Here is a 55,785-nt window from a genome sequence, read left to right as displayed (position 1 = left end):
ACGCCATTCAAGTTGATCAAGGGTGGGCTGATCAGCTTCGAAGAGTCGCCCAAGCAGCTGAAAATCATCACGTTCCAGGCACACGCTTCTGCCGAAATGAGAGAGGGCTATCACGCGTTGATGCTCAGTGGTGTGCGCCACAAGCCCCAAGACCTGTATACGATGGCGACGGATGCAGGTATTGATTTCAGCCAGTACGACCAAGCCCACTTGATGATATGTCTTTCAGCAAAAGGACCGTCTTCGTTTGCCCAGCAGTTTGCAAATCTGCTTAAAAAACCGGTCATCGCGTATGAAGGACTTTCCTACTCAAGCGTTTCCGCCGACCACATCAACAACCTTATCAAGAATGGGTCGAGCAAAATAACCCGACACGGCGGCAACAACCTCCAGTACAAGGGCGTTATCAAATCCAAAAAACCTTCATCCCCCGTCATAGTGCAACCTTCCGGTGAAACACGCTCAGCGTCCGACAGAATGGTGGCCATTCGGATAGGGAACACATGAGCGCGCGGGGGGGCAGCGTTACGATAACGACCCGACTACCTATCAGATCTGCCACATCATAAAGGCAGAACCTGAGCACAAAGGCCCCGCTCAAGGAATCCGATCATGGTCCTCCCAAAACCCGAACCGTTGTGCCGCTACCATTACGATCCACTTGATCGTCTGGCCAGTTGTTTACCCCTCGGACAAGCCGACACGCGCTGTTTTTATCGCCAGGACAAGCTAACCACCGAAATCCAGAGCTCACTCCACACCTCATGGTTGCGGGCACAAGATCAGCTTCTGGCGCAAAGGCAGTCAGAGGCTGGCAAGAACGAATATGTATTGCTCGCCACTGACGCGCCAGGCTCTGTGGTCCACGCACTGGGCGGCGATCAATCTCAAGCGTTTGGCTATATGCCTTATGGCACACGCAGCCCGACTCAAGCACCCTTGCACCTGCCGGGCTTCAATAACGAAAGACTTGATCCGGTGACCGGGCATTATCTGCTGGGAAATGGTTATCGGGCGTTCAACCCGGTATTGATGCGGTTCAACAGCCCGGACAGTTTGAGTCCGTTTGGTGAGGGTGGATTGAATGCGTATGCGTATTGTGTAGGGGATCCGGTGAATAAGACTGACACATCGGGTCATATGGGCATAAGGCTTGCCGTGCTTCTGTACAAACGGCCCAAACAATTGCAGGCCGCGTTCAAGATGGCGTCAAAAGCCAAACACGCTACAAATCCGGTCAATGACGAACCCTTTATCCAAGCCGTCAAGTATGTCTTGGGCGCTCGCACCGCCAAGGTTGCCGAAGCATTGCCGCCCTCTAGTTTGCCTACGAACGCGTCAATCAATGCTTCTCTCCAGCCTCCCCCTTTACCACCACGAATCCCACCACGAATCTCAACGCCTGAAATACCCTCAACGCCTGCGTCCAAGAGAGCCTATGACTATGTCAATGAGGCACCAAGGCCTTGGTTTTTCAGTGAGCCAAGGCAACCGAAAGGTATATCGAACCAAAAAAAGATCAGAAGGCACCCATTGCAGCCATAGCAAGAACAAGATCACCCTTAAATTGACTCTGGGAATTTGAACACGCTCCGCATTGACATTGTGGGAGGAGCGACCCCGCTCCTCCGATAATGACCGGGTTGTCCTTATAATCCTTCGCCTCAGCCCGTCACACACGCATTGGGCTTACGCCCGGCAAACGTATCCACCAGACTGGAAATCACCATTTCGCCCATGCGTGTGCGGGTCTGTACGGTGGCGCTGGCACGGTGCGGTTGCAGGACCACGGTTTCGTTGTCGAACAGCACTTCGGGCACGCGCGGTTCATCGACGAATACATCCAGGCCGGCGCCGGCAATCTTGCCGGCCTTGAGGGCGGCGACCAGGTCGTCTTCGTTGATCAGCTTGCCGCGGGCCACGTTGATCAGGTAGCCCTCCTCGCCCAGCGCGTCCAGCACTTGGGCGTCGACGATGGCTTTACCGCCGTCGGCAGCCGCCGCCAGGATCAGCGCGTCGCTGTCGCGGGCCAGTTCGGTGATGTCGGCGACGAAACGGTAATCCACATCCGCCAGCGGTTGCAGGTCGGTGTAGCTGATCGGGCAACCGAAGGCCGCTGCACGGGTGGCGACGGCGCGACCGACGCGCCCCAGGCCGACGATGCCGATGCGCATGCCGCTGAATTGCCGCGCCAGTGGCAGCGGCGCCAGCGGTGTCGGGCTGTGTTGCCATTCACCGCTGCGCACATAGCGGTCGCTGGTGCACAGGCCACGGCAGGCCGAGATCAGCAAGCCGATGGCCAGGTCGGCGACGTCTTCGGTCAGCGCGCCGATGGTCGCGGTGACGTGAATGCCCAGGTCGCGGCAGTAGGCCAGGTCCACGGCATCGGTGCCGACGCCGTTGACGGCGACGACTTCAACGCGCGGCAGTTGCGACAGCACGGCGCGGGTGATGCCGGTGTGGCCGCCGGTGATCACGCCACGGATGTTAGGGCCGTGTTCGGCGAGGTACGCGGCCTTGTCGGCTTGTTGGTAATAAGGGCGGATGACAAACAGTTCTTCGAGGCGCTCGCGGATCTGCGGAATAAGGATCGGGCTGAGCTGCAGGACTTCGGGTTTCATGATTCACCTCTGGGGGCGGAATTTTTATTGGCCTTGTAGGAGCGGGGGGGGGGGGGGGGGGGGGGGGGGGGGGGGGGGGCCGGGGGTGGGGGGGGGGGTGTAGGGGGGGGGGGGGGGGGGCAGGGGGGGGGGGGCGCGCGGGCCGGGCGGCGGGGGGGGGGGCCGGCCACCGAGTGCGCTAGCGCTCGCAAAATTTTGGACACGCTGAAAATTTACGACTGCTAACGCAGCCGGTCGCGGGCAAGCGCGCTCCTACGGGTGTGTCGATACTGTTAGCCGCGGCCGACGAAGGGCATTTTGGTGGCCATGACGGTCATGTTCAGGACGTTGGCCGACAGCGGCAGCCCTGCGATGTAGCGCACGGCATCGGCGATGTGCTGGACGTCGACCATTGGCTCGACAGCGATCTGGCCGTTGGCCTGGCGCACGCCGCGGGTCATGCGCTCGGACAGTTCGGTCAGGGCGTTGCCGATGTCGATCTGGCTGACGGCGATGTCGAATTCACGACCGTCCAGCGCCAGGGCTTTGGTCAGGCCCAGTACCGCGTGTTTGCTGGCGGTGTAGGGTGAGGTGAACGGGCGTGGCGAGTGGGCTGAAATCGAGCCGTTGTTGATGATGCGCCCGCCTTGCGGCTGCTGGCGGCGCATCAGGCCGAAGGCTTCGCGGCAGCACAGGAACACGCCGTTGACGTTGGTGGCGATGACGTTGTCCCAGGTTTCCAGCGGCAGTTCATCGACCGGTACGGCCGGGGCGTTGACGCCAGCGTTGTTGAAGATCACATCGAGACGACCGAAGCGCTCCTCGACGGTGGCAAACAGCGCCTTGACGCTGACCGGGTCGCGCACATCGGTGACCACCGGCATGGCCTGCCAGCCTTTGCCGGCAGCTTCTTCGGCGACGCTGAGCAAAGGCTCCAGGCGCCGGCCGGCCAGCACTACGGTGTAGCCGTCTTCCAGCAAGCCGAAGGCCACGGCTTTGCCGATGCCACTGCCGGCGCCGGTGACCAGGGCGATTTTCGAAGGTTTGTTGGACATTGTTGTTCTCCTGTTGATGCGCTGTCTGATTGAGCGTTTCAGGCCGCTCGTTGGCCCACGCGAACTTCGATGTTGCCGACCCCTTCAACGCCGGCGCTGATGACATCGCCCGGCTCCAGTGCGGCCACGCCTTCGGGGGTGCCGGTCATGATCAGGTCGCCCGGCAACAGGGTGACGGTGCGCGACAGGTGGCTGATGATTTCGGCCACCGACCACAGCTGGCGTTCCAGTTGCGAGCGCTGGCGTTCGGTGCCGTTGACGTTCAGCCACACGGCGCCGTGCTCGGCATGGCCCTGGCTGCTGACCGGCTGGATCGCGGTGATCGGCGCCGAGCCGTCGAACGCCTTGGCGCCCTCCCATGGCATGCCGGCCTGTTTGGCCGCGCGCTGCTGGTCGCGACGGGTCAGGTCCAGGCCGGCGGCATAGCCCCATACGTGTTCCAGCGCCTGGCTTTCAGGGATGTCGGCGCCGCCGGTGCCGATGGCGACCACCAGTTCGATCTCGTGGCAGAACTCATCGGTCTGCACCGGGTAGGCAATTTCACTGCCGGCCTCGATCACCGACGTGGCCGGTTTCATGAAGAACAGCGGCACGGTGCGCGCCTGGCCTTGCGCGTCGCTCCAGGGATAATTGCGACCCAGGCAGAACACGCGGCTGACCGGAAAACGCTGGGTGCTGCCGACAATCGGCAGGCTGGGCTGCGGGACGGGGGTAAAGGCGAAATCGTTCATGGTCGGCAAGCTCGGGGTCTGGATATACGTTCTTGATGTGGGTTCAGGCTAAAGCGGTCTGCGTCTTTAAAGTTGGACGAAAGCCGCTTTGCCTTGGACTTAACGGGCGACTTAGCGAGTCTGCAACTGAATGCGGTACAGCCGGCCCAGCAGCAACGAGTACGACAAGGTGCCCATCAAGGCCACCGCACCGATGAACCAGAAGGCCAGTGAAAAATTGCCGGTGGAGTGCACGATGGCGCCGATCACGATCGGGGTGACGATGCCGCCGATATTGGCCGCCAGGCTGGTGACGCCGCCGGTCAGGCCGATCAGTTCCTTGGGTGCGATCTCCGACACGGCGGCCCACGACGACGAGGCAATGCCCTGGGCGAAGAACGCGATGGTCAGGATCGCGATGCACACCAGGTTGGAGTCGGTGAAGTTGACCAGCACGATGGACATGCCGAGCATCGAACCGACGACCAGCGGCAGCTTGCGGGCAAACGACATGCTGAAGCCGCGACGGATCAGCAGGTCAGAGATCGCGCCGGCGAGCAGGATGCCGATGGTCGCGCCAATGAACGGCATGATCGCGAAGATGCCGACCTTGATGGTGGTCAACTGGCGCTCTTCGATCAGGTAGGTGGGGAACCAGGTCAGGAAGAAATACAGCGCCGAGGTGCTGGCGAACTTGCCGATGCAGATCGCCCAGACCTGGCGATAGCGGAACAGCTCGGCAATCTGGCGCCAGTTGAATTTGGTGCGTTCCTGGCTGCTTTTGACCAGGCCGCCGCCATCTTCGATGTACTTGAGTTCTTCTTTGCTGACCTTCTTGCAGCTCAGCGGATCACGGTACAGAAACAGCCAGACCACGCCGAAAATGATGCCGACCGCGCCGGTGCTGTAGAACACATGGCGCCAGTCGTAGGTGGTCGCCAGCCACAGCAGCAGGCCGGTGAACAGCGCAGTGCCCAGGTACTGGCCGCACACGTAGATGCTGCTGGCCATGCCGCGCTCGCGCGCCGGGAACCAGACCGTGACCGCGCGGCTATTGGCCGGAAACGCCGGGGCTTCCATGGCGCCGACGGCCAGGCGCAGGCCGAACAGTGAAGTGAAGCCGCTGGCCAGACCCTGGCAGACGGTGACCGCCGACCAGCTGATCAGCGACACGCCGTAGGTCAGCCTTGAACCGAAGCGGTCGGCGACGAAACCAGCCGGCACCAGTGCCAGTGCGTAGGTCCAGGCGAAGGCGGAAAAAATCAGGCCCATCTCGATCTTGTCCAGCCCCAGGTCCTTGGCCATGAAGGGCGCGGCGATGGAGATATTGACCCGGTCGACATAGTTGATGATCGTCGCGATCAGCAACAGGCTGAGCATGAACCAGCGTCGACGGGTGGGCAGCCGCACGGCAGAGCCTGCGGCTTCATTGGGGACGGCGCTGGTGGCGACAGACGCAGCCTGGGAATTGGGAAGACTCGACATGGATGACCTCTTTGTTTTTGGGATATCGAGGTTTTCAGGCAAAACAGGACCGGCCCTCCCGGGCGCGGAAGGCGTGTGCTGTACTGGATCGGATGGGGCGTCGAATCAGCCTTTGAAGGGCGGACTCGATAGGCACCTGTCGGGAGGTCTGGACGGGCGAAGGAGGATTGTCATTGTGCGAGCACCTTTTGATTATTGTTGGGCGATGTCTTCTGCGACGCTTATCAAGGTGGTCGTACGACTGCTAAAAATCAACGAATGGGTTAGAACGTTTTTTCACCGATAAACAGGATTAATCCGGGTTGTCCAAAAACATCCGGTTTTTACCCAGCCTTCACAAACCGTGTAAAACCTGTCAAAAAGCCTGTTCCAGAGCCTTTTAATGATCAATGGCGCAGGTTATGGTTTTTGCACCTGCAGCTTGCATCGTCCAAATGGCCCTTGATCAGGTCAAGACTCAAGTCATCGTACGTCGCTTGCCACAGAATGATCCGCTGTACAGAATCGCCTCACCATCCCTCAGCCGCCATCGAACAAAAAGGGAGACGAACATGCAGTCAGCCAGCCGGGTACCGACCTACGGCATGCAGCAGCGCAGTGAGCGCGCCGACTTCTACATTCGCGACGAGAAGGCCCGCAGCGCCGAAACCGGGCTGCACCGGCATGAGTATTTCCAGATTCAGGTCAATCTGGGCGGCGACACGGTCCAACACATCGGCAACGTGCAACGGCCCTTTCCGCGCAACGCACTGGCCTTCATCCTGCCGCACCGCATGCACGTGATCCCGCACCCTGCCGACAACCACTTCATGGTCATCAACTTCTCCCAGACCTTTCTGCTGCCGCACTTGCAGTGCGACCCGATGGACCTCGAAGAAGTGTCGATCATGCTGGCGCCGGAGCTGTCGCCGTTTCGCTTTCAGGAGCACCTGGATTTCATTCTCGAGCAAGAGGATTTCGATCAGGTGTGCGCGCTGGTGCGGCAGATGCGCGACCTCGACCCGCAGCGCCAGTTCGGCACCCGCGAGATCATCAAGGGCCTGCTGCTGCAGATGATCGGCAAGGTGTGCATGCTCTATGCCGAGCCGCTCAAGCAACTGGCCGAGAACAATGCCGCCCAGGCCAGCCGCCGCGATGCCTTGACGCGCATGTCCGAATACGTGCGCAAACACCTGGACGACCCGGACCTGAGCCTGACCAAGGCGGCGGCCGCCACCTACCTGTCACCGACCTACCTGACCCACTGGCTGCGCAAGGAGATCGGCAAGACCTTCAGCGAACTGGTGCTGGAGCGGCGCATGCATGCGGCGCGCAACCATTTGCTCAATGGCACCAAACCGGTGGGCGAAGTGGCGCGGCTGTGCGGATTTGCCGACGAAGCGTATTTTTCACGGCGGTTCAGGCAGATTCATGGATTGCCGCCGGGCCAGTTCAGGCGCCAGCAGCTGGATCTGGAGACGGCACAAAAAATCGGCGAGCCATGTCGATGAAGCGTGGCAGGGCCGGGTTGTCGTTGTCGTCGCGGTAGACCATGTACATGTCGGCCGTCGGCTGGGCGTCGGCTAGCGGGCGAAATTGCAGGTGGCCCATGTACAGCTCGCGGGCCGAGGCCGGGACGATGGCGATGCCTAGACCCGCGCGCACCAGGCCGAGGATCGAGTGGGTCTGCTTGAGGTAGTACAGGTAGCGCGGCGACACGCCGGCGCTGGCGAACAGGCCGACGATGCAGTCGTAGAAATAGCGGCCTTCTTTGGCGGAGTACATCACGAACGGGTGGTGCACCAGATCCTTGACCGACAGTTGCGCGCGCTCGGCCAGCGGGTGTCCGGCAGGCATCACCACCATCAGCGGCTCGCGGCTGGCCAGTTGATAACTCCAGCCCTGGCGCGGTTCGGCACTGCGCACAAAACCGATGTCGATCATGTTGGCGGCCAGTGCTTCGGTCTGGTCGCTGGTGACCATCTCGTGCAGTTCAAAACCGATGTCCGGCAGCACCTGCCCTGCCCGGCTCAGCAATTCGGGCACCAGGTTGTAACCGCTGACGGCGGTAAAGCCGATCACCAGTTGCCCGGCCTCGCCACTGGCCAGGCGCCGGGCGCTGTCGCTGGCCTGTTCGGTGTAGGCCAGCAGGTGTTGGGCATCACGCAAAAAGTGCCGGCCGGCCACGGTCAGGCGCACCTGGCGGTTGCTGCGATCGAGCAACTGCACGCCCAGTGAACGCTCCAGCAACTGGATTTGCCGGCTCAGCGGCGGCTGGGTCATGAACAGCCGTTGCGCCGCGCGGCCGAAGTGCAGCTCTTCGGCGACCATCACGAAACAACGCAGTTGGTGCAATTCCACAAGGCCGCTCCACGATTCAATTCTTGTATCGATACATTCACTATGGATGTTAGACGCGCATCGATGTTTTTCCTAGGCTGTCGTCACTTCAGAGTCCTTTACAACGACAATTCAGGAAAAGGCGATGACGATGACCCAAGATATCCTGCTGACCCAACCCGTCCCGGCGCCCATCGACGCGCGTCTGCTGCACAGCTACAACGTCCACCGCCTGTACCAGGCCGACGATCAGGATGCGCTGCTCAATGCCGTCGGCCCGCGTATTCGCGGCGTGGTCACCGGCGGTGCCAAGGGTTTGTCCAATGCGCTGATGGACCGCCTGCCCAATCTGCAGATCATCGCCATCAGCGGCATCGGCACCGATGCAGTAGACCTCGACCACGCGGCCGAACGCGGCGTGCGCGTCACCACCACGCCCGGCGTGTTGACCGATGACGTGGCCGACATGGCCATGGGTTTGCTGATCATGACCCTGCGTGACCTGGCCGTCGGCGAGCGCATCGTGCGCACAGGTCAGTGGGGCAAGGTCAATCAGCCGCTGGCGCGCAAGGTCAGCGGCACGCGCATCGGCATCGTCGGCCTGGGCCAGGTCGGCCATGCGATTGCCCGCCGTGCGCAGGCTTTCGGCATGAGCATTCAGTACAACGATTTGCGCGAGCAGCCGCAGACCGGCTACCGCTTCTTCGCCGACCTGCTGGAACTGGCGCGCAACAGCGATGCGCTGGTGCTGGCCGCCTCCGCCGATCAGGGCCGGGCGATCATCACCGCGCCGGTGCTGGAGGCGCTGGGGCCGCAGGGTTATTTCATCAACGTGGCGCGCGGCAAGCTGGTCGATGAGGACGCGCTGATTGCCGCCTTGCAGACCGGCACCATCGCCGGCGCCGGGCTGGATGTGTTCGCCAACGAACCCCATGTGCCTGAAGCCCTGCGCGCCCTGGACAACGTGGTGTTGCAACCGCACCGCGCCAGCGCCACCGAGCAGACGCGCCTGGCCATGGGCGAGATCGTCCTGTCGCACTTGCAGGCCTGCTTCGCAGAACCGCAACGCAAGGTGGCCATTCCGGCCTGATTCGCTTTCTCCTTCCAAGAACAACATTGGCCCCATCGAGGGCCAGCGGAGAGCACCATGAATAGCAAAACTGCGCCCATGGAAGCGGCAGTGACCGAGGCTCGTGTCGGTCGCCATCGTTTCGTGATCCTGGCACTGATTTTTGTCGTCACCGTTCTTAACTATGCCGACCGCGCCACCATGTCGATTGCCGGCACCGAGGTGGTCAAGGAACTGGGCCTGGACCCGATGATGCTCGGCATGATCTTTTCGGCCTTCGCCTGGGCCTACGCGCTGGGGCAGATTCCCGGCGGCTGGTTGCTCGACCGCTTCGGCGCACGCCGGGTCTACGGTTGCAGCCTGTTTTTGTGGTCGGTGTTCACCATGCTGCAAGGCACGGTGGGCTGGATCGGCCTGGTCGGTTCCACCGCCGCCGTGGCGCTGTTCGGCATGCGTTTCATGCTCGGGCTGGTGGAGTCGCCGGCCTTCCCGGCCAACAACCGCATCGTGTCCAGCTGGTTTCCGACCAAGGAACGCGGCACCGCCTCGGCGCTGTTCAACTCGGCGCAGTACATGGCCGTGGTGGTGTTCGCGCCGCTGATGGCCTGGCTGACCCACAGCATGGGCTGGGAGCATGTGTTCCTGTGGATGGGCGGACTGGGCATCGTCGCGACCTTCTTCTGGTTCGCGCTGTACCACGACCCGGTCAGCCACCCACGTCTTGGCAAAGCGGAAATGGATTACCTGCGTGAAGGCGGCGCACTGGTCGACCTGGAAGCGCAGCGCAAGAGTGAAAAACCCAAGACCCAGTGGCGTGAAGTCGCGCAACTGTTCACCAGCCGCACCTTGTGGGGCGTGTACCTGGGCCAGTACTGCATCACCGCGCTGACCTACTTTTTCATCACCTGGTTTCCGATCTACCTGATCAAGGGCCGCGGCATGACCATCATGGAAGCCGGCTGGGTCGCGGCATTGCCGGCGATCTGCGGCTTTTCCGGCGGCGTGCTGGGCGGCGTGGTCTCGGACTGGCTGATCCGTCGCGGCGTACACCCGTCACGGGCACGCAAGACACCGTTCGTGATCGGCATGGCGTTGGCGGCCACCCTGGTGTCGGCCAACTATGTGGACGCCAACTGGATGGTCATCGCGCTGATGGCACTGGCCTTCTTCGGCAAGGGCCTGGCAGCGGTCGGCTGGGCCGTGCTGTCGGACACCGCGCCGCAAGGCATGGTCGGCCTGAGCGGCGGCGTGTTCAACGGCATCGGCAATACCGCAGGGATTATCACACCGGTGGTGATCGGCTACTTCGTGGCCACCACCGGCTCGTTCAACTCGGCGCTGTGGTTCGTGGCAGCCCATGGGCTGGTAGCGATCTTTGCCTACACCGTGCTGGCCGGGCGGTTTGAGCGGGTGGTGATTCGCAAGTAGCCATTATTGCGGTGCTTCTTTCGCGGCTAAAGCCACAACGGAGAACACCCGTAGAAGTTGCTTTAGCCGCGAAGCTTGTTAGGCATAATCATCGACTCCATGTGCCATGACAAAGGAGTAACGACCATGAAAATCGATGAAGACAAGATCGACGACACCGTCCTTGCCCTTCTCTACCTGAGCCTGCACGACGAGAACCGTGCCTGGAAAAACCATGACTGGCAGGCCACTGATCGCCTGCATGAAAAGGGCATGATCTGCAACCCGATCGGCAAGGCCAAGTCCGTCGCACTTACCCCGCAAGGTCTTGAACGTTCTAAGCGCCTGTTCCACGAGATGTTCTGCAAGCCTGATTAGGCGCCAACAGGATTGATATCTGCCTCACCGAGATGGATCGCCAGCCATACGGTGGGCCGGGTCGGGTCGGTGAAGGTCACGCGGTGTTCTCGGCCGGCCGGAATCAGCAGGTGATCGCCCGGGGCCAGGGCGGTTTCGTGACCCTCCATCAGGATGCGTGCGGCACCGCTCAGGACCACAACCCATTCCTCATGCGGCTGGCGATAAGGCCGGTCGGCGGCTGTGGTCTGGCCGAAGGAAACAATGCGCTCGATGCGGCAGCCAGGTCTTGCAAGCAGGTCGGTGAAAACCTCTGTCTGGCGGGCATCGGGTAAGGGCGTGAACAGGTTGGCGGGTGTGCTCATCGGGTTGAAGATTCCGTAGGTGGCGCATCGTCTTTAGCGGCTCGACCTTACGCCGCCAAAGCATTCTGCGCCACCCGCCCCGGCCTCAATTCAAATGAAACCGCGCCGTGTTGTCGTTCAGCGCGCGGCTGCCCTTGCTCAGGGTGTCCGCCGCCTGATTCACCGCACGCGCGCCGTCCAGCAAGCGCCCGGCCGCCTGATCGACCTGCTGGATATTGCCGCTGACCTCATCGGCGGTGGTGGCCTGCTCTTCCACAGCGGTCAGGATCTGCGCCAGGGTGTCGGTCACGCCTTGCACCGCCGAGGCGATTTCACCCAGGCGGACGCCCAGCCCGGTCACCGATTGCGCATCGTTGACCGCCTGGCCGCAGGCGGCTTCCATCAGGCTGACCGCCTGGGTGACGGTGGAGCGCAGGCTGTCGACCGTGCTGGCGATTTGCGCGGTGGACGCCTGGGTGCGTTGCGACAGGCTGCGCACTTCGTCAGCCACCACGGCAAAGCCCCGGCCCTGCTCGCCGGCACGCGCCGCTTCGATGGCGGCGTTGAGCGCCAGCAGGTTGGTCTGTTCGGCAATGCCGCGAATGGCATCGACCACCGACTGGATCTGCTGGCCCTGCTCGCTGACCCGACCCAACGCCTCGGCGGTGTCGGTCAGGCGGCGGTTGAGTTGCTGGATGCTGTCGGTGGTGCGCTGGCTGTCGCGGCTGCTTTCTTCAGCGATCTTGCGGGTTTGCCGCGCGCTGTCGGACGCCTGCTCGCAGCTCTTGGCCACACCTTGCGAGGTCGCCGCCAGTTGCGTGGCCGCCGCGGCAATCTGGCTGATCTGCTGTTGCTGTTCTTCAACCTCGTACAGCGTGTCGTTGGACTGGGTATTGAGCGTCTGCACCGCCGAGCCCAGTTGCAGGGTTTCGTGATTGACCCCCAGCAGGCTGGTGCGCAGTTGCACCACCGCCACGTTCAGCGCCTGACTGATGGCCGCCAGTTCATCGCGGCCCTGCACCGAAACCTCGACGCACAGATTGCCGTCACGCAGCGATTCAGCCAGCGTGGTGATGCCGCTGGCGCTGCGGCGGATCGACGCCTGCAAACAGGCGAACAGGTACAGGGCGGCGAGCAGCAGCACACCAATGGTCACGCCCACCGGGATGAATTCGCGATTGGACTTGCTGTGGTAGTAATCCAGCCGCTCATTCAGCGATTTCAACGATTCATTGCGCAGCGTGGCCATATCGCCGAGCAAACGGTCGACACTGCGCTCGAAGTCAGCCGGCTTGAGCTTGATGGTGCCGCCAAACACGCCGTCGTCGAGGACCTTCAGCTCTTCATTGAGTACCTGCATGCTGGCCGCGTAACGGTTGGCCCAGCCTTGCATTTCCGGCGGCAGGCGGGTTTGCAGCGAACCTGCGGTCTTGAGCATCTGCTCACGGGCATCATCGATGCGGCTGCGCAGGTCGCGCATCTGCAAACGGCTTTGCAGGCTGAACTGGCCGGTGACCACCGAGGTCTGGCCGATGCTGGCCATGCGGCCGATACGCTCGATCAGCTCAGGCGTCTGTTGGGTCGCCAGTTGCATCAGCAAATAGGTTTCCAGCCACGGGTCGAGGATCAGGCCGGTGTCCATGGCGATCTGGTCGCGCAAGGCTTGCAGATGGCTGATCGCCGAGGTGAAGCGATCATAACCGTCGGGCCACCAGCCCACGCTGCGCAGAGACTCGCTGTCCAGACCCTTCACCGAAGCTTGCAGGGTCTTGTAGCGCGACTGAGTGTCGGCACCGGCCTTTTCGCTGTCCAGCGCAGCACCCACGCCTTGCAGCGCCTGATTGATGCGCGGCACGGCGGCATCGATCTGGCTCATCACCTCACGCGCCTCCGGCGTCGGTTCGCGCAGAATGTCGATGGCCTTCCAGCGCGCCGCACGGTCACGCTGCGCCGACAGCTCGCGGTCCAGATCATCGAGCGCCAGCAACTGGCGCACACCCGACTGCTCACCGGCAATCACCGCCAGCTTGGCGCGGTACTCCACACCAATCATCCACAAGCTGCCCACCAGCGGCAGCATGAACAGCAGGAACAACAGCTGAAACTTGCGCGCAAAACCAAAACGTCCCAATAGACGCATACCCGGCGACAACAGGCTGTTCATGTCTCACTCCTGCGCGTGAACACCCGACTGCCGGCTTGCACCGACCTGGGCATCTGCTTGCTACAAAGGTAAACGGCAAAATGCCACGAAAATGTTTCCGATGTGGTTCGTCGCGCGGCCTTCCCTGAAAAAGCGTGATGTGCGTCCTGTAAGCGACACGAACCCATCGGCCAACGTCATGGCATTGAGCTAGCAAGAAGTGGACCGTATCGATAAAGCGCCACGGTGATAGCCAGATGCCCTGTTGCGGGTCATAAAATCGCACCATTTTTGTGCGCAACGGTAATGCTAGCGTCACTGGAAGAAACAGCAGTGGGAACAAAGCAGACGCGGGTTTTGCGGGGCTGTTGCTAAGCGGTTGATCGTGTAGAGATATTTTTTAAAATAAATGCTTGACGACATGTCATTCCGAGGGAATAATGCGCGCCACTTGGCTACATAGCTCAGTTGGTTAGAGCATAGCATTCATAATGCTGGGGTCCGGGGTTCAAGTCCCTGTGTAGCCACCAAGTACCTGCTTAGAGATTTCCAACGAAGTCTGTAAGCAAAACGAGAAGCCCGCCTAGTGCGGGCTTTCTTGTTTCTGGCTGTATCTAATTGTCTTCCCTCATACATCCCCGCCGTATATGCCGCTGCGCATGCGTTCAAAAATCAAGCGTCGCCCGCTGGACACAGCAGGTCTGTATGTTCGCGTAAAACCCAATGACCAGAAGTCGTGGGAGCCGCCATGAAGACCCGATGGCCACCAAGAAGGCGCGCCAGTTGCGCCTGCCCTACAGGCGGATCAAACCGCCTGCACCTTGACCTGTTGCTCGCCTTCAAGCCAGGCGCCGATGTCAGTGGCGCGCATGGGTCTGGAGAACAGGTAGCCCTGGGCCCTGACGCAACCGAGGCTTTTCAGGGCGCCGAGTTCTGCGGCGGTTTCCACGCCTTCGACGATACATTCCAACTGCATGTCCTGGCACAGGGCAATCAGCGACTTGACGATCTTGAAGCTGGCCGGGTCGAGATGGATATTGGTGACGAAGGTGCGGTCCACCTTCAGTTTGGTCAGTGACAGCGCGTGGATCTGGCTCAAGCTGGAATAGCCGGTGCCGAAGTCGTCGAGGGAAATGCCGCAGCCCAGTTCGCGAAACCGGCTGATCGCTCGCTGGGTCTGCGGCAGGTCCTGGATGGCCGCAGTTTCGGTGATTTCCAGATCGAGACAGGCCGGGTCGAAACGGCTGCTCTTGATCAGCTCGACGATCTGCTGGGCGGCGTCCTGCGAACCACAGTCATGGGCGGACAGGTTGAATGACAGGCGGATACCCGCAGGCCAGCTCGCCGCCACGTCCAGCGCCTTGCTGAGCAGCGGCACGGTAAGGCGATTGACCATGCCGACGCGCTCGGCAATCGGGATGAAATCACTGGGCGGCACGTTACCCAACTCCGGGCTTTCCCAACGCGCCAGCGCCTCGAACGCGACGGTTTGCTCGCTGTGGATATCCACGATGGGCTGGAACACCACGTGAAACTCACTCTCCAGATCGGCCCTGCGCAGGGCCTGCTCGGTCAACCCTTCGCGGTTGAGCTGCTGGCGATGGGCTGCGCTGAACAGGCAGACCGTGCCGCAGCGGTGGCGCTTGCTCTGGTACAGGGCATAGTCGGCGTATTCATACACTTGCGTGGCGCAGGATGCCTGATCCGGGAAGGTCGCGATGCCCAGTGACGCACTGATCTGAATAGGGATGTCCACCAGCAGAAACGGCTCGCGCAGGCTGGCACAGATTCTTTCGCCAAACGTCCGCAACGAGTCGTCGCTCATAGCCTGAGTGATGATCAGGCCGAACTCGTCTCCCCCCAGCCTGGCCAGGTGCACATTTTCGTCGAGCAGCCCGGTCAGGCGCTGGCCAACCTGATAGAGCAGCTTGTCACCAATGCTGTGGCCATACAGATCGTTGACCGGCTTGAAGCCATCCAGGTCGATCAGCCCCACGGCCAGGCGAATCTCCTGCTCACGGGCGCGGGACAGCAGCGTATCGAGGCGGGAAAAGAATTGCCGCCGATTGGCAAGCCCGGTCAGGCTGTCCTGATTGGCCAGGTGAAGGTTTTCCTCGCTGAGCTTTGCCGTATGCGCCTGCATGTTCACCAGCCGGGTGAAGTCGGCGTACTGCGCCTTGAGAATGATCAGCATGCCGATGGACACCAGCAGGATGTCCAGCGCTGTGGCAATAAAGGTAATGATGTTGGTGGACGCGAAGAACACCACGAACGCCGAGTTGACCACTGCCGTAGTGGCCAGGGCTGCTGGCAGCAGGTGCATCATGCAAAAAATGCAGCCGATGACGGTGATCGCCATATAAAAGGCGACATGCGCCTGGGTATAGCTGTCGCCATAGGGAAACAGCGCCAGCGACCAGGCGGTGAACGCCACGGCGACAAACGGCGCAAGCATATTGGTGCGCTTCAGCGCCGTCAGCATCTGCGCCGGGTTGCGCGTCCGCCCGCGCGTGCTTATCCATTGCGCCGCACGAATCACGCCGAACAACGTCATGATCAACGGGCAGTACACCACCAGCCAGCGCGGCGCGACCGCAAAGTGGGTGCCCGCCAGCATCAGGGTATTGATCAGCAGGATGAAATACATCATGGGCAATTGGCGAGACAGCGCGATGTATTGCGCCTTGACCAGGCCCGGATTGTCCTTGGGCACGGACATCAACGCTCGCACGCCGAGCAGTGTTTTCTTCATCAGGCAACGCTCTGAAAATACAACCGGATAGATAACCGAACGGATTATCTTTTCCGGTCAGGACCGAGCAGGGCTAAACACTGCTTTCACAGGACCGTGTCGGCCGATCCCTCGGTTACTGCAATGCATACGACTAGTGGCAATTTGACTGCGTTCCATCAGCCAGTCGTAATAGTTGCAAGCGAGGCAAGCGCCTTGTGCGGGCTTTCTTGTTATCAGGGGGTTTATCCGCCCACTTTCAAATCTGCGGATAGCGCTTGAACCACTCAGTCCCTTCCAGGCGTGCGGCATGAGCCTGCAACGCCTGAAAATCATCTGCCCTGACGACATCGGCGACCATCAACTGAATGAACGACCAGGCGACCGCACTGGTGATGTCGGCCTGATCCGGCTTGTCTTGCACGGCGGGCTGGCTGCGCACCAGTTGCGCTTCCCACTCGCGACAGGCTGCCAGCAATTGCCCGGTTATCCGCTCCAGCCATGGCTGGTGACGTTTTTCCTCAGGCCGCAATTTGTACTCGTAAACGATCTGCACGGCCTTCTCGCAGGCCGCCAACGCCAGCCCTAACGTGCGCAACGAAGCGGCCAGGGGTATGGCCTGCTGTGGCATCAGTTTTTTATCAGGAGGGCTCAACGCCTCGAAGTAGTCGATGATCAGGGTCGACTCCATCAACACAGTGCCGTCATCCAGCACCAGGCTGGGTGCTTTCACCGCCGGGTTGATCGCGGAGAATGCCTCGAACGTACTGAATACCGACAGTGCGACATGCTCGAACGGGACGCCCATCAGATCGAGCGAAATGGCCACACGGCGGACATAGGGGGAATCCAGCATACCAATCAGCTTCATAGGGTCTCTCCTTCACCAGGCGGTCAATCCTATTTCCTGGCGGCACGACTGAGAAGCGGTCATTGCACCTGCGGCTCATCGCGAACGCTTCGCTTGAGCAGGTAGGTGTCCATGATCCAGCCATTCGCTTCTCGTGCGGCCTTACGAACACGCTCAATCTCATCTGCAACGTCTTTAAGCTTGCCGGCAATCAATATTTCATCAGGCGTTCCGAGGTAGGCTCCCCAGAAAATATCCAGGTCCTGATCGGCAAACGATGTGTAAGTGTTTTCGGCGTCGAGCATCACCACCACACTGTCGACGTTGTTGGGAAAACCTTCAGCCAGGCACCGACCGGTGGTGATTTCGAGGGATCGACCGATGTTGTTCAGCGGGATTTTATGTTGCGCAGTCAGCGCCTGGACACTGGTGATACCGGGAATCACGTCATAGGACAGCGCATGTTTACCGCCCCGGATGATAGCGTCGAGTATCCGGATGGTGCTGTCATAGAGAGAAGGATCGCCCCAGACCAGAAACGCCCCGCATTCACCGTCGTTCATTTCTTCAGTGATCAGACGTTCGAAGGTGATCTGTTTTTCGCTATTCAGATCAGCCACAGCCTCCAGATAACCGCCGCCATCGCGACGGCGTTCCGGGCTCAATGCTTCGACCATCCGGTAATCGCGATCCGTGATGTAGCGCTCGCAGATTTCCTGTCGCAGGAGGTTGAGCTTTTCCTTGCTCAGGCCCTTGTCCATCAGAAAAAACACGTCGACTTGATTGAGTGCATTCACAGCCTGGACAGTGATGTATTCGGGATTGCCTGCGCCAATGCCGATGATCAGGATTTTTTTCATCGCGTACGCCACTTCCGAACGTGACTCAGCGCCCGCTCGAAAGCTCTCTGCGCACGATGTCTGCGCCGGCACTCAGTGCCTTCAGCTTGCCGCTGGCCACTCGACGAGGCAAAGGTGCCATGCCGCAATTGGTGCAGGGATAGAGTTTGTCGGCATCGACGAACTGAAGTGCTTTTCTCAGGGTGTTGGCGACTTCCTCCGGGGTTTCAATGGCATGGCTTGCCACGTCAATGGCCCCGACCATCACTTTTTTACCCCGAATAAGCTCGATCAGGTCCATGGGAACGTGCGAGTTGTGGCATTCCAGAGAGACGATATCGATGCTGGATTTTTGCAGTCTGGGAAAGGCCTCTTCGTATTGCCGCCACTCCGAGCCCAGCGTCTTCTTCCAGTCGGTATTGGCCTTGATGCCGTAACCGTAGCAAATATGCACCGCCGTTTCGCAGTTAAGGCCTTCGATTGCTCTTTCCAGGGTGGCAACCCCCCAGTCATTCACCTCGTCAAAAAACACATTGAAGGCAGGCTCATCGAATTGAATGATATCAACCCCGGCAGCCTCCAGCTCTCTAGCCTCTTGATTGAGAATTTTGGCAAATTCCCACGCCAGTTTTTCACGGCTTTTATAGTGGGCATCGTAGAGCGTATCAATCATCGTCATGGGGCCTGGCAGGGCCCACTTGATAGGTTGTTGGGTGTGCTGGCGTAAAAATCGGGCGTCTTCGACAAACACGGACTTTGGACGCGCCACAGACCCCACGACCGTTGGCACGCTCGCGTCATAGCGGTCACGAATTCTGACGGTCTCTCGCTTTTCGAAATCGACGCCGTCGAGGTGCTCGATAAACGTAGTGACAAAATGCTGGCGAGTTTGCTCACCGTCACTGACGATATCGATACCTGCCAGTTGCTGTTCTTGCAATGACAAACGCAAGGCGTCCTGCTTGCCTTCAATCAGTTCTTCGCCTTGCAATTTCCAGGGGGACCACAGGGTTTCAGGTTGTGCAAGCCAAGCGGGTTTGGGCAAGCTGCCAGCGGTCGAAGTGGGCAACAGTTTTTTCATGAAATATAACCTTCTTTAACTTATCAAAATGCGCAGTTGGCGGACCACTGCTCAAGCAGAGCCTGGTAAGGCTTGATGAACTGTTCCTCGGCAAATCGCCCTTGTTCAATCGCCAGCCGGCTGCGCTCTTCTCGATCATAAATAATGCGCGTCAATGAATAATCCTGGTGTTTCAAACTGGGCTGGTAGGTTGTTCCCGCTGTGGAATTGGCGTTGTAAATTTCCGGCCGGTAAATTTTCTGGAACGTGTCCATCGTGCTGATGGTGCCGATAAGTTCAAGGTTGGTGTAATCACCCAGCAAATCGCCTGAAAAATAAAAAGCCAGAGGGGCCGCGCTGTTCGGGGGCATAAAGTAGCGAACCTGCAACCCCATTTTCCTGAAATAGTCATCCGTCAACGAGTATTCATCCTGCTGGTATTCAACCCCCAGGACAGGGTGCCGATTATCGGTGCGGTGGTAAGTCCGGGTGCTCGAAACACTCAAACAGATAACCGGCGGCTTTTCGAAATGCGCTTTGTAGGCGTTTGAATTAATGAAGCACTTGAACAGCTTGCCGTGCAACGTTCCAAAATCCTCCGGCGCGCCAGACCCGGACTGGTTTTCGGTGTGCTCCCGCAACAGCACACTGAAATCATAATCTCGCACGTAAGAGGAAAAATTGTTCCCTACGATGCCATTCAGGCGCTGATGGGTGTTTAGATCGACCGTCGTTATTTTCAACATCTCGATCAACGGGATGACCGGGGCACTCTCTTCAGTCCCCATCTGCATTTCAGCGGAAATGATGTTCAGTTCGACGGCATAACGATCAGCCTTGGGGTTGTCCCACTGCGCCAGCCCGTTGAAACGGTTTTCAATCATCTTCAAGGTATTGCGCAAGTTTTCCTGACGGTTCTCCCCTCTGGCCAGATTGGCAAAATTAGTGGTGATGCGCGTATTGCCCGAGGGGTGGTAATTCTCGTCAAAACAAATGCTCTTGATAGCAAATGTGAATTCGTTGTTCATCGTGATCTGACACCGTGCTTTTCGGGACAACGCTGAATTGACTTATTGCCTTTTTTTCAGTGTTGCCCTGCATGTGGTTTTTTCCACTTGGCCGTTCCATGAGGCCAGCGGTGAAATACAGTACGCAGTGTAGGCCGGGTGACCGATTGATTAAAACGAATTGATTTCAATAAACTATTAGTCACGCTCATGATCACTGAGCTCGATGGATTTATCTACTGCCTCCCTTGTCGACAGTTGATCTATGGTTAGACGAATCAATCTTGATACTTCAACTCAAATTTTATTCATGACCATGATCGATATTCGTCATCTTGAAACCCTGCAAGCCATGCGCGACACCCACAGTCTGGTGGACACGGCGGTGTAGCCTTGCCGGTATCCTGCCACCAGTTGCACACCCTCACGATGCCGGGTATGGTCCACCCCGTCACATTGCTGACCACGACCTTGGCGGGTCGAACGACTTATGGCGCAACAGCGCCCCCATTGCGGTTTCAGGCGCTTTTTTTGTGCCTGCAGCTTTGCTTTATGGCGGGTTGCGCAAGAGCACCTTCGGGTGCGCCGGTTTCCTAAGTCGCCGGTCCGCCAATCTTGTGCAACTCGCCACCCTTTTCTGCTTGGCGGCAGACAACGATGGCTCTTATGACTTGGGAGCTATAACCCTCATGAAAAATCAAAATGGCGCACTGGCGCCAACGGAATCGGCTTGCCCGAAAAACACCATCGACCTGTTTTTTGTCGTCCATCCCAAGGTGTCACAGCCGTTGCTCGGCCCTTTTCCGACCGCTGTCGATGCCGAGTGCGCTTGCGTACTCATCGGCTGCGATGACGCTGTGATCGAGATCCGCGCGGTCACCTCAAGCGACGACTTCATTCACGGGCATACCGTCAAGAACGGCAAGGTGCAACGCATCTTCATAGGGGTCGGCAACCCATGGGGGCGCGCATGAATCAGCCAGGCAAGCGAATCACCTTCGATCACAAGCCGCGCATTTCAGCACGCCCCGATCACGCCACCGACTACACCGGCAAGCAGCGCGGGAAGATGACGGCGATTGCCTGGCATCGCCCAAGCCGCTCAGGGAAAGCCACGCTGTGGCTGTGTCGTTGTGAGTGCGGGCGGTACGAGTATCGGCGGCCGGGCACCTGGGAAAGCCGGCCGTACCCTGAGGACAGGTGCGATGTGTGCCTGCACGCCAAGGGACCGAATGCCCGGCAAACGGCTCGGCAACGCGCTTTGCAGTGGAAACATGATTTGCGCTGCCTGGGTCTGGGCGATGATGAAATCACCCGATTGCAGGCGTCGGGGATGAACGTGGATACCAAGGGTAAGACGCTAGAAGAAATACGTGAGCAGATTGATAAGGGGCCTCGCTAGGTAACACGGCTTGACTGTCCACCCAGAGTGGACAGTCAAACCATTCCAGCCGATTTATCCGTTCATGGCCAATCATTAATCTTTACCCATGTAAGGTTTGGGCAACCTGCTGTCGCAGCGGATTCCGAACTACCGTAATTTGGTGAATGGGTATGCGGCGTTGACCGCGCAAAAGGACCAGTAAGGTCAGCGCATTCACCGGGATGCCCGGCCGGGTTAACCGTCGTAAATTTTCAGGGGCTCACGGCGTTCTGTAAGCGCCCTGCCAAAATTGACCGTGTCGCCCTTGACTGATTTGCAAGCCGTAAAAGACAGTTATTCAAGCGCCCACGACACCACCGCCACGATCAGCGCCACGCTCATGACCAGAAACAGCACGCACCACACCAGCCGCCAGATGAAACTGCAGACGCGCCGCCAAAGCGGCCGGCTGGAGTTCCATCGGGAGGGGCTGATGTCGAGCAGGTCGAGCAGTCCATCGCCCAGGTCACCAATGTCACCACTCATGCGCGCACGCGTCCTGTTCCGGGTTGTACCTTGCGCAGTCCGCGCGTTTGCGTCCCCTGCGCGGCGGCCTTGAGCAGGCGCTGAAAGGTCGGGCATTGGCCATGGTCGGGCGCGGGGCAAACGGCGGCATGGCGCAAGCCGTTGCTCATGGCCTTGAGCTTGCGGATGGTTGCGTCCAGTTCGTCGGCCTTGCTCAGGAGCAACTGCCGGTCGATGTTCAACTGGCCGTCAGCGGTGAACATCTGGCGGATTTCATCGAGGCTGAAACCGGCTGACTGGCCAAGGCTGATCACCGCCAGTTGCTCAATGACGTGCGGCGCAAAGCGGCGTCGTTCGCCTTGCTGGCCGAGCGATGCAATCAGGCCCTTTTCTTCATAAAAGCGCAGCGTCGACGCCGGCAGCCTAGAACGCTTTACCACTTCGGAAATATCCATCGCCCTGCCCCCTTGACCTCAAGTCCACTTGAGCATGCAGGCTGGCCTGAAAGCATTCACAGGTCAATCCGACGGGGCACTTATGACGCAACTGACACACACAATCATGCTGGTAACGGGCATTGGCATCGGCGCGACGCTGGTCATGGATCTCTGGTTGATGCTGCTGAAACGGCTGGGCCGCAAGACCCTGAATTTTGCCTTTATCGGCCGCTGGGCCGGGCACGTGTTGCGCGGCAAAGTGGTCCATCGGGCGATTGCACACGCCGAGCCGATTCAGGGCGAACTGGCCTTGGGCTGGCTGCTGCATTACCTGACCGGCATCGCCTTTGCCGGGCTATTGCTGGCCGTGGCTGGCAATGATTGGGCGCTGAACCCCAGCCTGTTGCCGGCCATGATGCTGGGCATTGTCACGGTGAGCGTTCCGCTGCTGGTGATTCAGCCGTGCATGGGCGCGGGGCTTGCGTCGCGCAACACGCCCACGCCGCTGCGCAATTGCCTGATGAGCGTGGTCACTCATGCGGTGTTTGGAATGGGGCTGTATGTGAGTGCCCTGGCAATAGCCGCTTGCAATTTACATTAGCGCTAATGTAATTTTGCTGCATGACCAAACAAACACATCCAGGCCTGGGCGAACTGCTGCGCTATGTCGGCGAGCTGGTGGACCACGGCGCCGAAGCGCACTACGCGCAAATGAACCTCAACTATCGGGCGCGCTATACGCCGGTGCTGCGCGCGATGCAGGCCGGCGCGGCAACGGTGACCGAGATCACCGCCAGCACGCACTTGACCCAAGGGGCGATCAGCCAGGCGGTGGCGCAGATGGAGGGCGATGGCCTGATCTGCCGTTACCGCGCCGAGGATGGGCGCAAGAGCCGCCTGCACCTGACCGAGGCCGGTAAAGCACTGGTCGAGCGCCTGGAGGAACATTGGCGAGCGACCTTTGCAGCCATCGAGACGCTCGAAGAAGAGATTGGCCACCCGCTGCGTCGGGCGCTGCAAGACGCGGCCAGTGCCTTGCACCAGCATGATTTTTCCAGGCGTCTGTCCGACGCCAAGCTTCGCCTGCCGTCAGGAGACAGCGTCAATGAGTGAAACCCCGAATTCTCCCAAGAACTGGTTCGATCAGGGCGGCCAGGCCTATGCACGCTTTCGCCCCGAATACCCGCCAAAGCTTGCTGAATGGCTGGCCTCGATTGCGCCCACGATGGCGCTGGCGGTGGATGTCGGTTGCGGCACCGGACAACTGAGCGAACCCTTGGCGGCGCATTTCACCCAGGTGCTGGGGCTTGATCCCAGCGCCGATCAGATCGAGCACGTCAGCTCACGCGGCAACCTGCTCTATCAATGCGCCCCGGCCGAGCGCATGCCGGTGGCCGATGGCAGCGCCAGCCTGATCACCGCCGCACAGGCCGCACACTGGTTCGACCTGCCGGCGTTCTACAACGAGGCGCGGCGCATTGCAGCGCCGGGTGCAGTGCTGGCCTTGATCAGTTATGGCGTGCTGAATCTCGACGATGAACTCGATGATCGTTTTCAGCAGTTTTACTGGAAGGAGATTGGCCCGTTCTGGCCGGCCGAACGCAAGCTGGTGGACAGCGGTTATGCGACGCTGGATTTTCCGTTCGAGCCGTTGAGCGCGCCACCGTTGCAGATTCGCCTGGCGTGGAATCTGCCGGCCTTTCTCGGTTATGTGTCGACCTGGTCGGCGGTGCGTCAGGCCCGTGAAGCGGGTCACGAGGCGTTACTGCAACGCTTTGCCGAAGACCTTGCCGCACGTTGGGGCGACCCTGAAAGCAAGCGGCCGGTGGTTTGGCCGATCAATATGCGCGTGGGCAGGATTAATGCCTAGAGCCATTTGCCATCGCGTGTCTGGCGCGGTAGTCTCGGGGCCATGACTTTTTTGCCGCTGACCTCGACCACCACAACCACGACCGCCTCAGGCGGGTCGCGTGCGGTGTCGTGAGTCAGTAACTACACGATGACCCCAAGGCCCCGCCAGCGATGACGGGGCCTTTTTATTGCCCGCGTCGCCGGCTTTCAAGCAAGGAAACGCGAAATGCACGCACTGTTGATTCTGGATATGCAGGCCGGCCTGTTTCATGGCCCGGAGCCGATCTGGCGCAGCGAACAGTTACTGGCCACGATCAACGAGCTGCTGGGCAAGGCGCAGCAGGCCGGCGCGCCGGTGTTTCTGGCCCGCCACGTTGGCCCACCGGGTTCGCCGATTGAACCGGGCAGTCCGTTGACGCGGCTGATCGATGAGTTGCAGCTGGCTGGCAACGAAACCGTGTTCGAGAAAACCCGCCCCAGCGCTTTTGCCGGAACCGGTCTGGTCGCCAGCCTCAAGGCGCATGACGTGCAAGGGGTCGTGATCGTCGGCCTGAAAACCCAGTACTGCGTGGACAGCACTTGCCGGGCGGCGCGTGATCTGGGACTGGACGCGGTGTTGATCGAGGAAGGTCATAGCAGCTGCGACACGGCGCTATTGAGTGCCGAGCGCATCGTTGCGCATCACAATGCGACCCTGGCCGGCGCCTTTTGCCGGGTGGTACCGGCGCGCGACTGGCAGTTTGCCTGAGCCCGGGCTCAGGCCCCGCTGAGCAGCCGCTTGACGTTGCGGACCATGACTTCGATCTCGAACGGCTTTTCGTACACGGCCACAAACAGGTCCGGGCGTGAAACGCCCAGATGGGCCTGGGCGCCGCTCATCAGGATGATGGGCACGCTCTCGAACTGTTTGTTGGCCCGTGCCGCTTCCGCAAACTCGATGCCATTCATGCCCGGCATCATGTAGTCGGTGATGATCAACTGCGGCCGCTCACGGTCCAGAACACTCAATGCCTTCTGCCCGCTGCCGGCCGTAACGGTGAGGTAGCCTTCATCCTCCAGCGCGAAGCTGAGGATCTCGGCGATCAGGTATTCGTCATCGACGATCAGAATCGTGCTCATATCAAGCCCACCCCCCGCGACAAGTCATGAGCGGGATGACGGTTGAGCAATTGCGCCACTTTCGTCGTCGGATACATGAGAAAAAGCCTTGCGAACGCCGATGCCCTGATGACCTATCACGAGCTCTAGAAGGGCAGGATCATAATTACTGTCCCTGACTTTAAGGATGGACAGGTGCCGTTTAAGTTCAGAGTCTGTTTCAGCGAACCGGACCAGCAGCAGGTTATCAACGATGCCGGACAGGTCGGACGCCGGTGCGTCGACCACCTCGCCAAGGATGCTGCGCACCTCCCAGGAGGCCAGAACAGTGACGTTTCGGCTGCGCAGCTCACCCATCAGGGCGGTGTACAGATCAAGAATTCGCGATTTGTCGGCCGCGGTTCTGGCCATGCCGCCGAGGCTGTCGATAAACACGCGTTTAATCGATTTCTGCTCGACCAGACGCAGCAGTTCAAGTGCCAGCTTGTCGATTTTCTCGGTGGTCGGTGAACGCCACAGCAGGGTCAGCGCGCCGGACTCTTCCATCGGCTCGAAAGCAAACCCCAAGGCCTTGGCTTTCAGGCGCAGGCGCTGAGGCGATTCGTAGAAGCCGAAATGCAGTCCTGGGTCTTCAACCGTCGACGCGGACAGAAAGTTGACCCCGAACGAGGTCTTGCCCGACCCGGATGGCCCCATGATCAGCGACACCGAAGACGACATCAGGCCGCCGCTGATAAACGGATCGAGCGAGGGAATACCGCTGGGGATGATCGAGATTTCTGCACTGTCGCGCATTGGCGAATGGGTGATGGTGCTTTCCAGGCGCGGGTAGATAACCATGCCGTCGTCAGTGATCTCGCACTCATGGCTGCCCGACAGCGCGGCGCTGCCACGGGTCTTGCGCATCTTGATGCGGCGCACCTGGCGCGTACCGACCAGCTCTTCACCCAGTTCCAGCACACCATCGACCATGGTGTGTTCCGGGCTGCCGTCATCGAGCTGGGAACTGGTGAGGAAGAACACCGTGCAGCCGGCAAAGGCGGCGTGGCCTTGCAGGTCGGAGATGAAGCGCTTGGTGTTCAGCGGCGAGTCGGCCTTGGAGCGGGCATTGAGCAGCCCGTCGAGGATCATCACCGTGGACTTCTGGCGGGAAATTTCCCGGCGCAGCAGCTTGACCACTTCGTCCAGGCCTTCGTTTTCCATGGTGTCGAAGGCGCTGATGAACTGGATCTCTTCACCGATGCGGGTCTTGTCGAAAAAGCTCAGCGTCGACAGGAATTGAAACAGCCGTTCGTGGGGTTCGGCCAGCAAGGTCGCGAACAGCACCCGGCCGCCATCGCGCACGTGATTGAAACCGATCTGGTTGGCCAGAATGGTTTTCCCCGAGCCTGGGCGTCCTTGAATGATGTAGGAGGATCCTGAAACGAAACCTCCCTTCAGCAGCTCATCAAGTCCTTCGACTCCGCTCTGAAGGCGTTTTAGCTGGTTCAAGATCAAATTTCCCCCGGTTCCGGCAGCGTTAACACGATAATTCGACGCACGCACAAAATGCGCATTCTGGCCCTGTTACAAGTGCTTCTCAACCCTGATTCGCACCTGAAATCCCGGCCGGACATTTTTGTCTTGCGTCTTATCTGGTTAAACGAATTGATAAACGACTTGTAAACACGCAAAGCACTATAACAACAGAATGATGCAAAAGTTTCGCGCTGGTAAACACGAGTAGATTACTGGCGACCTTCAAGGAGATTGCTGCATGACGTTACCGACGATCCATATTGGCCTGGTGCTGTTTCCCGACCTCACCCAACTCGACCTGACCGGCCCCGCCGAAGTGTTCAGTCGGCTGCCTGGGGCTCAGGTCCATCTGCTGTGGAAGGACCTTGAGCCGGTGGCGTCGGATCGCGGCCTGCGCATTGTGCCGACCACCCGTTTTGACGACTGCCCGCCACTGCAGGTGATCTGCGTGCCCGGTGGTCCGGGACAGATCGCCTTGATGGAAGACCGGCAGACTCTGGATTTTCTGCGCCAGGTCGCCCGGACCTGCCCGTGGATCACCTCGGTGTGCACAGGCTCTCTGGTGCTGGGCGCGGCAGGCTTGCTGAAAGGCTATCGCGCCACCAGCCACTGGTCGTCGATCGACCAGCTGGCGTTGCTGGGTGCGCTGCCTGTGGATGAGCGAGTGGTGCGTGACCGCAATCGTCTGACCGGTGCCGGCGTGACCTCGGGCATCGACTTTGCGTTGCAGCTGGTCGAGATTCTGGCCGGCACCGAGGTCGCGCAGTCCATTCAATTGCAGATGGAATACGACCCCGAGCCGCCGTATGCCGCCGGTTCACCCAAGGTCGCGCCCGAGGCATTGCTGGCCAGAACCCGCGAGCAGATTGCGCCGTTTATCGCGCGCAGGCTTGAGGCGACCGTCAGGGCCGCCGCCAACCTTACACCGAACGAGTGATGCCGCCGTCGACGCGGATGTTCTGCGCGGTGATGTAAGCCGCGCCGTCGCTGGCCAGAAAAGCGATGGTGGCGGCGACTTCTTCGCGGGTGCCATAACGCTGCAAGGGCACGCTGTCGCGGCGTTGGTCGGTGGCCGGCAGGCTGTCGATCCAGCCCGGCAGGACGTTATTGATGCGCACGTTGTCCTTGGCGTAGGTGTCGGCAAAGATCTTGGTGAACGAGGCCAGGCCTGCGCGGAACACCGCCGAGGTCGGGAACAGGTCGCTGGGCTCGAAGGTCCAGGCGCTGGAAATATTGATGATCACCCCGCCCTTTTGCTGCTGCATGATCGGCGTCACCAGGCGGCTGGGGCGGATGACATTGAGCAGGTAGGTGTCCAGCCCGCGATGCCAGTCTTCGTCGCTGATTTCCAGAATCGGCGCACGCGGCCCGTGGCCTGCGCTGTTGACCAGCACATCGATGCGTCCCCAGCGCGCCATCACCTGGTCGACCAGGCTCTGCAAATCTTCACTGGACTGATTCGATCCGGTGACGCCCACACCGCCCAGTTCAAGGGCCAGCGCTTCACCCTTGCCCGATGAAGACAGGATGCCGACCTTGAAGCCATCGGCCGCCAGACGCCGGGCCGCTGCGGCGCCCATGCCACTGCCGCCGGCGGTGATGATTGCTACTTTTTCTACAGCCATTGATCTTTCTCCTCGATAGCCGAAAATGCCCGCTGGGCAACACAAATCCAGCCTAGCACTCTGGCCTGCGCGGTAGAGAGTGAGCTTTTCGCCGTTGAGCCAGTAGAAAAACTACAGCCATGTCAGACGATTTCATTCCCCTTCCACCGCTTAACGCCTTGCGCGTGTTCGAGGTGGTGGCTCGTCACCTGAACTTTCGCCGGGCCGCCGATGAACTGGGCGTCACCCAGGGCGCCGTCGCGCAACAGGTCAGGAACCTGGAAACGCACCTGGCGATCAAGCTGTTCGAGCGCCTGCCGCGCGGCCTGAGCCTGACCGACGCCGGGCGCAGCTATCAGGCCAGTATCCGTCGTGCCTTCGAGCTGATCGCCGACGCCACGCAGATGCTGCGCCCGGAACCCTTGCACCTGACGCTCAGCGTGACGCCGACCTTTGCCTCCAAATGGCTGATCCCGCGGCTGCCGGACTTTACCGCTCGCCATCCGCACATCGACCTGCGCGTGCTGGCCACCGATCGGCTGTCGAGTTTTCACAGCGATGCGGTGGACCTGGCCGTGCGTTACGGGCGCCCGCCGTTCGGGCCGGGACTCGAGGCGCAGTGGCTGATGGACCAGCACATCATTGCGGTGGCCAGCCCCGCACGGGTGGCGGCCCTGGGCGACCCGGCCTGCCTGGATAACCTGCAGCGCTACACGCTGCTGCACGATGGGCATAACTTCTGGCCGCAGTTTCTTGCCCAGGTATTTGAGCAACCGCAGCTGGCGGTGCCCCGAAACCTGCGCTTCAACCAGACCTCGCTGGCCATCGAGGCCGCTATCGCAGGCCAGGGCCTGGCGCTGGCCAGTGAGTTTTTCGTGCAGGCCGATCTCGATGCCGGGCGTCTGCTCCGCGTGTCCGATCAGGCGCTGCACGTAGACACCGGGTTTTATCTTGTGGCACCGCGCAAGGCGCGTCGCCAAGCCCCGCTGGACGAGGTGCGGCAATGGCTGCTTGCGCAAACGGCTGGCTCCTCCATGGGCGGGCGTTTATGATAGCTCACTGCTATTAGCCGCTCGCTGATGCTCGGTTGAATGCCCTGGCCAAGGAAAGGAGTCCTGCCGATTTTTGCCCCTGTTTTTCAGGTGTCTGCATGTTCAAACCTACTCTGGCTCGCTGGATTGCTATCCGCCGCAACCACCCGCTGATCTGGCGCCTGTTGCCGGCCATCTGTTCACTGTCGCTGCTGATCGGCCTGGGCGGCTATCTGCTGATCAAGAACGCCCTGAGCCAGGATGCCGATGTGCAGCAGCGCTCGCGCACGTTCATTGCCCGCACGATCGATCAGGTGCGCAATGAAGTGGGCCTGAACATCATCAACTACAGCAAATGGGGCGAGGCGTATAAAAACCTGCACCTCAAAGTCGACAAGGTCTGGGCCGACGATCAGCGCAATGTCGGCGACATTCCGTTTGACCTGTACGGCTACAACGGCGTGCTGGTGGTCAATGCGCAGGACCGGACGGTGTACGCGGTAATCGACGGCAAGGCGGCAGACCTGCAGGCCAGCGACTGGCTGCAAGGCGATCTGCACGCCTTGCTGGTGGCGGCGCGCGAGGCTGACCGCAGCGACACCAGCGTCGTGCGCGCACTCAAGGTCGACGGCGTGGCCGCGCTGGCAGCGGCCTCGACCCTCACGCCCGGCTGGGACCCGTCCATCGAGAAAACCCCGGGGCCGCCTTCGGTGATGATCTTTGTCTCGATCCTGAGCCACGAAAAACTCGCGCGCTTGAGTGAAACCTATGGCCTGCCGGAACTGACCGTGTCGACACAACCCTTGCCGGAGCAGCAGTCGATGCCGTTGCTCGACTCGGACATCCAGCTCAACTGGACGCCACCGACACCGGGCATGTACCTGCTCAGCCAGACCTTGCCGCTGTTTATCGCCGGCGTGCTGGCGCTGGTCGGGGTGCTGACCGTGTTGCTGCGCCACGCCATCGCCTCGGCGCGCCAGCTCGATGCGCAGTTCGCCGAAATCCGCCATTTGTCAGAGCATGACTTTCTGACCGGCTTGCCCAATCGCTATCAACTCGATCAGTTTCTGACCCGCCGTCTGGCACACGACACCCAGCGGCCGCTGGCCGTGCTGAGCCTGGACCTGGACGGTTTCAAACCGGTCAACGACACGCTGGGCCATGCAGCGGGTGACCGGGTGTTGCAAGAGGTGGCCCAGCGGCTGCACGACATGACCCCGGTTGACGCCATGGTCGCCCGCTTTGGCGGCGATGAATTCGTCATGGTCTGGCCCAACGCGCCAGCGCTGGCGGACATTGAGCGTTTCTGTGCGCAGATCAATGAGGCCCTGCACCGCCCGTTCGACCTGCATGGCCGCCAGGTTTTGCTGGGCACCAGCATCGGCACCGCGCTGGCCCCGCAACATGCCAATAGCGCTATCGAGCTGCTGCGCATGAGCGACGTGGCGCTGTACCAGGCCAAATCGGCGGGGCGCAATACCTGGCGGGTGTACAGCGCCGCGATGGACGCCGGACGCGAGCGTTAGGACCGGCTTCAGTCGACAGCGCAGACGCCGGCAAGGATGAGGATGCCTTGGAGAGGGCGCGGCAGGTGATTGCCAATCCGCTACGACCTGAGTGCAAGGTCATCCCCTTGTTATAACCATAGACTTACAAGGCCTTGGACGTAATTCACTTAATGCATATAGAGTTTTTCGCAAGATCAGCTATTTGCATAGTAAGGGAAGTCCGATGCCGTTTCGCCCAAGCCTCGCCTTCATCCTGGTTGCCAGCGCCCTGCTCGCTGGCTGTGACAATGCCCAGCCGCCCAAAGCGACCGCCAGTGCCAGCCAGACACCTGCCACGCCGACTTCTGGCGGCGAAGTCACCTGGGCGGTGACCACGGAGCCGGTGTGTTTCGACCCGCATCGTTCGAGCCAGCAGAATGCGTTTATCGTCATCCGCAATTACATCGACTCGCTGGTCGGCAAACAGCCTGACGGCAGTTTTGTGCCGTGGCTGGCCAAAAGCTGGAAAATTTCCGCTGACGGCCTGACCTATAACTTCGTGCTGCGCGAAGGCGTGACCTTTACCGACGGCACGCCGTTCGACGCCGAAGCGGTCAAGGCCAACCTCGATTACGTGCGCGACCCGAAAAACACTGCCATCGCGGCGTCATTTCTGGAGTACTACGCACGCACCGAGATCGTCTCGCCGCATGAGGTGAATATCGTCTTGTCGCAACCGGACTCGGCGACCCTGGAATCGCTGTCGAGCGTCAAGCTGGGCTTTCTGTCGCCCAAGACGCTCACACCGGATGTCGACCTGTGCGCCGGCGGCAAATCGCTGGTCGGCACCGGCCCGTTCATTTTCGACAGCTACCAGCGCGGCCAGACCGCACGCTTCGTCAAGAACCCGGCCTACAACTGGGGGCCGGGCTACGCCAAACATGAAGGCCCTGCGTATCTGGACGCGGTGACCTATCGCTTCATTCCCGAATACGCAGTGCGCGCCGGGGCCCTGACGTCAGGGCAAGTCGACCTGATCGAGGGCGTACAGCCCAATGACATCGACCTGTTCAAGGGCGCCGAAGGGTTCCAGTACCTGGTCGGGCCATCAGCTGAAACCTCGTTCACCCTGAACATCAACTACACCCACGGCGTGGCCACCGATGTGCGGGTGCGCCGCGCCCTGCGTGACGGCTTCGATGTCGATGCGATCGTCAAAAGCCTGTACCTGGGCACCGTGCCACGCGCCTGGTCGAACATCGGCCCGGACAACGCCGACACCCACAAGGCGCTGGCCGGCACATGGGGCAACAAGGTCGCCGAGGCCAACGCGCTGCTGGATGAGGCCGGCTGGACCGGCCGCGATGCCGAAGGCTTTCGCACCAAGGACGGCCAGCGCCTGCGCATCGAGGTCGGTTATCCACAGCCGTTTGTGCGCGATAACCGCGACCTGTTGATTCAGTCGATTCAGGCGGCCGTCAAAAAGAACCTCGGTTTCGATCTGGACCTGCGCATCACCACCGGCGGGCAATGGAACAAGGAGCGTCTTGAGGGCAACTGGAGCATTTACCCCAATACCCTCAACCCTTCAGACACCGCGCTTTCGCTGCGCGACGTGTTGGGCAGCACCGGGTTTTACAGCGGCGTGAAGGGCAAGACGGATCCTGTCATCACCGGCCTGATCGACAAGGCCCGCGCCACCTCGGACCTGGCGGCAAGGCGCACGATTCTGCATGAGATCCAGCAACGGGCGGTGGACCAGGCGTACATCGTGCCGCTGTTTGCGCCCAGTTATCAGATCGCGGCCAAAGACACCTTGCACGGCTTGAGCTTCGAGGCTCAGCTCGACTCGCCTTCCAACCTCTACGACGCCTGGTTGAGCCAGGCGAAAAAATAAGGGCGTGCGCATGTGGCGGCCAATTCTGGTGCGACTGGGCAGCAGCCTGCTGGTGGTCTGGCTCAGCGTGACTGCAGCCTTCGTGGCCTTGCACTCGTTGCCCGGCAATATCGCCGATGTGCTGGCCGGCGATACCTTCTACCCCGGCCTGCGCGAAGCCATTGCCGCCGAATGGGGCCTGGACAAATCGCTGCCCGAGCAGTACCTGGCGTTTCTCGGGCGGCTGGCCAATGGTGATCTGGGCACCTCGTACATCATGCGTCAGCCGGTGGCGCAGGTGCTGTCGTCGCAGCTATGGCCCACGGTGCAACTGGCGCTGAGCGCCGGCGTGCTGGCGGTGCTGGTGTCGATCATCCTCGGCCTGCTGACCGCCGGCCGCAGCCCGCGCTGGCGCAAGGCCGCCGGCTTGCTGGAGCTGGTGTGCACCTCGACGCCGGTGTTCTGGATCGGCACTTTGTTGTTGATGCTGTTTTCCTTTCAGTGGCGGTTATTCCCGGCGGCCGGCGCCAATGGCTGGCAGTCGCTGGTGTTGCCGTCGATTGCGCTGGCCTTGCCCACCATCGGTTTGCTGTCGCAAGTGCTGCGCGAGTCGATGGAAAAAGCGCTGGAGCAACCCTTCGTCACCACCATTCGCGCCCGCGGCCTGAGCGAAACCCGGCTGCGCAGCGCGCACGTGCTGCGCCACGGCCTGCTGCCGATCATCACCCTGGGCGGCTGGCTGATCGGCGGCCTGTTGGGCGGTGCGGTGATTACCGAGAAAGTCTTCGGCCGGCCGGGCCTGGGCACCATCACCCTGAACGCGATTACCACTCAGGACGTGCCGGTGGTGCTGGCCGTGGTGCTGCTGGCGGCAGCCATTTATGTGTCGATTTCCACGCTGCTGGACATCGCCTGCCTGTTTATCGACCCGAGGCTGAAAAACGCATGAGTCAATCTTCGCTAGAGGCCACGGCCTACGCGCCGCCGGCCACGAATAGCGCAGCACGCCCGAAACGTCGGCGCTTGCCGCTGGACATCACGTTGGCGACAGGTTTTCTGGCGATCCTGGCCGTGGTGCTGGCGGTGCCGCACTGGCTGACGCCTTGGGACCCGCTGGTCGGCGATATCACCCAGAGCCTGCAATCGCCCAATGCCCAGCACTGGTTCGGCACTGACCGGCTGGGCCGGGATGTGTTTGCCCGCGTGCTGTATGGCGCGCGCTATTCGCTGCTGATCGGCGTGGCCGGCATGCTGATCAGTTTGGTATTTGGGGTGCTGCTGGGGATTCTGGCCGGCCTGCGCAGCCGCTGGCTGGACGAGATCGCCTCGCGGATTTTCGATGTGTTGTCGGCGTTTCCCGGCGTGCTGCTGGCGCTGCTGGTGATCGCCCTGATCGGCCCCGGCATGTTCAATGTCGCGGTGGCCATCGGCATTGCCGGTATTCCCAAGTTCGGCCGTCTGGTGCGCAGCCAGACGCAACTGGTGCGCCAGGCCGACTACGTGACCCAGGCCTGCTTCTACGGCAAAAGCCGCTTGAAGGTGTTTTTCCAGCATTTGCTGCCCAATGTGATGGTGGCGATTCCGATTCTGGCGACCATCGACATCGGCAGTTCGATCATGGCCGTGTCGGGCCTGAGCTTTCTGGGCCTGGGCCCGCAGCCGCCGACGCCGGAATGGGGCGTGATGCTCGCCGAGGGCCGCGATGTGTTGCGCAGCGCCTGGTGGCCCAGCGTGTTTCCGGGACTGGCAATTACCCTGACGGTGATAGCCTTCAGCCTGATCGGCAGCCATGTGCAACGCCGTTTCGAGGGCCGCCTGCCATGACCTCGCCGAATACCCCGCTGGTGCAGATCGAGGGTTTGAGCATCGGTTTTGCCGAGCAGCCGCTGGTGCGCGACGTCAGTTTTACCGTGAGGACCGGCCAGTGCGTGGCGCTGGTGGGCGAGTCGGGCTCTGGCAAAAGCCTGACCGCGCGCAGCCTGCTGGGCCTGGCCGGCAACGGTGCCTGGGTTCAGGCGCGGCGTTTCGAGATCGACGGTCAGGACGCCCGTGCATTCGACGACCGCCAGTGGCGCTCGCTGCGCGGCACCTTTGCCGGATTGGTGATGCAGGACGCGCTGGTGTCGCTGGACCCGCTGCGCACGGTCGGCCAGGAAACCGCCGAAGTCATTCGCCATCACGGCCTGCTCAAGGGCAAGCAAGCCATTGGCGCGCGGGTCGAACAGATTCTGCAGCAGGTCGGCATTCCCGACCCGGCCCGTCGCGCCGGGCAATACGCCCATGAGTTGTCCGGCGGCCTGCGCCAGCGTGCGCTGATTGCCTCGGCGATTGCCGGCGGGCCGTCGCTGATCATCGCCGACGAGCCGACCACGGCGCTGGATGTCACGGTGCAGAAGCAGGTGATCGGCGTGCTCGCCGAGCGGGTGCGCGCCGGTGCCGGGTTACTGTTGATCAGCCATGACCTGGCACTGGTCGCCGGGATTGCCGACTGGGTGTGCGTGCTGCATCACGGCCAGGTGGTCGACGAAGGCCCCGTGCAGCAAGTGCTCAATCATCCGCGCCATCCGTACACCCGGCAGTTGCTGGCGGCCGTGCCGTCGGCGCAGTCGCGCGGCCACCGGCTGGGGTCGGCGCAGATTGTGCCAGCCGAATCCGGCCAGCAGACGCCGCAGATCCTGCGCGAAGCACTGGCGCCGCGTAGCATTGGCACGGAGGTGGTGTTGCAGGTGCGCCACATCAGCAAGCATTACCGCTCGGGGTTCTGGAGCGGCAATCGCGCGCCGTTTACCGCGCTGCGCGACGCTTCGTTCGAGATTCGTCGTGGCGAGGTGCTGGGCATTGTCGGCGAGTCCGGCTCAGGCAAGACCACCTGCGCCAATATCGTGCTGGGCCTGCTGGCGTCCGACAGCGGTGAGGTGCATCTGTTGGGCCAGCGCTGGTCCGGCGTCAGCGAAAAGCAGCGCCAGCCCTTGCGCCGGCAGCTGCAATACATTCCCCAGGACCCGCTGAGTTCGTTCGACCCGCGCTATACGGTGCAGCAAGTGATTGCCGAGAACCTGGCGGATGATTCGCCCGATGCGCGCGGCCAGGTGATCGAGCTGCTGCGTCAGGTGGGCTTGAGTGAAGCGCTGCTGCAACGCCGGCCGATCTCGCTGTCCGGCGGCCAGCGCCAGCGCGTCGCCATCGCCCGAGCACTGGCGGCGAAACCTGCGCTGCTGATTTGTGACGAGCCGGTGTCGGCGCTGGATGTGTATGTGCAGGCGCAGGTGCTGGACCTGATCGGCGAGTTGCAGGCCCGTTATCAGATGTCGCTGCTGTTCATCTCCCATGATCTGGGCGTGGTGCAGCACATCAGCGACCGGGTGCTGGTGTTCAACCAGGGTGAAATCGTCGAACACGGCGAGGTCACGCAGCTGTTCAGCCAGCCCCGTCATGCGTATACGCAGACGTTGCTGGCTGCCCGGATCTGACCCCGGGTTTTACAAGCGGAATTTGCTCACCAGGCCATTGAACGATACCGCCAGGCGCGACAGTTCCTGGCTGGAGGCGCTGGTCTGGTGGGCGCCAGCGGCAGTCTGGGTCGACAGGTCCTGGATGTTGACCAGGTTGCGGTCCACTTCGCGGGCGACGTTGGCTTGCTCTTCCGAGGCGGTGGCGATCAGCATGTTGCGGTCGTTGATCTGCGCGATGCTTTGCGCGATGCGCTCCAGCGACTGGCCGGTGGCCTGGGCCAGCGACTGGGTGTTGCTGGCCAGGTTGCGGCTGTTGCCCATGGCGCGTACGGCCTGGTCGGCGCTGCTTTGCACCGAACCGATCATGGCTTCGATTTCGCCGGTGGACGCCTGGGTACGGGCGGCCAGGGCGCGGACTTCGTCGGCAACCACAGCAAAGCCACGGCCTTGCTCGCCGGCACGGGCGGCTTCGATGGCGGCGTTGAGCGCCAGCAGGTTGGTCTGCTCGGCGATGCCGCGAATCACGTCCAGCACCTTGCCGATTTCGCGCACCTGGCCTGCCAGTTCTTCGACCTGAGTGGTGGAGCTGGAGATTTCGGCGCTGACCGTGTCGATGGCCTTGACCGCTTCACGGGCTTGATCACGACCGCTGGCCGCTTCGGTGCTGGTGACTTTGGAGGCATCGGAGGTCGAGATGGCGTTGCGCGCCACTTCTTCGACGGCGGTGGTCATTTCGGTGACAGCGGTGGCGGCCAGCTGGATTTCGTCGTTCTGACGGGTCAGGCCACGGCTGCTTTCTTCGGTGACGGCATTGAGTTCTTCAGCGGCGCTGGCCAGTTGGTCGGCGGCGCTGGCGATTTGCTGAATGGTGTTCTTCAGGCCGTTCTGCATATTGCCCAGAGCGGTCAGCAACTGGCCGGCTTCGTCGCGGCGGGTGCTGGTGATCGGCTGGCTCAGGTCACCGCCGGCCACGCGCTGGGCGCTGGCCACGGCGGTGGCAATCGGGCCGCTGATGATGCGGCTGATGAACATGCCCAGGCCGAAAGCGGCCAGGAAGGCCACGGCGATGCCGATGTACAGGTTGATCCTGGCCGAGGCCACTTGCGTCTCGGCGTCTGCCGCGCCTTCACCGATCTGGCGGTTGTTGGACTCGACCATGATGGTCAGTTCATCAGTGACGCGGGTGAACGCCTGCAAGACCTCGCCATCGATCAACGCCCGTGCGCCGGCAAGGTCGCCCGCATTCACCAGGCTCACGGCCCGATCAATCAGCGCCTGATAAGCCGGCCAGTCCACTTCCATCTTGTTGCCGGCAGCGCGCTCGTCATCGGCCAGCGGCGTGGCACGGTACTGGGCGAAGGCTTTTTCAGCCGTGGCACGGTTTTCACGCATGCGGGTCACGATGCGATCACGGTCGGCCTGCGAGCCATTGGACGCAACGGCCGACAGCAGGCGATACAGGTCACGGTTCTGGGCAATGGTGCTGGTCTTGGTTTCGTTGGTCTTGCTCACAGAGATCAGGTTGTTGGAAAACACCAGCTTGAGGCTGTCAGAAAGCTCACCGATGCCGCGGCTACCAATCAGGCCCACGATCAAGGTAATAACAGCACACAGCGCAAAAGAGGTAAGGAGCTTGGTCGATAGCTTGGCATCGTAAAACCAGTTCATGCTGAGTTCCTTCGGAAACTGTCGTGGGTTAAGCCTGCGTGTTGAAATGACACGTCACTGGATCTCTATCGGCAGCAAGTTGAAGGAATGGAGTCCCTGGGTGTTAATTCATGAAAATCCCAATCCATTCAGATAGAAGGCATGTGCATTTAAATAGAAAGCGCGGAGGCGCCGATGTGAAGCCCTGTGCATTCAGCTAGGAAATTTTCACACCGCTCGGGTTAATATCGCCGGCTTTCCACGCCCGAGACCGATACCGGATGTCCGCCCCACCCAGCCCTTCAAGCCTTGCCCTGCCCACCGTACTGGCCGGCCCGATCCTGCGTCGTCAGGAAAGCGGTCGCGTGGTGATCTGGCTGGCGGGGTCACGGCGCATCGCGCTGACCTTGCGCCTGAGCTTCACCGATGCCCAGGGCCAGGTCAGCGAAACCGATTACCCGCTGGACGGCGAGCGCTGCCAGGTGGTTGCCATCGGCGAGCATGCCTTTGTGCACCTGATCGACGTGACGCTGGACACACCGCTGCCCTGCGATACGCAGATCGATTACGACCTGTTGACCGACGACGCCCAGCCGTCGATCGCCGACTGGGCGCCGCACCTGCTGTACCCGGGCGCAAAACGACCGAACTTTGTGATCCGCAGCCGTATCGATCACATGTTGCATGGCTCGTGCCGCAAGCCGCATCACCCTTCGGTGGACGGCCTGCTGTGCGCCGACCGGCTGCTGGCCAGCACCGCAAAACCGCACGAGCGCCCGGCGCTGCTGATGATGAGCGGCGACCAGGTGTACGCCGACGATGTCGCAGGCCCGACGCTGCGCGCCATCCATTCGCTGATCAAGCGCCTGAAGCTGTTCGATGAAAAGCTTGAGGGCGCGACGGTCGACGACAGCACCAGCCTCTATGCGCATGAGGCGAGCTATTACGAGCGCGCCGACCTGCTGCCGGCCCTGAAGACCAACGAAACCCTGCGCGAGCGGTTTTTCGGCGGGACCAGCAAGCCGATTTTCACCAGCAGCAATGCCGGCAATCACCTGGTGACCTTGGGCGAGGTCATGGCCATGTACCTGCTGGTCTGGTCGCCGGTGCCGTGGACGCTGATCGACCCGGACCTGCCGCAGCTCAAGCCCGACGAGCAGGAGCGTTATGCCGAGGAGCAAGTGGTCATCGATGCCTTTTGCGAGAACCTGGGCGATGTGGCGCGGGTCATGGCCCACCTGCAATGCCTGATGATCTTCGACGATCATGACGTGACCGATGACTGGAACCTGTCGGCCAACTGGGAAGAAAGCGCCTACGGCCATCCTTTTTCGCGGCGCATCATCGGTAATGCCCTGATCGCCTACCTGTTGTGCCAGGGCTGGGGCAACAACCCCGATGCGTTCAGCGAGCTGTTGCAACAAGTCCAGGCGTTAAGCCGCCAGGCCGTCGACGACAACGGGCTGCTCGACAGCCAGCCGCTGGATGCACTGATCGACGAGCTGCTGCGCTTTGAGCAGTGGCACTACGTGATGCCGACCGAGCCCGCGCTGGTGGTGCTCGACACCCGCACCCGGCGCTGGCGCAGCGAGATCAACCTGAGCCAGCCCTCGGGGCTGATGGACTGGGAGGCCTTGTGCGAACTGCAACAGGAGCTGCTTGACCACGACAGCGCGATCATCGTTTCGCCGGCGCCGGTGTTCGGCGTCAAGCTGATCGAGGCGATCCAGCGGATCTTCAGCTGGTGCGGCTTTCCGTTGCTGGTCGACGCCGAGAACTGGATGGCGCATCGCGGCTCGGCGCCGGCGATCCTGAATATCTTTCGCCATTCGCGCACACCGGGCAATTACGTGATTCTGTCCGGGGATGTGCATTATTCATTCGTCTACGAAGTGCTGATCCGCAACCGCAAGGGCACGCCGCACATCTGGCAGATCACCAGCAGCGGCATCAAGAACGAGTTTCCAAGGCGCCTGCTGGACACCTTTGACCGCCTCAATCGCTGGCTATACTCACCGCGTTCACCCCTGAACTGGTTCACCAAGCGCCGCCTGATGAAGGTGATACCGCGCGTACCGGAGCACAGCAAGGCCGGCGAGCGATTGTGGAACTCGGCCGGCATCGGCCAGGTGTATTTCGATGCACAAGGTCGGCCGACGCGCATTTACCAGCTCAATGCCAATGGCACGCCGCCGACCTGTTTCGTGGAGCTGGACAAGGACCGGGAGGGTCTGGATCGTCAATGGTCCAATGCACCCGGGCAACCGCACCGCTGAACCTTATGGTTCTTTGCCCGGTCGATAAATGCTGACTGGCCAGATGTTTCTGGCACCGCTTCTGGAGATCACCCCCGTGCTATCGCATCCACGTATTGCCAGGCTCAACGCCTGGGGCGCCCACGGTTTTACTGCGACGGGCGTGGTTCTGGCCTTTCTGGCCACCATTGCCCTGTTCGAAAACCAGCCCAAGGCCTGCCTGTTGTGGCTGGGCATCGCCCTGATCGTCGACGGCGTGGACGGCTCGCTGGCGCGCAAGGTCAACACCCATTCGGTGCTGCCGCACTTCGACGGCTCGACACTGGACCTGGTCATCGATTACCTGACCTATGTGTTCATTCCGGCGCTGTTTATCTACCGCTATATCCCGCTGCCGGACTACACGCTGCTGCTGAGCATTTCGACCATTCTGGTGTCCTCGCTGTTCTGCTTCTGCAATCTGGAGATGAAGAGCAAGGACAACTACTTTCAGGGCTTCCCGGCCGCCTGGAACGTGGTTGCGCTGTGCATGTACATCCTGTCGCCGTCGCCGTGGATGAGTTTTTTGACCATCGTTGCACTGGCGCTGCTGACCTTGACGCGAATGAAGTTTCTGCACCCGTTTCGCGTACGCCGTTTCATGCCGCTGAACATTGCAGTGACCACCGTGTGGCTGCTCAGCAGCGGCTGGCTGATCGTCAGCCACCCTCACGAAAGCCCGCTGGTGCTGGCCGTGTGGGGGCTGATGTCGGCGTATTTCCTGGGCGTCTGTGTCTGGCGCACATCGCTGGAGTGGCTGGGGCGGCTGAAGGGCTGAACGGCCTCGCCGCCGGCGATTGATTATTTCGCCTGCACCGCCGCCTCGTCCTGCTGCCTGCCGAAGTGATAAGTCGCCAGGCAGCAGAGCACCAGCCCCGCCACGGCGAGCATGCCGCCGATGATGCCGACGTTGGCCACGCCCAACTGGCTGCTGACCACGCTGCCGAGCAATGCACCGCCGCCGATACCGATGTTGAAAATGCCCGAGAACAGCGACATCGCCACGTCGGTGGCGTCGGGCGCGAGCGTCAGGACGCGCGATTGCTGGACCAGCCCGAAGCACATCATGGCAATGCCCCACACCACGCTCAATGTGCCGATCGCCGCTGCACTGCCAGAGATCGGCAACAGCAGCAACAGACACAGCGCCATGACGCTGATGCTGCCGATCAGCAAGCCGTTGGGGTGACGGCTGCTGAACAGGCTGAAGATGATCGAGCCGACGATACCGGCGCCACCGAACAGCAACAGCAGCAAGGTGGTCATTTCACCGGGCAGCTTCGCCACGGTCTGCGCGAACGGTTCGATGTAGGTGTAGGCCGTGAAATGCGCAGTGACCACCGTGGCGGTCAGCACATACAGCACCACCAGCCGTGGCCGCTTGAACAGCATCGGCAGGCTGCGCAGTGAACCGGAGTTCTGGCTGGGCAATGCTGGCAGGGCGCGCCAGATCATCAGCAGGGTCATGGCCGAAACCACGGCGATGACCATGAAGGTGGTGCGCCAGCCCAGCGCTTCGCCGAGGATGCGGCCCAGCGGAATGCCCAGCACCATGGCCAGCGAGGTGCCGGTCGCCAGCAGGCCCAGCGCCTGAACCTGTTTGCCCGGCGGCGCGATGCGCACCGCCAGCGAAGCGGTGATCGACCAGAACACCGCATGTGCAAAGGCGATGCCCACCCGGCTGGCCAGCAGCACGCCGAAACTGGTCGCGCTGGCCGAAACCAGATGGCTGAGGATGAACAGCACGAACAGGCAGATCAGCAGCTTGCGCCGCTCGATATTGCGCGTGGCGAGCATCATCGGCAGCGACATCAACGACACGACCCAGGCATAGATGGTCAGCATCAGGCCGACTTGCGCGGTGGTCATGTCGAAGCTGTGGCCGATATTGCTCAACAGGCCGATGGGCACAAACTCGGTGGTATTGAAGATGAAGGCCGCCAGCGCCAGCGCGATCACGCCAAGCCAGCTACCGTTTTGTGCGGTGGAAGGGGTACTCATCAGGATAGGCAACGCTCTGATTGGACTGCGGCTTGAAGGCCGACCGCCAGACGCCTGCAACGCATCTGACACCGGTGTGCAACACCCGACGCCGCTGACCCGCAAGACAAAACCTCCAACGCAGAAATGCCCCGTTCATGGTCTGAGCCTGAACGTGGCGTGCATGGAGGTGATTATTGTGGGTATGGGAGAGACAACCGGATGCTACGAATTCTACGTCTGCCGTCCTGGCACGACAACCCGTGCACAGGTCGCACCATGACTTTAGTGACCACTGGTCCTTGATTGCGCGCAGCACAATGCATAGTTGCAGGGCGCGGCATTTACCGATTTTTACTGACGGGCCAGACTGTCCGTTGTTTTGTTCAATGCCAAGGAATTGCCATGTACCGCTCGATTCTGGTCGCCCTCGATGGCAGCTCACAAAGTGCCAAGGTGCTGGAGCTGGCCTGTTCGCTGACGACTGCCGACACTGCAGTGCACCTGGTCTGCGTCGTTGATCCTGCGTATGCGCTGGCGGACCCGGACGACAACTTCGATCAGGAACAGTACCCGGCCGCCGCCGAGGAACAGCACCATGCGCAGGGGCTGCTGGAGCAGGCGCGGCACGATCTGCTCAGCCGCGACATCACCTGCACCAGCAACACCCTGACCGGAGAGCCGGCCCAGGCGGTCTGCGCCGAGGCCGCGCGGCTCAAGAGCGAGCTGATCGTGATCGGCCACCGTCATCTGTCGCGCCTGGAGCGGCTGTTTTCGCCGTCGGTGGGCAATCAGATCCTGAATGCCGCGCCGTGCCCGGTGCTGGTCGAGGTTCGTTAAACCTTTTTAACGAACTCGGACTTGAGCTTCATCGCGCCAATGCCATCGATCTTGCAATCGATGTCGTGGTCGCCGTCGACCAGGCGGATGTTCTTGACCTTGGTGCCGACCTTGACCACCAGGGAGGAGCCCTTGACCTTGAGGTCCTTGATCACGGTCACGGTGTCGCCGTCCTGCAGCACGTTGCCGGTGGCGTCCTTGATGACTTTCGCCTCTTCGGACTCACCGGTCTCGCCCGCAGCCGACCATTCGTGGGCGCACTCCGGGCAGATCAGCAAGGCGCCGTCTTCGTAGGTGTACTCGGAGTTGCATTTCGGGCAGGACGGTAAGATCACTGTGGTTCTCGCATCAGAGGGTGGTAAAAACCACGCATTATAAAGGGGTTTTAGCCGGATCGGGAAATGCCCTGCTCGACAGCCCCATCGCCTTGAGGTAAAAAAGCGCTTGCGCTTGATCTCTCTGGGCCACGTGCAGTCCCCTCGCCCATCGAAGCCTTTATCCCCTCACCCCTGCGTTTCGCGCAGGCGGTAGCTATTCCAGCTGGCAGTTCCCTCCTCTTCTCTTTCTCTGCAAGGCACTTCTATGGGCATTGTGCATAACCCGGCGCTGGGCTATCGCCCGGAAATCGATGGCCTGCGCGCCGTTGCGGTCATTCCTGTCATTGCCTACCACGCAGGGCTTGCAGCCTTGCCCGGCGGCTTTGTGGGTGTGGATATCTTTTTCGTGATTTCCGGCTACCTGATCACCTCGATCCTGCTCAGTGAAATGCAGGCCGGGCGTTTCTCGCTGGTCAATTTCTATGAGCGCCGGGCGCGGCGCATCCTGCCGGCGCTGTTTGTGGTGATGCTGATCAGCCTGCCGCTGGCGTGGCTGTTGCTCGACCCGCCGGACTTCAAGGCGTTCGCCAAGAGTCTGGTGGCGGTGCCGACGTTTTCCTCGAACCTGTTGTTCTGGCTGGAAAGCGGCTATTTCGACGCCAGTGCCGAACTCAAACCGTTGCTGCACACCTGGACGCTGGCCGTAGAAGAGCAGTACTACCTGTTCTTCCCGTTGCTGTTGATGCTCGGCTGGCGGCTGGGGCGAACGTGGCTGGTGACGATGTTGCTGATCCTTGCCGTGGCCAGCCTGGCGGTGTCGCAATGGGGGGCATTGCGGTCGATGAATTCGGCGTTCTATTTGCTGCATGCGCGGGCCTGGGAATTGTTGATCGGCTCGTTCATCGCGTTTTATTTCTCGTGGCGACCGCGTGCCGAGCACAGCGCCAGCGCCGTGCAGCAAGGCGCCTCGTTAGCGGGGCTGGCGCTGATCGGCTTTGCCATGGCGAATTTCGACAGCAGCACGACCTTTCCGGGCATCAATGCCTTGGTGCCAACGCTGGGGACCGCGCTGATTATCCTGTTTGCCAACCAACACACGGTGGTGGGTCGCCTGCTCGGCCATCGGTTGCCGGTGTTGATCGGCATGCTCAGCTACAGCGCTTATCTGTGGCATCAGCCGGTATTTGCCTTTGCCCGTCACGCCAGCCTGCTGGAGCCCGGATTGCCCGTGATGCTGGCGCTGTCGGCGTTGTCGCTGGTGCTGGCGTGGTTGAGCTGGCGCTTTGTCGAACAGCCCTTTCGCAACAAGCGGCAAATCAGTCGCCGCCAGGTGTTCGGTCTGGCCGGCAGCGCATCGGTGCTGTTTGCGGCCTTGGGCCTGGCGGGTTATCTGAACAACGGTTTTGCCCAGCGCTTCAATGTCGATCCGGCGCTGCTGGAGGCTTTTGCCGATCCCACGCTGCGCGACGGCTGCGACCGTGGCTATGACGGCAAGGGCTGGAACATCGACTTCTGCCTGTTCGGAGCAGGCGACAGCACCCGGCCTGTCGATATTGCGCTGTTTGGCGACAGCCACTCCGAAGCCTTGCTGGCGACCTTCGACGCCGCCGCCCGTGAACGTGGCGAAAACCTGGTGCACCTCGGCCTGGGCGGTTGCCCGCCGTTGCTGGGCGTGGACGTTGCGCAGGGCAACTACGCACCCGGTGCCTACGAGACCCTGACGCGCCGGCAGTTTGCGTATGTGAAGGAACATGGCATCAAGAAGGTGGTGCTGGTGTCGCGCTGGACGCTGTACACCGACGGCGATTACCGGCAACGGAAAATGACCGGCTACTTTCTGGTCTCGCCGACCCGCCAGGCGCGCACCCGCGAATCTTCGCGTCAGGTATTCGAGCAGGCACTGGAGCGCACCGTGCAAGCCTATCGACGAATCGGCACCGAGGTGATCGTCGTGGCACAAGTGCCGCAACAACGGGTCGACCCGAAAAGCCTGTACTACCGCCTGGCCCGCGACACCGCGGACAGCGAGGCGACCAAGCGCCTGATCGTCAGCCGATTATCCGTGCCCATTGCAATGCATGCCGAGCTGCAGCGATTTACCCGCGAGCTGTTTGAACGCGACGCTCGCCAGCAGCGTATCCGGCTGGTCAATCTCGACGACGTATTTTGCCAGGCAGAGGAATGCCTGATCGGCGACTCGAACGCCTGGTACAAGGACTTCAACCACCTCAATGCGCATGGCGCCGGTTTGCTGGCCAGACATATCAGCCAGGTTCTTGCGCAATAAGCACGCGGGCTGCAAGCTGGCGCCTTGCCCCAACGCTGTCTGCACAGGAGCTGCGTGATGCCTCTGGAGCACTTCGCACCGTTTCAGGACCTGGCCAACCGGCTGTTGCCGCATACCCTGGCGACCCAGGGCGATGGCGCGCATGATTTTTCACACCTGCTGCGGGTCTGGAAGAATGTTTGCGCCATCCGCAATCACGAGGGCGGCGAAGCGCGGATTCTGGTCGCTGCCACCTTGTTGCACGATTGTGTGGCGGTCGAGAAGAACTCGCCGTTCCGCGCCAGCGCTTCACGCCTGGCCGCCGCCCGGGCCCGCGAGCTGTTGAGCGACATGGGCTGGGACGAGCAGTGCATCGAAGCGGTGGCCCATGCCATCGAGGCGCACAGCTTTTCGGCAGCCATCGCGCCGCGCAGCCTGGAAGCGCAGATATTGCAGGATGCCGATCGCCTGGACGCATTGGGCATGGTCGGCGTGGCGCGGCTGTTTCATGTCGCAGGCCGCATGGGCAGCGGCCTGTATGACCCGCTTGATCCTCGCGCTAGCGCACGGCCGCTGGACGACAAGCGCTTTGCCATCGATCACTTCAAAAGCAAAATCCTCAATCTGGCGCAGGGTTTTCAGACCGCGACGGGCGCGCGGCTGGCCCAGAGGCGGCATGCGCGGGTCGAGCGTTTCCTGCACGAACTGCTGGAGGAAATCGATCCATAGCCGTTCGTCGCTTGCTGCAATTTTTTGACGTCAAACAATGACTTAGCCTTGAGCATGTCACAAAGCTATCACACAACTGCCTTATAACCGGATACCTCTACATCTGCGTTCATATGGGTTGTGTGCTGTGAAAAATTTTCTGGCTCGTGCATCACGTCGCTCATCACACACGGCGTTCCTGCGCCGCTTCAAAATCACCCCTCGGCTGGTGCTGTGCTTCGGCCTTTCGTCGGCACTGATGGTCGCCCTTGGCGCGTTTTGCCTGTTGCAGATGCAGCAGATCCGCAACCAGGGCGAAGCGGTGCAAAGCGGCGCGCTGCCCAGCATTGCCATGGCCGATGCGCTGGCCATTGCGCTGGTCAAGCTGCGCAGCGAGTCGAACCGGCTGATCGCCAATGCCGACGATCCGGGTGCGGTGATCAACGGCAAGATCAACGTCGAGCAGCTCAGGAACGAGGTGGAAAAAGACTTTGAGGATTACCTGGCGCACGCCACCGCCGTGGCCGAGCGCGACTCTATCAAAGCCTTGCAGGAAGCCTACAAGGCGTTCATGCCCGCCTTGCAGGACCAGATGAGCCTGATCGAGCAACGCAATCTGGATCAGGCACGCATGCTGTCCAACACCACCCTGTCGATTCAGGGCGACATGATGGACATGCAGGTGCAACTGCTGCGCGAACTCAACCGCCAGAGCGCGGCCTCGGCGGTGCAGATTGCCGGCGAAAGCTATGAACAGACGCGGATTATTGCCCTCAGCGCAATTGCCGGCGTACTGGTGATGACCCTGCTGCTGGCCTGGCGCCTGAGCGTGAGCATCATCCACCCGGTGCGCCATGCCCTGCACATTGCCAACACCATTGCCGAAGGCGACCTGAGCGAGCATGAAATCCCGCCGGGCAAGGACGAAACCGCGCAACTGCTGCGCACGCTGGAGCGCATGCGCGGCAACCTGCATGGCACCATCGATCAGATCTATGCCGCGGCTTCGCAGTTGTCGCAGGCGGTTCAGGAAATGGGCAGCATCGCCGAGTCCAGCGCCAGCAACCTGAAATTGCAGAACAGCGAAATCGAACAGGCCGCCGTGGCGATCAATCAGATGAGCCAGGCGGCGGTGCAAGTGGCCGACAATGCCAGCAATACCGTGTCTGAATCCAGGGCCTCCAGCCAGGCCGCCGTGCAGGGCCAGCAGCGCCTGTCCGCGACCATCGGCTCGATCAAGGACCTGACCGACAATGTGCTGGACTCTTCGCATCAGGCCGAGGGCCTGGCCGAGCAGACCCAGAGCATCAGCAGCATTCTCGATGTGATTCGCTCGATCGCCAACCAGACCAACCTGCTGGCCCTTAATGCCGCCATCGAGGCGGCGCGCGCCGGTGAAGCGGGTCGCGGCTTTGCCGTGGTCGCTGATGAGGTGCGCTCGCTTGCACAGCGCACCAGCGCCTCGACCACCGAAATCGAGGGGCTGATCAGTGGCGTGCAGAAAAGCACCCAGCAAACCGCCGAATCCTTGCGCCACACTGCCAGCCAGGCCAACCAGACCCTGGAGCAGGCCGCGGCCACCGGCGAGGCGCTGACGGTGATCATCAGTTCGACCACCACCATCAACGATCGCAACCTGCAGATCGCCAGCGCCGCCGAGCAACAGGCTCAGGTCGCCAACGAAGTGGACCGCAACCTGAGCAGCATCCGCGACCTGTCGACCCAGACGGCGTCAGGTGCCCAGCAAACCACGGTGGCCAGCAATGCGCTGTCGATGCTGGCCACCGACCTGAACCTGATGGTGCAGCGGTTCGTCTTGTAAACCGGCGTTACAGAGGACGCAGGCGGTATTGCGGCGGCAACTGGTCCAGGCCACTGATCGTGGTGTTCAGGCTTTTCCAGCGGCCGTCCTTGATGCCGTAGATGCAGCCGTGCACCGACAGGCTCTGGCCACGGTGCCAGGCGTTCTGGACGATGGTGGTGTGGCTGACGTTGGCCACCTGCTGGATGACGTTGAGTTCGCACATGCGGTCGACACGCTCTTCTTCGGTCGGCAGCTTGCTCAGGTCGTCGCGGTGTTCGTAATACAGGTCGCGGATCGAGCGCAGCCAGCCGTCGATCAGGCCGTACTGACGGTCCTGCATCGAGGCGCGCACGCCGCCACAGCCGTAGTGGCCGGTCACCAGAATGTGTTTGACCTTCAGGACATCGACCGCGTACTGGATGACCGACAGGCAGTTGAGGTCGGTGTGCAGCACGACGTTGGCCACGTTGCGGTGCACGAACAGATCGCCCGGCAGCATGCCGACGATTTCGTTGGCCGGCACGCGTGCGTCAGAACAGCCGATCCACAAGTATTCAGGGGTTTGCTGGCGCGCAAGTTTGGCGAAGAAGTCGGGGTCTTCTTCTTTGATCGCTTCAGCCCAACGTGCGTTGTTGTCGATCAGTTCTTGTAATGCGTTCATGCGGTGCTACCTCAGGGACGATGCTCTGCTATGACGGGCACAAGGGAGTCGGGGTCACGCGATTGATGGCGTGGCGCCAGAGCCATAAAAAGGGAATCTTCGCGGGCAGGCCCGGTCCACCCAACACACCCCGAGATAAAAAGGATTGTGTCATGAGCGAAGAACGTCGCCCTTTCAATGCCGAACAGCCCGAGCCGATCGATGACAACGAAGACCGCATGGGCTCGGTGCGCGAGCTGGATTTCGACGATGACGACACGGCGCGCATCGGTGATGAAATTCCCGAGCGGGAACTTGAGCAAGAAATTCCGGACCGGCGGGTACGCGAAGCCGGCATGACCAGCGCCTCGACCCCTGACCATCACGGCACTGACGATGACTTGCAGCCCGATACGCTGATTCATGAAGACGGTGCGCGCTCACCTTCCGAGCCTGGCGACAACCGTCCGGCCGATCAGGAGTTGAGTGAGGTGGATCAAGCCGACATCGGCGCCGGCCACGGCCTGGATGAAGCCGAGCTGGCGCAGATCGACCCACTGGACGGCAAGCGCGACTAACTAGTCATTCAAGCGGTTAGTCCAGCAGCGTGCAGGCCATGACCACGGCATCTTCGCGCCCGTCGGCCGCCGGATAGTAGTCGCGACGGCGACCGATTTCGTTGAAACCGTACTGTTCGTACAGGCGGTAAGCGGGACGGTTGCTGTCGCGCAGCTCCAGAAAGCATTCACGGGCGTTGAGCTGGTAGGCGCGCTTCATCAGGTGGTCGAGCAATTGATAGCCCAGGCCACGGCCCTGGTTCTCGGGCTTGACGGTGATATTGAGCAGGTGCGCTTCGTCGATGATCACCTGGATCACGCCATGCCCCACTTGCTGGGCACCGTCGAACATCAGCCAGACTTCGTAGGACTTGAGTGCGTCGGTGAAAATGCCGCGCGTCCAGGGATGGCTGAACGCCGCGTACTCGATTTTCAGCACGGCATCGAGGTCGGCTTCGGTCATGCGGCGAAAGGTGGTGCTGTCACTCATCAGGTTTTTTCCAGCGCGCCATCAAGCGGCGCATGGCTTGCCAGACGTGGGCCTTGCGCTGCGGCTCGTCCATCAATGATTCAAGGCCCGGCAGCGCCCAGACTGTTCCCAGGCCCTGGACCTGAAGTTCTTGGTAAAACGCCTCGCTGTCGGCTTGTCCGGCAAAACGCACCGCAGGCAGGCCGACCAGCCACAGGCAGGTGCTTGGATGTTCTTCAAGGCGGGCGGCGACAAAACCCTGGACGAAATCCTGCGCCGCTTCCGGGCCCTGGTCCATGCGGCTGCGCACCAGCAGCGGCCAGCGCACCGGCTCGCCGATGATTTGCGGGCTGTCGGGCAAACCGGCGGCGCGCAGCATGTCCTTGAGCAGCAGATAGGTCGGGTCGCGGCTTTGAAACGGCTGGCCGGTGGATAACTCGACCAGCAGCAGGCAACTGCCGGCACGCAGCAATTGCAGGGCAAAACGCGGCGGCGGCACCACCGGTACTTTGGCGGTCGATTCGGCTTCGGGTTCTTTGCTGACCGCTTTGCGTGGGGCGGCTGGCGCCGGACGCGGTACTTCGATTTTGGGTCGCTCGGGCGGCTGACGCACCTGGGTTGCCGCCCTGGCCGCTTCAACGGGCGCTGCCGGGCGTTCTTGTACGGGCGCAGCGGCCGGCACGATGATTTCGGCCTCCTCCAGCACCGGCACAAGCGCCAGCAGTTCCGGCCGTGAAGGGGCGGCAAAAGGCAGTTCGGTACGCGGCAGCCAGCTTTCCACCTGCATGGCGGTCAGATAAGCACGGCGACGGGACTCGGTCAGCAAAAGATCAGCCACTTGTGGATAAGTCAGGCGCGCAATTCTAGGGGCTGTGCAGGTTTACTGCCAGTGCGGGTGCCTTTAAAAACGCAGGCGATGACAACGCAGGCAGTTTTTAGAGGTGCCCTGTGCTGTTCGGCACGCCGTTCATCCCTGGTAACCGGTGAAGTGAAACGATACAGGGACGATGCAGTACAATCGCGACCTTTCATTTGCCACGGTCGACCTTGTCATGATCGAACCCAAGCGAGTCCTGCGCGCCCTGGCTGAACACTGGGCATTGCTGGAGCCTCTGTGCGAGCACTTCGACCAGGGCACTCTGAGCCTGAGCGAACTGCGCCAGCAACTGGGCGCCCGGCAGCTGGACAGTACCGCGCAGGACATCACTCAACTGCTGGATGTGTGGATCCGCCTGGACATTCTGGTCCCGGTGGCCAAGAGCCCGAACCGTTTCGAGCTCAATGCGCAGATTCACGACTTTCTGTCTTATCTGCGTCACGAGCATCGCCTTGGCCTGTGCCTGGAGATCGAGGCGTATTTGCGTCATCTGGAGCGCCTGGCCGGGTATATCCAGGATGCCTTCGACATTCGCGATGCCAATGACCTGGCCCGCCAGTTGCGCCTGCTCGACATGCGTGTGCGCGATGTGCTGAAAAAACTCGCCAACGATGAGCAGGCACTGGTCGCCGTCGCCGAACGAGCCAAGACCAGTGACCGGCAGATTCCGCTGCGTCAGCGCTATGCCGAAGTGCTGGCAACCTGGGACGAATATGTCGAGCCGATGATCCAGCTGGTCAACGCCGACGGTGCTTTCGAACAGGGTGTGCGCAAGGTCGAAAAGGTGCTGCTGCACTTGCTGACCGAACAACAGCGCCTCGGCCATCTGGTCGACGACGACATGCTGCTGCGCACCCACGCGCGCATTCTGGAGATGCAGACCAACGCGCAGTTGACCCTGCGCCATGCCCGCGAACTGTTACTGCCGCTGCGTGAAGAGGCGCGCCGGCACAACGCCGTGACCCGTGGCGCCGCCCTGGCGCTGTCGGCAATCCGCCGCAAGGGCCTGGACGCGCTGCCGCAGGCGGCCATGTCGCTGTTCACCCGGCCGCAAAGTACCTTTCTCGGCAGTGCCAGCCAGGTCGAGGCGTATGTCTATGCCCTGGCGCATTTCGAACCAAAGCCAACGAAGTTTCCCAAGGCCAGTGCCACACGCACCGGCGAACAACCGCGGGCGCCGCGCACGGTCAAGGAAATGCTTGAGCGTTGCGAAGATGCCCTGCCCTTGCCGGACCTGATGACCTGGCTACTGGAGCAGGAACCCGAAGGCGCGACCGATGAGCTGCTGTACTGGTTCTCGCGCCTGTCGCGCGACAAGCGCTTCGCCCGTCAACGTCTGCAGCGTCGTGACTATATGACCCAGGAGCACCGGGTCAGCCTGCGCTCCTTCGCCCTGCTCAGTGCTGGCAACGAGCAGCAAGAGAATTCCGAGAGCGTCAACCATGCAACTTGATCTGTCCGAAATGTCCCAACTGGCTCCGATCTTTCGCGAGCTGTTCAAGGGTTACCACATCAGCCGACGCGATCCGGAGCTGTACGCGCAGCTGTCCAATTCGCAGGACCAGTACCGCACGCTGTTCAAGGCGCTGGGCTTCGAGCTGGTCTGCGACACGCGCGGTTTTTATTACTTTGTCCCGGAACTGGCCGCCGCCCAGGTCAACAAGACCGCACAGCGTCTGGCGCTGTTCACCTTTATCTTGGTCGAGCATCTGGCCGATCAGGGCCGCGACCCGGTCAACGTGCTCGACGGCGGCAGTCTGGGGCGTGACGAGTTGCCTTCGCTGCTCGACAAGTACCGCGACCTGTTCGTGCAGGCCGAGGTGCAGACCCAGGAAGAACTGGAAGAGAAGATTATGCGGCGCATGACGCAGCTGGGTTTCGCCAGTGAAGAAGTGGGCATCTATCGCTTTCTGCCGCCGATGCACCGTTTCCTCGATGTGTGCCTGTCGGTGCAGCAGGACCGCGATCTGGCGGCCAGCCTGCACAGCGATTTGCCGCTGCCAACGCCGGTGCTGATCGATGACGGGCTGGAAGACGGTGGTCTGGAGGAGGAGTCCGAAGAGGACGCCCTCGCCCGTGCCATGGCCGAAGAACAACAGGAGATCAATGCATGAGCCAGGAACGCTATGGCATTCGCCGCTTTGCCTTGCTCAATACGGCCGGTTACAGCCTGGGATTGTTCCCGCTGGAGTATCCGTTGTCGGTGTACGGCGCGAACAACCTGGGCAAGAGTGCGTCGATCAACGCCCTGCAATTTCCCATTCTGGCGCGTATGTCGGACATGAGTTTCGGCAAGTACAGTTTGGAGCAATCGCGGCGTTTCTACTTTGCCTCCGACACCAGCTACATCCTGGTCGAGGTCAATCTGGCCCACGGCCCGCATGTGATTGGCGTGGTTGGCCGTGGACCGGGCGGCGGTTTTGGCCACCAGTTTTTCGCTTATGCCGGCGAGCTGGATCTGAGCCACTACCAGAAGAACGATACGTGCCTGCGTCAGAAAGAGCTGTTCAATAACCTGACCAGTCACGGCCTGAAAGCCTACGAGCTCAAGCCCGATGAATTGCGCCGCCTGCTGGTCGGCGGTCATACCTCGATACCGCTGGACCTGACGCTGATTCCACTGCGTTCGACCAGCGAGCAGAGCCTGAAGACCTTTCGCGCGCTGTTCATCAACCTGCTGCACATGCGCGAGATCACCGCAGCGAAGCTCAAGCAGCTGTTTCTCGATGCCTTCGAGCACAGCCTGCGGTCGGGCAGCGTCGACTACATTGCCGCCTGCGAAGAGGCGTTCCGCGATGTGCGGCGCATGGAACAGGACTACAACTCACTGGTGCAGGCCGGCGCGTTGGTCGAGGCTCTGGCGTCCGGCGTTCGTCAGCGCGAAGTGCTGCGCGGCAAGCTGCACCGCATTTCGCCCTTGCTCGACTCGCTGCTGGGCACCTGGTCGGACTACTCCGGCGCGCGCAAGGAAGAGCTGGTCATTCAGGCCGAGCACTACCGTGCGCAGCAGGATGTGATGCAGAACGACCAGCGCAACAGCACGCAGGAACTCATGCGCCTGGAGCGTGAAATCAGCAGCCTGCAGCGCTGGCTGGGCGAACTGTCGGTGCTCAGGAACCGCTTCGCGCTGGTCGACAACGCCAAGGTGCTCGAGCAGCAATTGCTCACCGCCAAGGATGCGCACGATGAACTGGCCGGTGCCCTGGCCCAGTCGCGGCAATTCAGTGCCGAGGATCTGGATGAGCGGCTGCGCGATCTGGAAAGACGCCTGAAGTCGGTGAAGCAGCAGCTCGATCATGCTGATAACAACAGTTATGCGCGGTTATGCGAGGAGTTTTCCCAGGGTGATGTAGAGCGCTTGATGCGCCTGTTCAACGGCGCGCTGTTCAGCCTGCCGCTGGGCGAACAGGGCATCGCGCTGGACGACGGCGAGGCGTGGGTCAAATCACTGCAAGCGCTGCTGGATCAGTTCAAGGGTGATCAATTCCAGGTGCCGGGGTTGTCGATCAATCTGTCTAGTATCGAACCGCCGACCTTGCAGGCACTGGCTGACCGCGCGATGCTGCGTGATCAGAAAGACCGTCTGGAGAAAGAGCTCAAGCAACTCAAGACCCAGCAGGCTGTAGCCTCCGACCGTACGGCGAGCAAGAGCCAGACCGAGGCGCTGTATAAAGAGGTGCTGGATGCGCAGAAGGCGCTGGAAGATTTCCGCCGTAGCCAGACGCTGAGCGCTGAAGAGCCGGGCAAGCTTGAGGAGTTGGCGCAACTGGAAGCCGCGCAGGATGAGCTCAAGCGCTCCAGCGATGCCTTTACCGAGCGCGTTCAACAGTTGTCGGCCAAGTTGCAGCTGGTGGCGCGGCAGATCGGTGACCTGGAGGCCAAGCAACGTACTCTGGATGACGCCTTGCGTCGTCGGCAACTGTTGCCCGCCGACTTGCCGCGTGGCGCACCGTTCATGGAGGAAGTCGATGATTCTGTGGATAACTTGCTGCCGTTGCTTAACGACTATCAGGACAGCTGGCAGGCCTTGCAGCGCTGTGATGGACAGATCGATGCGCTGTATGCGCAGGTACGCCTCAAGGGCGTGGCCAAGTTCGACAGTGAAGAAGATGTCGAACGCCGCCTGCAGCTGCTGATCAATGCGTATGCGCATCGCACCGATGAAGCGCTGACGTTAGGCAAGGCCCGCCGTGCGGCTGTAACGGATATTGCACGTACGTTGCGCAATATCCGCAGCGACTATGAAAGCCTGGAACACCAGTTGGCGCTGTTCAACCGCGAGATCAACAAGCGGCAGGTGTCGAACCTGGCGAGCTTCCGCATTGTGCTGGCGCCGAATAAAGAGGCGCTCAAGCATATCGATCAGATTATCCACAGCGCCGGCCAGTATGAAGAAGGCGAGACGCTGTCGGTGTTCGATCTGAGCCAGAGCGCCGAGCAGGATCACAAGAACGAAGAGGCCAAGGAGTATCTGGCACGGCTGGTGGCCGCCAATCACAACCAGTTGGGCTTGAAGGACTTGTTTGAACTGGCGTTCGAGATCACCAAGGTCAACGGTCAGCCGGTTATCCATACCGACATTGATGGTGCGGCGTCCAACGGTACGACGATGACGATCAAGGCGCTGACTAACATGTATTTGTTGCTGCACTTGATGGATCGTGACCTGGCCGGGCGCGTGCGCTTGCCTTACTACCTGGACGAAGCGGCAGACATCGACGAGAAGAACCAGTCGGCGCTGCTGGAAACCAGCCAGCAACTGGGTTTTGTACCGATTCTGGCGAGTGTGAAGCCACAGGTGTCGGCGCATGTAGCCATCGACCTGGAGGCGGGCAGCGGGCCTAACGGTATTTACATCGATGAGGCGGACTGGAAGTACATCCATCGCCGTGAAGACGAAGCCAGGAAGGAGGAAGTGGCTTAGTTTCTATAGAAATTATGGAGACCGCCTTATGGGGCGGTCTTTTTTTGTCCTGAAAAACGTTTTTATATGCCTGCCGGCTTTTCTTTCGCGCAAAGCAAAACCCCCGATCGCAGTGCGATCAGGGGTTCTGGGTTTGAATCTTGACGATGACCTACTCTCACATGGAGAAGCTCCACACTACCATCGGCGATGCATCGTTTCACTGCTGAGTTCGGGATGGGATCAGGTGGTTCCAATGCTCTAT

Annotated in this window: 52 protein-coding genes, 1 tRNA gene, 1 rRNA gene and 2 pseudogenes (1 of these 56 only partly in view); 32 read left to right on the top strand and 24 right to left on the bottom strand. The window is 61.1% G+C overall.

The features are described from left to right. A protein-coding gene (locus ACYAS9_RS19075) for an RHS repeat-associated core domain-containing protein (protein WP_463569809.1) crosses the window boundary here: on the top strand, positions 1-507 show its 3' end. 573 nt of this gene lie to the left of the window's left edge; only the last 507 of its 1,080 coding nucleotides appear in the window; its start codon lies off the left edge, out of view; its stop codon occupies positions 505-507. 105 nt (positions 508-612) lie between these two features. Then, entirely contained in the window at positions 613-1,545 is a 933-nt protein-coding gene (locus ACYAS9_RS19070) for an RHS repeat-associated core domain-containing protein (RefSeq protein ID WP_463569808.1), read from the top strand. Between the two features lie 119 nt (positions 1,546-1,664). Here the strand turns inward: ACYAS9_RS19070 and ACYAS9_RS19065 are convergent, their stop codons facing one another. From ACYAS9_RS19065 to ACYAS9_RS19050, 4 genes are all read right to left on the bottom strand, one after another. After that, the gene (locus ACYAS9_RS19065) at positions 1,665-2,621 is read right to left on the bottom strand and encodes a 2-hydroxyacid dehydrogenase (RefSeq protein ID WP_463569807.1); all 957 of its coding nucleotides are present in this window, start codon (positions 2,619-2,621) and stop codon (positions 1,665-1,667) included. Between the two features lie 272 nt (positions 2,622-2,893). Next, entirely contained in the window at positions 2,894-3,655 is a 762-nt protein-coding gene (locus tag ACYAS9_RS19060) for an SDR family oxidoreductase (protein ID WP_463569806.1), read from the bottom strand. Between the two features lie 38 nt (positions 3,656-3,693). After that, positions 3,694-4,386 carry a fumarylacetoacetate hydrolase family protein gene (locus ACYAS9_RS19055; protein WP_463569805.1) on the bottom strand — a complete coding sequence of 231 codons (693 nt, stop codon included), beginning with the start codon at positions 4,384-4,386 and terminating at the stop codon, positions 3,694-3,696. Between the two features lie 111 nt (positions 4,387-4,497). Further along, positions 4,498-5,850, bottom strand: coding sequence for an MFS transporter (locus ACYAS9_RS19050; protein ID WP_463569804.1), 1,353 nt, complete (start codon positions 5,848-5,850; stop codon positions 4,498-4,500). Between the two features lie 551 nt (positions 5,851-6,401). On the opposite strand from ACYAS9_RS19050, the gene ACYAS9_RS19045 reads away from it, so the two are divergent. Beyond that, positions 6,402-7,340 carry a helix-turn-helix transcriptional regulator gene (locus ACYAS9_RS19045; protein ID WP_463569803.1) on the top strand — a complete coding sequence of 313 codons (939 nt, stop codon included), beginning with the start codon at positions 6,402-6,404 and terminating at the stop codon, positions 7,338-7,340. On the opposite strand, the gene ACYAS9_RS19040 is transcribed toward ACYAS9_RS19045, so the two are convergent. After that, positions 7,282-8,190, bottom strand: a complete 909-nt coding sequence (locus tag ACYAS9_RS19040) for a LysR family transcriptional regulator (RefSeq protein WP_463569802.1) — start codon at positions 8,188-8,190, stop codon at positions 7,282-7,284. The genes ACYAS9_RS19045 and ACYAS9_RS19040 overlap by 59 nt on opposite strands. Positions 8,191-8,320: 130 nt before the next feature. On the opposite strand from ACYAS9_RS19040, the gene ACYAS9_RS19035 reads away from it, so the two are divergent. The 3 genes from ACYAS9_RS19035 (at position 8,321) to ACYAS9_RS19025 (ending at position 11,023) form a co-directional block, all read left to right on the top strand. Next, entirely contained in the window at positions 8,321-9,259 is a 939-nt protein-coding gene (locus ACYAS9_RS19035; protein ID WP_463570214.1) for a 2-hydroxyacid dehydrogenase, read from the top strand. Between the two features lie 57 nt (positions 9,260-9,316). After that, complete coding sequence (locus ACYAS9_RS19030) at positions 9,317-10,666, top strand: MFS transporter (protein WP_463569801.1); 1,350 nt, start codon at positions 9,317-9,319, stop codon at positions 10,664-10,666. A 126-nt stretch (positions 10,667-10,792) separates the two neighbouring features. Next, the gene (locus ACYAS9_RS19025) at positions 10,793-11,023 is read left to right on the top strand and encodes a DUF6429 family protein (RefSeq protein ID WP_463569800.1); all 231 of its coding nucleotides are present in this window, start codon (positions 10,793-10,795) and stop codon (positions 11,021-11,023) included. Here the strand turns inward: ACYAS9_RS19025 and ACYAS9_RS19020 are convergent. Both ACYAS9_RS19020 and ACYAS9_RS19015 read right to left on the bottom strand, forming a co-directional pair. Next, entirely contained in the window at positions 11,020-11,367 is a 348-nt protein-coding gene (locus tag ACYAS9_RS19020) for a cupin domain-containing protein (protein WP_463569799.1), read from the bottom strand. The genes ACYAS9_RS19025 and ACYAS9_RS19020 overlap by 4 nt on opposite strands. A gap of 85 nt (positions 11,368-11,452) precedes the next feature. Further along, positions 11,453-13,510, bottom strand: a complete 2,058-nt coding sequence (locus ACYAS9_RS19015) for a methyl-accepting chemotaxis protein (RefSeq protein WP_463569798.1) — start codon at positions 13,508-13,510, stop codon at positions 11,453-11,455. 432 nt (positions 13,511-13,942) lie between these two features. On the opposite strand from ACYAS9_RS19015, the gene ACYAS9_RS19010 reads away from it, so the two are divergent. Next, positions 13,943-14,019: transfer RNA gene (locus ACYAS9_RS19010), tRNA-Met, on the top strand. 275 nt (positions 14,020-14,294) lie between these two features. Here ACYAS9_RS19010 and ACYAS9_RS19005 read toward each other — a convergent pair. From ACYAS9_RS19005 to ACYAS9_RS18985, 5 genes are all read right to left on the bottom strand, one after another. Beyond that, positions 14,295-16,241, bottom strand: a complete 1,947-nt coding sequence (locus ACYAS9_RS19005; RefSeq protein WP_463569797.1) for a putative bifunctional diguanylate cyclase/phosphodiesterase — start codon at positions 16,239-16,241, stop codon at positions 14,295-14,297. Between the two features lie 238 nt (positions 16,242-16,479). Then, positions 16,480-17,091: a glutathione S-transferase family protein gene (locus ACYAS9_RS19000; protein ID WP_463569796.1), complete on the bottom strand. Its 612-nt coding sequence runs from the start codon at positions 17,089-17,091 to the stop codon at positions 16,480-16,482. A 59-nt stretch (positions 17,092-17,150) separates the two neighbouring features. Further along, entirely contained in the window at positions 17,151-17,930 is a 780-nt protein-coding gene (gene cobF / locus ACYAS9_RS18995; RefSeq protein ID WP_463569795.1) for a precorrin-6A synthase (deacetylating), read from the bottom strand. A gap of 25 nt (positions 17,931-17,955) precedes the next feature. Then, complete coding sequence (locus ACYAS9_RS18990) at positions 17,956-18,990, bottom strand: methionine synthase (protein WP_463569794.1); 1,035 nt, start codon at positions 18,988-18,990, stop codon at positions 17,956-17,958. A 23-nt stretch (positions 18,991-19,013) separates the two neighbouring features. Beyond that, on the bottom strand, positions 19,014-19,997 hold the full coding sequence (locus ACYAS9_RS18985) for a DUF1852 domain-containing protein (RefSeq protein WP_463569793.1): 984 nt from the start codon (positions 19,995-19,997) through the stop codon (positions 19,014-19,016). A 668-nt stretch (positions 19,998-20,665) separates the two neighbouring features. On the opposite strand from ACYAS9_RS18985, the gene ACYAS9_RS18980 reads away from it, so the two are divergent. The 3 genes and pseudogenes from ACYAS9_RS18980 to ACYAS9_RS18970 form a co-directional block, all read left to right on the top strand. Continuing rightward, positions 20,666-20,950, top strand: a complete 285-nt coding sequence (locus ACYAS9_RS18980) for a hypothetical protein (protein ID WP_463569792.1) — start codon at positions 20,666-20,668, stop codon at positions 20,948-20,950. Next, complete coding sequence (locus ACYAS9_RS18975; protein WP_463569791.1) at positions 20,947-21,378, top strand: hypothetical protein; 432 nt, start codon at positions 20,947-20,949, stop codon at positions 21,376-21,378. Before ACYAS9_RS18980 ends, ACYAS9_RS18975 begins: the two co-directional genes overlap by 4 nt. 94 nt (positions 21,379-21,472) lie before the next feature. Then, positions 21,473-21,562, top strand: a pseudogene (locus ACYAS9_RS18970) (hydrolase); the annotation flags it as partial. Positions 21,563-21,693: 131 nt separating this feature from the next. On the opposite strand, the gene ACYAS9_RS18965 reads toward ACYAS9_RS18970, so the two are convergent. Further along, positions 21,694-21,885, bottom strand: a complete 192-nt coding sequence (locus ACYAS9_RS18965; protein ID WP_463569790.1) for a hypothetical protein — start codon at positions 21,883-21,885, stop codon at positions 21,694-21,696. Continuing rightward, entirely contained in the window at positions 21,882-22,319 is a 438-nt protein-coding gene (locus ACYAS9_RS18960) for a helix-turn-helix domain-containing protein (protein WP_463569789.1), read from the bottom strand. Before ACYAS9_RS18960 ends, ACYAS9_RS18965 begins: the two co-directional genes overlap by 4 nt. Before the next feature lie 91 nt (positions 22,320-22,410). Here ACYAS9_RS18960 and ACYAS9_RS18955 point away from each other — a divergent pair, with 91 nt between their 5' ends. The 4 genes from ACYAS9_RS18955 (at position 22,411) to ACYAS9_RS18940 (ending at position 24,900) form a co-directional block, all read left to right on the top strand. Then, positions 22,411-22,902 carry a DUF2938 domain-containing protein gene (locus tag ACYAS9_RS18955; RefSeq protein WP_463570213.1) on the top strand — a complete coding sequence of 164 codons (492 nt, stop codon included), beginning with the start codon at positions 22,411-22,413 and terminating at the stop codon, positions 22,900-22,902. Positions 22,903-22,922: 20 nt separating this feature from the next. Then, a complete protein-coding gene (locus tag ACYAS9_RS18950) occupies positions 22,923-23,414 on the top strand; it encodes a MarR family winged helix-turn-helix transcriptional regulator (protein ID WP_463569788.1) in 492 nt (163 codons plus the stop codon). Then, the gene (locus tag ACYAS9_RS18945) at positions 23,407-24,171 is read left to right on the top strand and encodes a class I SAM-dependent methyltransferase (RefSeq protein ID WP_463569787.1); all 765 of its coding nucleotides are present in this window, start codon (positions 23,407-23,409) and stop codon (positions 24,169-24,171) included. Before ACYAS9_RS18950 ends, ACYAS9_RS18945 begins: the two co-directional genes overlap by 8 nt. Before the next feature lie 207 nt (positions 24,172-24,378). Continuing rightward, positions 24,379-24,900: a cysteine hydrolase family protein gene (locus ACYAS9_RS18940; RefSeq protein ID WP_463569786.1), complete on the top strand. Its 522-nt coding sequence runs from the start codon at positions 24,379-24,381 to the stop codon at positions 24,898-24,900. Between the two features lie 8 nt (positions 24,901-24,908). Here the strand turns inward: ACYAS9_RS18940 and ACYAS9_RS18935 are convergent, their stop codons facing one another. Together ACYAS9_RS18935 and ACYAS9_RS18930 are read right to left on the bottom strand one after the other, a co-directional pair. Further along, positions 24,909-25,271: a response regulator gene (locus ACYAS9_RS18935; protein WP_463569785.1), complete on the bottom strand. Its 363-nt coding sequence runs from the start codon at positions 25,269-25,271 to the stop codon at positions 24,909-24,911. A 24-nt stretch (positions 25,272-25,295) separates the two neighbouring features. Then, entirely contained in the window at positions 25,296-26,741 is a 1,446-nt protein-coding gene (locus ACYAS9_RS18930) for an ATPase domain-containing protein (protein ID WP_463569784.1), read from the bottom strand. Positions 26,742-27,006: 265 nt separating this feature from the next. On the opposite strand from ACYAS9_RS18930, the gene ACYAS9_RS18925 reads away from it, so the two are divergent. Continuing rightward, positions 27,007-27,705 carry a DJ-1/PfpI family protein gene (locus ACYAS9_RS18925; RefSeq protein ID WP_463569783.1) on the top strand — a complete coding sequence of 233 codons (699 nt, stop codon included), beginning with the start codon at positions 27,007-27,009 and terminating at the stop codon, positions 27,703-27,705. Here the strand turns inward: ACYAS9_RS18925 and ACYAS9_RS18920 are convergent. Next, entirely contained in the window at positions 27,689-28,393 is a 705-nt protein-coding gene (locus tag ACYAS9_RS18920) for an SDR family oxidoreductase (RefSeq protein ID WP_463569782.1), read from the bottom strand. The genes ACYAS9_RS18925 and ACYAS9_RS18920 overlap by 17 nt on opposite strands. Positions 28,394-28,512: 119 nt before the next feature. Here ACYAS9_RS18920 and ACYAS9_RS18915 point away from each other — a divergent pair, with 119 nt between their 5' ends. The 6 genes from ACYAS9_RS18915 to ACYAS9_RS18890 all read left to right on the top strand — a co-directional run bounded on the left by ACYAS9_RS18915 (position 28,513) and on the right by ACYAS9_RS18890 (position 36,236). Then, entirely contained in the window at positions 28,513-29,424 is a 912-nt protein-coding gene (locus tag ACYAS9_RS18915; protein ID WP_463569781.1) for a LysR substrate-binding domain-containing protein, read from the top strand. 98 nt (positions 29,425-29,522) lie between these two features. Continuing rightward, entirely contained in the window at positions 29,523-30,929 is a 1,407-nt protein-coding gene (locus tag ACYAS9_RS18910) for a diguanylate cyclase domain-containing protein (protein ID WP_463569780.1), read from the top strand. A 205-nt stretch (positions 30,930-31,134) separates the two neighbouring features. Then, positions 31,135-32,787: an ABC transporter substrate-binding protein gene (locus tag ACYAS9_RS18905; RefSeq protein WP_463569779.1), complete on the top strand. Its 1,653-nt coding sequence runs from the start codon at positions 31,135-31,137 to the stop codon at positions 32,785-32,787. A gap of 10 nt (positions 32,788-32,797) precedes the next feature. Further along, a complete protein-coding gene (locus ACYAS9_RS18900; RefSeq protein WP_463569778.1) occupies positions 32,798-33,715 on the top strand; it encodes an ABC transporter permease in 918 nt (305 codons plus the stop codon). Further along, positions 33,712-34,590 (top strand): ABC transporter permease, encoded by an 879-nt coding sequence (locus ACYAS9_RS18895; RefSeq protein WP_463569777.1) that lies wholly within the window; start codon positions 33,712-33,714, stop codon positions 34,588-34,590. Before ACYAS9_RS18900 ends, ACYAS9_RS18895 begins: the two co-directional genes overlap by 4 nt. Next, a complete protein-coding gene (locus ACYAS9_RS18890; RefSeq protein ID WP_463569776.1) occupies positions 34,587-36,236 on the top strand; it encodes an ATP-binding cassette domain-containing protein in 1,650 nt (549 codons plus the stop codon). The genes ACYAS9_RS18895 and ACYAS9_RS18890 overlap by 4 nt, the downstream gene beginning before the upstream one ends. A 9-nt stretch (positions 36,237-36,245) precedes the next feature. On the opposite strand, the gene ACYAS9_RS18885 is transcribed toward ACYAS9_RS18890, so the two are convergent. After that, positions 36,246-37,886 (bottom strand): methyl-accepting chemotaxis protein, encoded by a 1,641-nt coding sequence (locus ACYAS9_RS18885; protein WP_463569775.1) that lies wholly within the window; start codon positions 37,884-37,886, stop codon positions 36,246-36,248. Between the two features lie 260 nt (positions 37,887-38,146). Between ACYAS9_RS18885 and ACYAS9_RS18880 the strand changes: the two genes are divergently transcribed. Both ACYAS9_RS18880 and pcsA read left to right on the top strand, forming a co-directional pair. Next, positions 38,147-40,141: a metallophosphoesterase family protein gene (locus ACYAS9_RS18880; protein WP_463569774.1), complete on the top strand. Its 1,995-nt coding sequence runs from the start codon at positions 38,147-38,149 to the stop codon at positions 40,139-40,141. 43 nt (positions 40,142-40,184) lie between these two features. Then, positions 40,185-40,937 carry a phosphatidylcholine synthase gene (gene pcsA / locus ACYAS9_RS18875; protein ID WP_463570212.1) on the top strand — a complete coding sequence of 251 codons (753 nt, stop codon included), beginning with the start codon at positions 40,185-40,187 and terminating at the stop codon, positions 40,935-40,937. A 23-nt stretch (positions 40,938-40,960) separates the two neighbouring features. Here the strand turns inward: pcsA and ACYAS9_RS18870 are convergent, their stop codons facing one another. Next, a complete protein-coding gene (locus ACYAS9_RS18870) occupies positions 40,961-42,160 on the bottom strand; it encodes a sugar transporter (RefSeq protein WP_463569773.1) in 1,200 nt (399 codons plus the stop codon). 384 nt (positions 42,161-42,544) lie between these two features. Between ACYAS9_RS18870 and ACYAS9_RS18865 the strand changes: the two genes are divergently transcribed. Then, complete coding sequence (locus ACYAS9_RS18865; RefSeq protein WP_463569772.1) at positions 42,545-42,979, top strand: universal stress protein; 435 nt, start codon at positions 42,545-42,547, stop codon at positions 42,977-42,979. Here ACYAS9_RS18865 and ACYAS9_RS18860 read toward each other — a convergent pair. Further along, entirely contained in the window at positions 42,976-43,314 is a 339-nt protein-coding gene (locus ACYAS9_RS18860; RefSeq protein ID WP_463569771.1) for a zinc ribbon domain-containing protein YjdM, read from the bottom strand. The two genes, ACYAS9_RS18865 and ACYAS9_RS18860, sit on opposite strands and share 4 nt — an antisense overlap. A 247-nt stretch (positions 43,315-43,561) precedes the next feature. On the opposite strand from ACYAS9_RS18860, the gene ACYAS9_RS18855 reads away from it, so the two are divergent. From ACYAS9_RS18855 to ACYAS9_RS18840, 4 genes and pseudogenes are all read left to right on the top strand, one after another. Then, positions 43,562-45,583, top strand: coding sequence for an acyltransferase family protein (locus ACYAS9_RS18855; RefSeq protein WP_463569770.1), 2,022 nt, complete (start codon positions 43,562-43,564; stop codon positions 45,581-45,583). A 57-nt stretch (positions 45,584-45,640) separates the two neighbouring features. Then, the gene (locus tag ACYAS9_RS18850; protein WP_463569769.1) at positions 45,641-46,291 is read left to right on the top strand and encodes an HD domain-containing protein; all 651 of its coding nucleotides are present in this window, start codon (positions 45,641-45,643) and stop codon (positions 46,289-46,291) included. Positions 46,292-46,418: 127 nt separating this feature from the next. Beyond that, positions 46,419-47,234, top strand: a pseudogene (locus tag ACYAS9_RS18845) (MCP four helix bundle domain-containing protein); the annotation flags it as partial. Then, the gene (locus ACYAS9_RS18840) at positions 47,229-48,092 is read left to right on the top strand and encodes a methyl-accepting chemotaxis protein (protein ID WP_463570211.1); all 864 of its coding nucleotides are present in this window, start codon (positions 47,229-47,231) and stop codon (positions 48,090-48,092) included. The pseudogene ACYAS9_RS18845 and the gene ACYAS9_RS18840, both read left to right, overlap by 6 nt. Positions 48,093-48,099: 7 nt before the next feature. Here the strand turns inward: ACYAS9_RS18840 and can are convergent, their stop codons facing one another. Beyond that, a complete protein-coding gene (gene can, locus ACYAS9_RS18835; protein WP_459749883.1) occupies positions 48,100-48,735 on the bottom strand; it encodes a carbonate dehydratase in 636 nt (211 codons plus the stop codon). Positions 48,736-48,887: 152 nt separating this feature from the next. Between can and ACYAS9_RS18830 the strand changes: the two genes are divergently transcribed. Further along, on the top strand, positions 48,888-49,292 hold the full coding sequence (locus tag ACYAS9_RS18830) for a serine kinase/phosphatase (protein WP_463569768.1): 405 nt from the start codon (positions 48,888-48,890) through the stop codon (positions 49,290-49,292). Between the two features lie 16 nt (positions 49,293-49,308). Here ACYAS9_RS18830 and rimI read toward each other — a convergent pair whose 3' ends face one another. Further along, on the bottom strand, positions 49,309-49,761 hold the full coding sequence (gene rimI, locus ACYAS9_RS18825; protein WP_459749885.1) for a ribosomal protein S18-alanine N-acetyltransferase: 453 nt from the start codon (positions 49,759-49,761) through the stop codon (positions 49,309-49,311). After that, positions 49,754-50,566: an energy transducer TonB gene (locus tag ACYAS9_RS18820; protein ID WP_463570210.1), complete on the bottom strand. Its 813-nt coding sequence runs from the start codon at positions 50,564-50,566 to the stop codon at positions 49,754-49,756. Before ACYAS9_RS18820 ends, rimI begins: the two co-directional genes overlap by 8 nt. A 226-nt stretch (positions 50,567-50,792) precedes the next feature. Between ACYAS9_RS18820 and mksB the strand changes: the two genes are divergently transcribed. The 3 genes from mksB to mksF are packed head-to-tail and all read left to right on the top strand — an operon-like array spanning position 50,793 to position 55,541. Next, positions 50,793-52,070: an Mks condensin complex protein MksB gene (mksB, locus tag ACYAS9_RS18815; protein ID WP_463570209.1), complete on the top strand. Its 1,278-nt coding sequence runs from the start codon at positions 50,793-50,795 to the stop codon at positions 52,068-52,070. Next, positions 52,060-52,731, top strand: a complete 672-nt coding sequence (gene mksE / locus ACYAS9_RS18810) for an Mks condensin complex protein MksE (protein WP_463569767.1) — start codon at positions 52,060-52,062, stop codon at positions 52,729-52,731. Before mksB ends, mksE begins: the two co-directional genes overlap by 11 nt. Then, positions 52,728-55,541 (top strand): Mks condensin complex protein MksF, encoded by a 2,814-nt coding sequence (mksF, locus tag ACYAS9_RS18805; RefSeq protein WP_463569766.1) that lies wholly within the window; start codon positions 52,728-52,730, stop codon positions 55,539-55,541. The genes mksE and mksF overlap by 4 nt, the downstream gene beginning before the upstream one ends. 138 nt (positions 55,542-55,679) lie before the next feature. On the opposite strand, the gene rrf is transcribed toward mksF, so the two are convergent. Beyond that, positions 55,680-55,785, bottom strand: a 5S ribosomal RNA gene (gene rrf, locus ACYAS9_RS18800); the annotation flags it as partial.

It is taken from the genome of Pseudomonas sp. HP_08, assembly GCF_055284095.1.
Note: the sequence above shows the minus strand (reverse complement) of the source record. Positions and strands in the feature narration are given on the sequence as shown.

Excerpts from the sequence above, each read along its gene's own strand:
- pcsA (WP_463570212.1), top strand. The coding sequence starts at position 40,185 with ATGTTTCTGGCACCGCTTCTGGAGATCACCCCCGTGCTATCGCATCCA.
- ACYAS9_RS18905 (WP_463569779.1), top strand. The coding sequence starts at position 31,135 with ATGCCGTTTCGCCCAAGCCTCGCCTTCATCCTGGTTGCCAGCGCCCTG.
- ACYAS9_RS18880 (WP_463569774.1), top strand. The coding sequence starts at position 38,147 with ATGTCCGCCCCACCCAGCCCTTCAAGCCTTGCCCTGCCCACCGTACTG.
- ACYAS9_RS18850 (WP_463569769.1), top strand. The coding sequence starts at position 45,641 with ATGCCTCTGGAGCACTTCGCACCGTTTCAGGACCTGGCCAACCGGCTG.
- ACYAS9_RS19065 (WP_463569807.1), bottom strand. The coding sequence starts at position 2,621 with ATGAAACCCGAAGTCCTGCAGCTCAGCCCGATCCTTATTCCGCAGATC.
- ACYAS9_RS19000 (WP_463569796.1), bottom strand. The coding sequence starts at position 17,091 with ATGAAGCTGATTGGTATGCTGGATTCCCCCTATGTCCGCCGTGTGGCC.
- can (WP_459749883.1), bottom strand. The coding sequence starts at position 48,735 with ATGAACGCATTACAAGAACTGATCGACAACAACGCACGTTGGGCTGAA.
- ACYAS9_RS18840 (WP_463570211.1), top strand. The coding sequence starts at position 47,229 with ATGCGCGGCAACCTGCATGGCACCATCGATCAGATCTATGCCGCGGCT.
- ACYAS9_RS18895 (WP_463569777.1), top strand. The coding sequence starts at position 33,712 with ATGAGTCAATCTTCGCTAGAGGCCACGGCCTACGCGCCGCCGGCCACG.
- ACYAS9_RS19055 (WP_463569805.1), bottom strand. The coding sequence starts at position 4,386 with ATGAACGATTTCGCCTTTACCCCCGTCCCGCAGCCCAGCCTGCCGATT.
- ACYAS9_RS19025 (WP_463569800.1), top strand. The coding sequence starts at position 10,793 with ATGAAAATCGATGAAGACAAGATCGACGACACCGTCCTTGCCCTTCTC.
- ACYAS9_RS18985 (WP_463569793.1), bottom strand. The coding sequence starts at position 19,997 with ATGAACAACGAATTCACATTTGCTATCAAGAGCATTTGTTTTGACGAG.
- ACYAS9_RS19045 (WP_463569803.1), top strand. The coding sequence starts at position 6,402 with ATGCAGTCAGCCAGCCGGGTACCGACCTACGGCATGCAGCAGCGCAGT.
- mksE (WP_463569767.1), top strand. The coding sequence starts at position 52,060 with ATGCAACTTGATCTGTCCGAAATGTCCCAACTGGCTCCGATCTTTCGC.
- ACYAS9_RS18855 (WP_463569770.1), top strand. The coding sequence starts at position 43,562 with ATGGGCATTGTGCATAACCCGGCGCTGGGCTATCGCCCGGAAATCGAT.
- ACYAS9_RS18915 (WP_463569781.1), top strand. The coding sequence starts at position 28,513 with ATGTCAGACGATTTCATTCCCCTTCCACCGCTTAACGCCTTGCGCGTG.
- ACYAS9_RS19030 (WP_463569801.1), top strand. The coding sequence starts at position 9,317 with ATGAATAGCAAAACTGCGCCCATGGAAGCGGCAGTGACCGAGGCTCGT.
- mksF (WP_463569766.1), top strand. The coding sequence starts at position 52,728 with ATGAGCCAGGAACGCTATGGCATTCGCCGCTTTGCCTTGCTCAATACG.
- ACYAS9_RS19020 (WP_463569799.1), bottom strand. The coding sequence starts at position 11,367 with ATGAGCACACCCGCCAACCTGTTCACGCCCTTACCCGATGCCCGCCAG.
- ACYAS9_RS18945 (WP_463569787.1), top strand. The coding sequence starts at position 23,407 with ATGAGTGAAACCCCGAATTCTCCCAAGAACTGGTTCGATCAGGGCGGC.
- ACYAS9_RS18865 (WP_463569772.1), top strand. The coding sequence starts at position 42,545 with ATGTACCGCTCGATTCTGGTCGCCCTCGATGGCAGCTCACAAAGTGCC.
- cobF (WP_463569795.1), bottom strand. The coding sequence starts at position 17,930 with ATGAAAAAAATCCTGATCATCGGCATTGGCGCAGGCAATCCCGAATAC.
- mksB (WP_463570209.1), top strand. The coding sequence starts at position 50,793 with ATGATCGAACCCAAGCGAGTCCTGCGCGCCCTGGCTGAACACTGGGCA.
- ACYAS9_RS18975 (WP_463569791.1), top strand. The coding sequence starts at position 20,947 with ATGAATCAGCCAGGCAAGCGAATCACCTTCGATCACAAGCCGCGCATT.
- ACYAS9_RS18935 (WP_463569785.1), bottom strand. The coding sequence starts at position 25,271 with ATGAGCACGATTCTGATCGTCGATGACGAATACCTGATCGCCGAGATC.
- ACYAS9_RS19070 (WP_463569808.1), top strand. The coding sequence starts at position 613 with ATGGTCCTCCCAAAACCCGAACCGTTGTGCCGCTACCATTACGATCCA.
- rimI (WP_459749885.1), bottom strand. The coding sequence starts at position 49,761 with ATGAGTGACAGCACCACCTTTCGCCGCATGACCGAAGCCGACCTCGAT.
- ACYAS9_RS19050 (WP_463569804.1), bottom strand. The coding sequence starts at position 5,850 with ATGTCGAGTCTTCCCAATTCCCAGGCTGCGTCTGTCGCCACCAGCGCC.
- ACYAS9_RS19060 (WP_463569806.1), bottom strand. The coding sequence starts at position 3,655 with ATGTCCAACAAACCTTCGAAAATCGCCCTGGTCACCGGCGCCGGCAGT.
- ACYAS9_RS18885 (WP_463569775.1), bottom strand. The coding sequence starts at position 37,886 with ATGAACTGGTTTTACGATGCCAAGCTATCGACCAAGCTCCTTACCTCT.
- ACYAS9_RS18920 (WP_463569782.1), bottom strand. The coding sequence starts at position 28,393 with ATGGCTGTAGAAAAAGTAGCAATCATCACCGCCGGCGGCAGTGGCATG.
- ACYAS9_RS19005 (WP_463569797.1), bottom strand. The coding sequence starts at position 16,241 with ATGAAGAAAACACTGCTCGGCGTGCGAGCGTTGATGTCCGTGCCCAAG.
- ACYAS9_RS18960 (WP_463569789.1), bottom strand. The coding sequence starts at position 22,319 with ATGGATATTTCCGAAGTGGTAAAGCGTTCTAGGCTGCCGGCGTCGACG.
- ACYAS9_RS18900 (WP_463569778.1), top strand. The coding sequence starts at position 32,798 with ATGTGGCGGCCAATTCTGGTGCGACTGGGCAGCAGCCTGCTGGTGGTC.
- ACYAS9_RS18990 (WP_463569794.1), bottom strand. The coding sequence starts at position 18,990 with ATGAAAAAACTGTTGCCCACTTCGACCGCTGGCAGCTTGCCCAAACCC.
- ACYAS9_RS18950 (WP_463569788.1), top strand. The coding sequence starts at position 22,923 with ATGACCAAACAAACACATCCAGGCCTGGGCGAACTGCTGCGCTATGTC.
- ACYAS9_RS18925 (WP_463569783.1), top strand. The coding sequence starts at position 27,007 with ATGACGTTACCGACGATCCATATTGGCCTGGTGCTGTTTCCCGACCTC.
- ACYAS9_RS19035 (WP_463570214.1), top strand. The coding sequence starts at position 8,321 with ATGACCCAAGATATCCTGCTGACCCAACCCGTCCCGGCGCCCATCGAC.
- ACYAS9_RS18870 (WP_463569773.1), bottom strand. The coding sequence starts at position 42,160 with ATGAGTACCCCTTCCACCGCACAAAACGGTAGCTGGCTTGGCGTGATC.
- ACYAS9_RS19015 (WP_463569798.1), bottom strand. The coding sequence starts at position 13,510 with ATGAACAGCCTGTTGTCGCCGGGTATGCGTCTATTGGGACGTTTTGGT.
- ACYAS9_RS18980 (WP_463569792.1), top strand. The coding sequence starts at position 20,666 with ATGAAAAATCAAAATGGCGCACTGGCGCCAACGGAATCGGCTTGCCCG.
- ACYAS9_RS18940 (WP_463569786.1), top strand. The coding sequence starts at position 24,379 with ATGCACGCACTGTTGATTCTGGATATGCAGGCCGGCCTGTTTCATGGC.
- ACYAS9_RS18890 (WP_463569776.1), top strand. The coding sequence starts at position 34,587 with ATGACCTCGCCGAATACCCCGCTGGTGCAGATCGAGGGTTTGAGCATC.
- ACYAS9_RS18910 (WP_463569780.1), top strand. The coding sequence starts at position 29,523 with ATGTTCAAACCTACTCTGGCTCGCTGGATTGCTATCCGCCGCAACCAC.
- ACYAS9_RS18965 (WP_463569790.1), bottom strand. The coding sequence starts at position 21,885 with ATGAGTGGTGACATTGGTGACCTGGGCGATGGACTGCTCGACCTGCTC.
- ACYAS9_RS18830 (WP_463569768.1), top strand. The coding sequence starts at position 48,888 with ATGAGCGAAGAACGTCGCCCTTTCAATGCCGAACAGCCCGAGCCGATC.